Raw genomic sequence first — 51789 nt, forward strand, 5'->3', positions numbered from 1 at the left:
GGTTCGATATCCGCGGTCAGGAGTTCGACCACTTCTACGTCGCCGATCTCACCGGCGCCTCGTGTATCGAGCTGGCCGAGGAGAAACTGGCCATCACGATCTGGAAGCCGGGTCAGGGCGAGCGCGTCGTGCGCAAGTGAGTCACGCCGCCGGGAAGTGCCGATCGAGGAAGCGGGCGAACACCTGGCGGGAGATCTGGGTGCCCCAGTCGCCCCAGGTGAAGTCGTAGGCGTGGTCACCGTAGGGGATCGGCAGTAGTTCGTGCTGCACCCCGGCGTCGGTCAGCTTCGCCGCGAGCAACTCCGACTGGCCGTAGTCGACGATGTGGTCGCGGGTGCCGTGCAGCAGCAGCGTCGGCGGCACGCCGGGGCGCGCGTAGGTGATCGGCGAGGCGGCGGCGTAGCGGTCGGGGAATTCCTCCGGCGTGCCGCCGATGTAGTCCCGCAGCACTTTTCGCGCGTACTCCGGATCGCCGGACTCCTGGTAGCCGAGTGCCAGGTCGGCCGGGGGATAGAACGCGGCGATGGCGCGCACCGTGGTGTCGCCGACCGGACAGCTCGCCGGGACCCGCTCGTCGGCGTATCCGCCCATCAGCGCGAGATTCCCGCCCGCCGAGCCGCCCGCCAGCATCACCCGGTCCGGGTCGACGCCGAACTCCCGGGCATGCTCTTTGACCCAGCCGACCGCGCATTTCACATCGCCGGGGGCCTGATTCCAGCGCGGCGGGGGCGCCAGCCGGTACTCGATGGCGAAAACCGCATAGCCCCGGTCGTTGAGCCATTGGTGCCAGCGCGGTACCTCGCCCCGATCGCCCGCCGACCAGCCGCCGCCGTGCACCCACACCACCGCCGGGCGCGGACTCGACGAGGCGTGCGGGGGCAGTTTCGGATCCAGCAGCAGATCCGTGCCGTCGACGGTCGCGTAGGTGGTCGACATCTCCGCCAGCGGCTTCCCGGAATTCGATCCGCCGGTGAGATAGCCCAGGACCGACAGGTCGGCGTTCTGCCGGTTCGCTTCCCGCCAGGACGCGACCAGCGGGAAGCAGGCGCCGATCATCGCGACCACCGCGACGATGCTGACCAGTTTGCCGACGCCGCGCAAGGTCCGGGCATTGCGCCGCTGCGTCAGAATCGCGCCGATGCCCAGCCCGAGCAGCCCCGCCGGTATCAGATACAGGCCGAAGTTGCTGACCAGCAAGGACAGTGGAATGAGTGGTGGCGGAATCGATGCCCAGGCAATGACGAATGTGATCGTCGCGAGCAGGGCGGCCAGCGCTAGGCCCAGTAGGGCAACAATCCAGCGAATCACCATTCGCCCATTAACCCACGGGGCCTGCGGCATCCGGTTCCGGCGCGCCGCCGGGCTTCAGGTCGGCGACAGCGCGGCGCGCACCCGTTCCGCGACCGCCTCGACGCTCCCGACGCCGTCCACGCGTCGCAGCAATCCGCGGGCGTCGTAGAACGGCAGCAATTCCGCCGTCATCGTCTCGTAGGTCGCGATGCGCTGGCGCACCACGTCCTCGTGGTCGTCGCCGCGGTGTTCCAGCTCGGCGTCCGCCGGCGGCGGAGTGGATTTCAGGTGGTAGATCTTGCCGGTGCGCTTGTCCGTGCGGCGGTGCACGGCGCGCTCGACCAGCTGCTCGGCCGGCACCTCGAGCGCGATCACCGAATCGAGGGCGGCGCCCTGCTTTCCGAGCATGTCGTCCAGCCCGGTGGCCTGCGCCGCGGTGCGCGGAAAACCGTCCAGCAGGAAGCCGGCGCGGCAGTCGGCCGCGGTCAGCCGGGTGCCGATGAGCTCGAGCACCATCGCGTCGGGCAGCAGGCCGCCCTCGGCCATCTGGCGGGCCAGTTCTTCGGGGAGGTCGCCTTCCGCCTGGGCCGCGCGCAGCATCTCGCCGGTCGAGATCTGCGGGATGCCCAGGCGGGCGCAGAGGATCTCGGCCTGGGTGCCCTTACCCGCCCCCGGCGGCCCCACCAGAATCAGTCGCATGCTGTCCTCCTGTCGCGGGGGTCCGGCCGACGCCGAGTCGTTTCGAGGTTACACGGGTGAATGTGCCTGAATGTCACGGTAACTCGGGATTCCGACCGGAATCGCCGCCGCGTCGCGCACGGCGATCGCGGTGCCCACAGTGGCGGCCAGGGCGGCGCGGTAGAGCAGCGATCCGGTGCTGACGCGGCGCACGCCCAGGGCGGTGAGCTCGGCGATCGACGGTCCGGCGGCGAGGAAGAGGACATTGACCGGCAGCGCCGTCGCGCGCACCACCGTGCGGATCTGCTCGGGGTCGGTGAGGCCGGGGACGAAAATGCCGTCCGCGCCCGACTTCTCGTACTGCGCGATGCGGGCGAGGGTGGAGTCGTGCGCCAATCCGAGCCAATGGGTGTCGACGCGGGCGTTGACGAACAGCTCGGGTGCGCGCGCCTTGATGGCCGCGATCAGCTCCGCCTGGTGGGCGGGATCGGCCAGGGCGGTGTCCGAGCGGCCGTCCTCCAGGTTGACCCCGGCGATCCCGAGTTCGGCCAGATTCCAGGCCAATTCGGCGACCTCCGCGGGATCCGAACTGAAGCCGCCCTCGATGTCCACGGTGACCGGCACCGGCAGCCGCGCGAGACGAGTTGCCAGCGCGAAGGTTTCGTCGAGGGTGACGCCGGTGCCGTCGGGCAGCCCCGCGCCCGCGGCCACCCCGAGGCTGGTGGTGCCGATGGCGGGGAAGCCCTCGGCCGCGAGCATGGCCGCCGAGGCGAAGTCCCAGGCGTTGGGCAGGATGAGCGGCTGGTCGCGGTGATGCAGCTCGCGGAAGACGCCGGCCTTGGAAGTCATGGTGGATACCTTTACTGGTCGCTGGTTTGGGCCGGGGCCGCGAGCAGCCCGGCGGCGATGGCGAGGGCGTGGGCGCGGCCCGGACATTGATGCGGTCCCGCGCTGAAGGCCAATTGTGTGGTGGCAAGCTCGATTTCGGTCAGTACGCCGTCGACGATTCGCCGGGTGCTGCGAATCGGCGGGTGCTCCGACACGGTCCGCTCGAGGAGCGCGTCGACCTCTTGGCCGTCGAGTCCCGCTGCGGCGCCGCGCGCGTTGTCCGCGAGCGCGGCGGTGCCCGGGTAGGCCTGCACCAGGAGCGAGATGCGGGCGGCGGTGGCCTCATCGGCGACGCCGCCGCAGGCCGCGACGAGGTCGTCGACCGCGCGATCGGCGTCGAGGTTGTCCGGCGTGTGCGGCTGATAGTGCGTGGCAACGAGTTCGACCGCGTCGAGCGAGATGCCCGGTAGCCCGAGGGCCTCGGCGAGCACCTGCACGTGGGCCAGCCGTCCGCGTGCCGTCCGGGCCGCGACGCGCAGCGCGCTCGGGTCGATTCGCGCCAGTTCGGCCAGCACCAGGGCCCGCCGGCGCCGGTGCTCCGCGCCGTCGCTGAAACGCGGCACATGTGCTCGCAGCCAGGCCATTCCGGTGGTCGCGGTGCGGTCCACCGGTGGCACGGGGCAGTGGGTGAGGACCTCGCGCGCTCGGCCGGGGTCGGTGATCAGCGGCAGTGTCTCGGTCATGGGGGCGAAGGTAGACCGCCGACGTTTCGGTGGCGGCCGAAACGTCGGCGCACCATGCTGGGGGACATGCGAACCCGCGGCGCCGACCTGGCCGGACTGGCCGCCCTGCTGGCCGACCCCACCCGCGCCGAGATCTGCCTGGTGCTGCTGGACGGACGCGCGTGGACAGCGGGCGAAGTGGCGCGCCACGCCGGGGTCGCGGCCTCGACGGCGACCGAACATCTGAACCGGCTGCTGGCCGGCGGCCTGCTGGCCGAACGCAGGCAGGGCCGCCATCGGTATGTGCAACTGGCCGATGCCCGGGTCGCCGAGCTGCTCGAGGCGATGACCGGGCACCTGGAGCCGCCGCGGCAGCCGGTGTCGTCGCTGCGGGTGGCCACCGCGACGGCGGCGCTGGCGCGCGGGCGCACCTGCTACGACCATCTCGCCGGCCGGCTCGGCGTCGCGATCACCGACGCCATGATCGTGCGCGAGCTGCTCGATCCGGAGAGCGGATTCGCGCTCACCGATTCCGGCCTGGCCTGGCTCACCGGGCCGCTCGGGGTGGACGAGGCCGCGCTGCGCAAGGGCCGCCGCCCCCTGGTCAAGCCCTGCCTGGACTGGACCGAGCGCCGTACCCACCTCGGCGGCGCGGCCGGGGCCCAGCTGTGCCGCCGGCTCGGCGATCTGGAGTGGGTGCGCCGCAGCGGAACCGGGCGCGCGGTGCGGGTGACCGCGCGCGGCGCGGCCGGTCTCACCGACCTGCTCGGCATCGATCCCGCCGTGCTGGACTGAGCCGCCAATCGCCGGTAGCTAACAGAAGGCAAATATGGCGTGCCGCCTATGCCAGGATTGCGCCATGGACCTGCTCGGAGCGGCTCAGAATGGTGTGCACCCGACGGCGATCACCTCCTTGTTCTTGATCGCCCTGGTCGCTGTTATCGGTCCGATCGCCTCACGGTTACTGCGCGGCTACATCCCCGACGTGGTGATCCTGCTGGTCTTCGGCGCGATCATCGGCCCGCACGCGCTGTACTGGGCGGGCACCGAGGGCGGTGTCGATCTGCTCAGTGAACTCGGGCTCGGCATGCTGTTCCTGCTGGCGGGTTACGAGCTTGATCCGAAGCTGCTGCGCGGCAAGCCGGGGCGCACCGCGTGGCTGGTGTGGGCGTGCTGCCTGGTCTTCGCGTTCGTGCTGGTGAGTCTGGCGGTGCTGTTCGAACCCGGGACCGAGGCCGGCTTCGCCGCCAAGGTCGCGGTCGCCATCGCGATGACCTCGACCGCGCTCGGCACGCTGCTGCCGATCGTCAAGCAGGCCGGCTTCCTGAACCAGCCGCTGGGCCGGGCGGTGCTGGCGCACGGCGCGGTGGGTGAGCTGGCGCCGATCGTGGCGATGTCGGTGCTGCTGACCAGCCGCAGTCCGCTCGCGGCGATCGTGGTGCTGCTGCTCTTCGCCGCCGCCACGGCGTGGATCGGATTCGTGCCGCAGCGCATTCTGCACCGGGTGCCGGGGCTGAGCCGCACCTTCGACGGGATGAACGGCGGCACCTCGCAGTTGCCGGTGCGCGGGGTGTTCCTACTGCTCCTGGTGCTGATGGCGGTGGCGGAAACCTTCGATCTCGATGTCGTGCTCGGCGCGTTCGCGGCCGGCGTGGTGCTGCGCGGGATGATCGGCGAGGACCATCCCGAGGTCGCGACCGCGCTGGAGACCATCGGGTTCGGCATCCTGATCCCGGTGTTCTTCGTGGTCTCGGGAATGGGCATCGATATCTCGTCGGTGCTGAGCAATCCGGTGCTGTGGGTGCTGTTCGTGTTCTCGATCGCGATCGCCCGCGGCCTGCCGGTGTGGCTGAGCGAGCGGTTCGTCCCGCACGGCGCGAATCTGCCGACCCGAGGGGAGCGCGCGCAGCTGGCGTTGTACGCGGCGACCGGCCTGCCGATCATCGTCGCGGTTACCCAGGTGGCGACCGGTTCGGGTTTGATGGGAGCGGATCTGGCCTCGGTGCTGGTGGCCGCCGGCGCCACGACGGTGCTGCTGTTTCCGCTGATCGCCCGGGTAATCGGGCGGGACAACCGCCCGGCCCCCGAGCCCCGCGTATGAATGAGCTTGCATAGTCATGCATAATCATTTCATGGCTGATTCTGGTGGATCCGTAACTCGGATCGCGGTCGCTGGTGCGAGCGGCTACGCGGGCGGTGAAGTACTTCGACTACTGCTGGCTCATCCCCGATACCGAGACGGGCGCCTCGAGATCGGGGCGCTGACCGCGGGGTCGAATGCCGGCGCCACCCTGGGCGCGCACCAGCCGCATCTGCTGCCGCTGGCCGATCGAGTGCTCGGCCCGACGACCGTCGAGGAGCTGGCCGGGCACGACGTGGTCTTCCTCGGCCTGCCGCACGGCCAGTCCGCGGTCATCGCCGAGGCGCTGCCGGAGTCCACCGTGATCATCGACTGCGGCGCCGATTTCCGGCTGCGGGACGCGGCCGTCTGGGAGAAGTACTACGGCAGCCCGCACGCGGGCACCTGGCCCTACGGTCTGCCCGAATTGCCGGGCGGCCGTGCCGCTTTGCGCGGCGCGAAGCGGATCGCCGTCCCCGGCTGCTACCCGACGGTGTCGAGCGTGGCGCTGGCCCCGGCCATCGCGGCGGGCATCATCGAGCCCGCCGTGCATGTCGTCGCGGTCAGCGGCACCTCGGGCGCGGGCCGCAAACTCGATGTGGCGCTGCTGGGTTCGGAGGTCATGGGCTCGGTCCGGGCCTACGGCATCGCCGGCGCGCACCGGCACACCCCCGAGATCGCGCAGAACCTGACGGCCGCCGGCGGCGTCGACGTCGCGGTGTCGTTCACCCCGGTGCTGGCTCCGATGCCGCGCGGCATCCTGGCCACCTGCACCGCGCGCACCACCGTGGACGCCGCGCAGGCCCGCGCCGTCTACGAAAAGGCTTACGCCGACGAACCTTTCGTGCATCTGCTGCCCGAAGGTGTGCTGCCCCAGACCGGCTCGGTGCTCGGCTCCAACGCCATCACCCTGCAGGTGGCGGTGGACACCGACGCGGGTCAGCTGGTGGTGATCGGCGCGATCGACAACTTGACCAAGGGCACCGCGGGCGCCGCGGTGCAGTCCATGAACCTGGCCCTCGGATTCGACGAGACCGAGGGGCTTTCCACCGTAGGAGTGGCACCGTGACGACGACCGATACCGCCAACGGCAAGCTGGTCCGGAACCAGGGCGTGACCGCCCCCCTCGGCTTCCGCGCCGCGGGAATCGCCGCGGGCCTCAAGGCCAGCGGCAAGCCGGATCTGGCGCTCGTGCTCAACGAGGGGCCCGAGTTCGCCGCGGCCGGGGTGTTCACCCGCAACCAGGTCAAGGCCGCCCCGGTGCTGTGGTCGCAGCAGGTGCTGACGACCGGCCGGCTGCGCGCGGTCATCCTGAATTCCGGTGGGGCCAACGCCTGTACCGGCCCGGCCGGCTTCCAGGACACCCATCAGACCGCCGAGGAATTGGCGAAGGTGCTGAGCAACTGGGGCGCCGAGACCGGCGCGGGCGAGATCGCGGTCTGCTCAACGGGTTTGATCGGTGATCGGCTGCCGATGGACAAGCTGCTGCCCGCGATCACCGAGATCGTGCACGAGATGGGCGGCGGCCTGTCCGGCGGCACCGAGGCCGCGCACGCCATCATGACCACCGACACCGTGCCCAAGGAAGTCGCCTTCCATCACCGGGACAAGTGGAACGTCGGCGGCATGGCCAAGGGCGCGGGCATGCTGGCCCCCTCGCTGGCCACCATGCTGGTCGTGCTCACCACCGACGCCGTCGCCACCCCGGAGCAGCTGAATTCCGCGCTGCGCAAGGCGACCCGGCTCACCTTCGACCGCCTCGACGTGGACGGCTCCTGCTCCACCAACGACACCGTGCTGCTGCTGGCCAACGGCGCCGGCGCGGTCACGCCGACGCAGGAGGAACTCGACGCCGCGGTGCTCGCGGTCTGCGACGACCTGGCTCACCAGCTGATGGCCGACGCGGAGGGCGTCACCAAGCGGGTGCGGGTCTTCGTCGGCAGCGCGGCCTCCGAGGACGAGGCGCTGATCGCGGCGCGGGCCATCGCGCGCGACAGCCTGGTCAAGACGGCGCTGTTCGGCTCCGACCCGAACTGGGGCCGGGTGCTCGCCGCCGTCGGCATCGCGCCGATCACCCTGGACCCGAACCGGATCTCGGTGTCGTTCAACGGGAATCCGGTCTGCATCGACAGTGTCGGGGCGCCGGGCGCGCGGCAGGTCGACCTGTCCGGCGCGGACATCGACGTGGTCGTCGAACTCAACGTCGGCGACGGCGCCGCGATGGTGCGCACCACCGACCTCTCGCACGGCTACGTCGAAGAGAATTCGGCCTACAGCTCATGACCGATGTGCTGCACACCCTTTCGGCGCTGGACAAGGCGCACGTCCTGGCGGACGCGCTGCCCTGGTTGCAGAAGTTCCGGGACAAGATCGTCGTGGTGAAGTACGGCGGCAACGCCATGATCGACGACGATCTCAAGCGCGCCTTCGCCGCCGACATGGCCTTCCTGCGCACGGTCGGCGTGCACCCGGTGGTGGTGCACGGCGGCGGCCCGCAGATCAGCGCCATGCTGACGAAGCTCGGCTTGCAAGGCGAATTCCGCGGCGGCTTCCGCGTCACCACCCCCGAGGTGATGGACGTGGTGCGGATGGTGCTGTTCGGTCAGGTCGGCCGCGAACTGGTGGGCCTGATCAACGCGCACGGCCCGTACGCGGTCGGCATCTCCGGTGAGGACGCGCACCTGTTCACCGCGACCCGCCGCACCGTCGACGTCGAGGGCGTCGCCACCGATATCGGCCTGGTCGGCGACGTCACCTCGGTGAATCCGGAGGCGGTGCTGGATCTCATCGCGGCAGGCCGGATTCCGGTGGTCTCCACGATCGCGCCGGACGCGGACGGGGTGGTGCACAACATCAACGCCGACACCGCCGCCGCCGCGCTGGCCCAGGGCATCGGCGCGGAGAAACTGGTGGTGCTGACCGATGTCGAAGGCCTGTACACCGACTGGCCGGACCGCTCGTCGCTGACCTCGCGCATCGACGCCGAGGAGCTGGCGGAGTTGCTGCCGCGCCTGGACGCGGGCATGGTGCCGAAGATGGAAGCGTGCCTGCGCGCCGTCCAGGGTGGGGTGCCGACCGCGCACGTCATCGACGGGCGGGTGCCGCATTCGGTGCTGCTGGAACTGTTCACCGGTGAAGGAATCGGAACGATGGTGACGAAATCATGAGTCAGGTAGAGGACATGCAGTCGCGGTGGAACACCGTGATGATGAACAACTACGGCACCCCCAAGGTCGCGCTGGCGCGCGGCACCGGTGCGGTGGTCTACGACGCCGACGGCAAGCGCTACCTCGATTTCCTCGGCGGTATCGCGGTGAACTCGCTCGGCCACGGGCATCCGGCGATCATCGAGGCGGTCACCGCCCAGCTCGGCACGCTCGGGCACACCTCGAATCTGTACGTCAACGAGCCGGCGCTGGAGTTGGCCGAGAAGCTGCTGGCGCACTTCGGTGACGGGCACGGCCGGGCTTTCTTCTGCAACTCCGGCACCGAGGCCAACGAGGCCGCGTTCAAGATCGCGCGGCTGACCGGGCGCTCCAAGATCGTCGCCTGCGACGAGGCGTTCCACGGGCGCACCATGGGCGCGCTGGCCCTGACCGGTCAGCCCGCCAAGCGCACGCCGTTCGAGCCGATGCCGCCCGGCGTCGTGCACGTGCCCTACGGCGACGCGGACGCGCTCGAAGCCGTCGTCGACTCCGACACCGCCGCGGTGTTCCTGGAGCCGATCATGGGGGAGAGCGGGGTGATCGTGCCCCCAATGGACTACCTGGTGCGGGCTCGGGAGATCACCGCCCGCCACGGCGCGCTGCTGGTGCTCGACGAGGTGCAGACCGGCATCGGCCGGTGCGGAAAGTTCTACGCGCACCAGGCTTTCGGCATCGTTCCCGATGTCATCACCCTGGCCAAGGGGCTCGGCGGCGGCCTGCCGATCGGCGCGGTGCTGGCCACCGGGCCGGCCGCGGAGCTGCTCACCCCGGGCCTGCACGGCACCACCTTCGGCGGCAACGCGGTGTGCGCGGCGGCGGCGCTGGCGGTGCTGCGCACGATCGACGAGGAAGGCCTGCTGGACCACGTCGAATCGCTCGGCAAGCACATCGCCGACGGCATCGAAGCGCTGGACCATCCGCTGGTCGACCACGTGCGCGGCGCCGGCCTGCTGCTCGGAATCGCACTCACCCAAGGCATTTCGGCCGAGGTAGAGGCGCGCGCCCGGGCCGCCGGATACCTGATCAACGCGCCCAAGCCCGATACCATTCGGCTCGCGCCCCCGCTGGTGCTCACCGAGACCCAGGCCGACAACTTCGTCGCCGACCTGCCCGAGATCCTCGACGGCGCAGCCGCCGACGCGAAGGGAACCAAATGACCGAGCTCAGGCACTTCCTCCGGGACGACGATGTCACCCCGGCCGAGCAGGCCGAAATTCTAGCGCTGGCAGCCGAACTCAAGAAGTCGCCGTTCGCGCACCGGCCGCTGGACGGCCCGCGCGGCGTCGGGGTGATCTTCGAGAAGAACTCGACCCGTACCCGGTTCTCCTTCGAGGTCGGCATCGCCCAGCTCGGCGGGCACGCGGTCGTCGTCGACGGCCGCGACACCCAGCTGGGCCGCGAGGAAACCCTCGCCGACACCGGTCGCGTGCTCTCCCGCTACGTCGACGCCATCGTGTGGCGCACCTTCGAGCAGGCGCGCCTGGACGAGATGGCCCCGGCCGCAACGGTTCCCGTGGTGAACGCGCTGTCCAACGAGTTCCACCCGTGCCAGGTGCTCGCCGATCTGATGACGCTGCGCGAGCAGAAGGGTGACCTCGCCGGCCGCAACCTCACCTACTTCGGCGACGGCGCGAACAATATGGCGCATTCGCTGCTGCTCGGCGGCGTCACCGCGGGGCTGAACGTCACCATCGCCGCCCCGGCCGGTTTCGAGCCGCTGCCGTGGATCTTGGAGGCCGCGCGCGAGCGTGCCGCCGAGACCGGCGCCACCATCAAGCTGATCGGCGACCCGCAGGCCGCCGCCGAGGGCGCCGACGCGCTGGTCACCGACTGCTGGACCTCGATGGGCCAGGAGAACGACGGCCTGGACCGGGTCGGCCCGTTCCGTCCGTTCCAGCTCAATACCGAGCTGGTCGCCCGGGCCCAGTCCGATGTCGTTGTGCTGCACTGCCTTCCGGCGCACCGCGGGGAGGAGATCACCGACGAGGTGCTGGACGGGCCGCACAGCGTCGTCTGGGACGAGGCCGAGAACCGGCTGCACGCGCAGAAGGCGCTGCTGGTCTGGTTGCTGGCGAAACGGGGTGTCACCGGTGTCTGAGCGAACCAGGGGCGGGGTGGCGGCGTGAGCGCCACCGCGCCCGAAGCGGGCAAGGGGCCCGCGATCGCCCGCACCCGCGCCGGACGGCAGTCGCGCATCATCGAACTGCTGTCCGCGCACGCGGTGCGCAGCCAGACCGAACTGGCGGCGCTGCTGTCGGCCGAGGGCATCGAAACCACGCAGGCCACGCTGTCGCGTGACCTCGACGAACTCGGCGCGGTCAAACTGCGCGCGGCCGACGGCGGGGCCGGGGTCTATGTGGTCCCCGAGGACGGCAGCCCCGTGCGCGGCGTCACCGGCGGTACCGACCGGCTGTCCAAGCTGCTGGGCGACCTGCTGGTGTCCACCGATGCCTCCGGCAATATCGCGGTCCTGCGCACCCCACCGGGCGCGGCGCACTTCCTGGCCAGCGCCCTGGACCGCGCTTCGCTGCCGTTCATCGTCGGCACCATCGCCGGCGACGACACCATCGCCGTCATCGCCCGGGAGCCACTCACCGGCGCGGAACTGGCCGCCAAGATCGAGGAACTCGCATAGAACGCGTTAACGCGCGAGCCCCACACCCCGATTATGAATGGGATTGCAGCATCGTGCATAATCATTTGTAGAACGGCACGGGGGCGCCGACCATCATCAACTCGAGGAGCACAGAGAAAATGTCCGAGCGCGTCGTACTCGCCTACTCCGGTGGGCTTGACACCTCCGTCGCCATCAGCTGGATCGCGAAGGAGACGGGTTCCGAGGTCGTGGCCGTCGCCATCGATCTGGGCCAGGGCGGCGAGGACATGAATGTGGTGCGCCAGCGCGCACTGGACTGCGGCGCCGTGGAGGCCATCGTGGTCGACGCGCGCGACGAGTTCGCCGACGAGTACTGCCTGCCCACCATCCAGGCCAACGCCATGTACATGGGCCAGTACCCGCTGGTGTCCGCGATCAGCCGCCCGCTGATCGTCAAGCACCTGGTCGAGGCCGCCAAGTTCCACAACGCGACCACCGTGTCGCACGGCTGCACCGGCAAGGGCAACGACCAGGTCCGCTTCGAGGTCGGCATCGGCGCGCTCGCGCCCGACCTGGAGGTCATCGCCCCGGTCCGCGACTACGCCTGGACCCGGGAGAAGGCCATCGCCTTCGCCGAGGAGAACAAGCTCCCGATCAACGTCACCAAGAAGTCGCCGTTCTCCATCGACCAGAACGTGTGGGGCCGTGCCGTCGAGACCGGCTTCCTCGAGGATCTGTGGAACGCGCCGACCAAGGACGTCTACGACTACACCGCCGACCCGACGGTCAACTTCGAAGCGCCCGACGAGCTCATCATCACCTTCGACAAGGGTGTGCCGGTCGCCATCGACGGCAAGCCGGTCAGCGTGCTCGAGGCCATCGTCGAGCTGAACCACCGCGCCGGCCGCCAGGGCATCGGCCGCCTGGACATGGTCGAGGACCGGCTCGTCGGCATCAAGAGCCGTGAGATCTACGAGGCCCCCGGCGCCATCGCACTGATCACCGCGCACCAGGCGCTGGAGAACGTCACCATCGAGCGCGAACTGGGCCGCTACAAGCGCCAGGTCGAGCAGCGCTGGGGCGAGCTGGCCTACGACGGCCTGTGGTTCTCCCCGCTCAAGCGCGCGCTGGACGCCTTCATCGCCGAGACCCAGCAGCACGTCTCCGGTGAGATCCGGATGGTCCTGCACGGTGGCTCCGCGGTGGTCAACGGCCGTCGCTCCGAGCAGTCGCTCTACGACTTCAACCTGGCCACCTACGACGCGGGCGACACCTTCGACCAGTCCCTGGCCAAGGGCTTCGTCCAGATCCACGGCCTGTCCTCGAAGGTCGCCGCGCGCCGCGACCTGAACCAGAAGTAGTAGCCCGGCGGTCGTAGCCTCATGGGTGGGCTACGACCGTTTCGGAAAGGGCGAGTGCGATGCGCAGCGACGACGACAGTTGGGACATCACCAGCAGCGTGGGGTTGACCGCGCTCGGTGTCGCCGTGATGCGGGCCAATGAGACCCGCCGCGCGGACGCCCTCTTCAGCGATCCGTTCGCGGAGGTGCTGGTTCGTGCGGTGGGTCAGCCGCTGTGGACCCGGCTCGGCAGCGGCGAGCCAGGGCCCGAGGAGCAGGCCCTGGCCGACGCCTACGCGCCGATCGCCGCCGGCCTCGTGGCCCGCACCAGCTATTTCGACGACTACTTCGCCGCGGCCGTCGCGGCGGGTATTCGCCAGTTCGTCATCGTCGCCGCAGGTCTGGATGCCCGGGCCTACCGGCTGGAGTGGCCTGCGGGCAGCGTCCTGTTCGAACTCGATCTGCCCGCCGTGCTGGAGTTCAAGGCCGCCGCGCTGGCCGGGTACGAGCCGAGGGTGGTCCGGCGCGAGGTGGCGGCCGACCTGCGTCAGGATTGGCCGAAAGCATTGCTGGACACCGGCTTCGATCCCGAGTCGCCGACCGCGTGGCTCGCCGAAGGGCTGCTGCGCTACCTGCCCGGCGACGCGCAGGACCGGCTGTTCGACGACATCGTCGCGTTGAGCGCGCCGGGCAGCCGGTTCGCGCTCAACACCGTGCTGGAAGAGTCGGAGCGCGACCACGAACGCAATCGGGAACGCGCCGATCTCGGCGCGCCCCTCGGTCTCGGAGTCGACCTGGATCAGCTGTTCTACTCCGCCGACGAGCGTTCGAACCCGATCGAGCGGTTCCGCCGCGAAGACTGGGACACCCGGTACACCCACCCGTCCGACGTGCTGGCCGCCCACGGTCGTGAGCTGACCGAGGCCGCCGACCTGGACAAGCACATACTGATGACCGCCATCCGACCCGGAGGAGACAGCACACGATGACCGAGGCCCACGGCACCAACGAAGGCGCGCTCTGGGGTGGACGTTTCGCGTCCGGTCCGGCGGCGGCGATGGCGGCGCTGAGCAAGTCGACGCATTTCGACTGGGTGCTGGCGCCGTACGACATCCGAGCGTCCAAGGCGCACGCGCGAGTGCTGCACAAGGCCGGTCTGCTCTCCGAGGGTGATCTGTCCGGCATGCTGGCCGGGCTGGAACAGCTTGCCGCCGATGTGGATTCGGGCGCGTTCGGGCCCGCGGAGTCCGATGAGGATGTGCACGGTGCGCTGGAACGTGGCCTGATCGAGCGGGTCGGCACCGAACTCGGCGGGCGGCTGCGGGCCGGGCGTTCGCGCAATGATCAGGTCGCGACGCTGTTCCGGATGTGGCTGCGCGAGGCCGCGCGCCGGGTCGCCTTCGGTGTGCTCGAGGTGGTCGACGCGCTGGTCGCGCAGGCGGCCGCGCACCCCGATGCCGCGATGCCGGGCAAGACCCACCTGCAAGCCGCCCAGCCGGTGCTGCTGGCGCACCACCTGCTCGCGCACGCGCACCCGCTGCTGCGCGATATCGACCGGCTCCGCGATTTCGACAAGCGGGCGGCGGTGTCCCCGTACGGGTCCGGCGCGCTGGCCGGTTCCTCGCTCGGCCTGGATCCCGAACAGATCGCGGCCGAACTGGACTTCACCGGCTCGGCGGCCAATTCGATCGACGCCACCTCCAGCCGTGACTTCGCGGCCGAGGCCGCGTTCGTGCTGGCCATGATCGGCGTCGACCTGAGCCGCATGGCCGAAGAGGTGATCCTTTGGAGCACACCGGAATTCGGCTACATCACGCTGGCCGACGCCTGGTCCACCGGTTCCTCGATCATGCCGCAGAAGAAGAACCCGGACGTCTCCGAGCTCACCCGCGGCAAGGCGGGCCGGCTCATCGGCAACCTCACCGGCCTGCTCGCCACGCTCAAGGCCCAGCCGCTGGCCTACAACCGTGACCTCCAGGAGGACAAGGAGCCGCTCTTCGACTCGGTGGCCCAGCTGGAGCTGCTGCTCCCGGCCATCGCGGGCCTGGTCTCCACCCTCACCTTCCACACCGACCGGATGGCCGAGCTGGCCCCCGCCGGCTTCACCCTCGCCACCGACATCGCGGAATGGCTTGTCCGCCAGGGTGTTCCCTTCCGGGTCGCGCACGAGGCGGCGGGCGCCTGTGTCAAGGCCGCCGAAGCCCGCGGCGTCGGCCTGGCCGACCTCACCGACGAAGAGTTCGCCGCCATCGATCCGGCACTGACCCCGCAGGTCCGCGAGGTGCTCACGGTCCAGGGCTCGATCGCCTCCCGCAACGCCCGCGGCGGCACCGCGGGCGTCCAGGTCGCGGCCCAGCTCGACGAGGTCCGCACCACCGCAGCCGAACTGCGCACCTGGTTGCGCTGACCCCGGGCGGGCGGCGGATATCCTGCGGCAATGACCTTGCTGTTGCTGGCGGTGGCCATCGCGTCCGAGATCACCGCGACGGTGTCGCTGAAGTTGTCCGAGGGGTTCACCAAGCTGGTGCCGTCGATCGTGGTGGTGATCGGTTACGGGTCGGCGTTCTACTTTCTGTCGCAGGCGCTCAAGCGGGGGATGAACCTCGGTGTGGCCTATGGCATCTGGTCGGCTATCGGGGTCGCGGCGGTGGCCGCCATCGGAGCGCTGTTCCTGGGGGAACGGCTCACGCTCGTTCAGGTCGGCGGGATCGGCCTGGTCATTCTCGGCGTGCTGGCCCTGGAACTCGGTGGGGCGCACTGAGAGTGGTGCCGTACCACTTTCGGTGAATCACCCCGGCGGGGGAGCGGGTGCTCGTACGATCGGGCGATGGACTGGTCGTTTGGTCAGCCGAGTCCACGGGGGGTGGACCGACGATGACGTCGCAGGAACAGCCGCCGGATGCCGGGGGCGGCGCGGTCGTGCTGGAGGCCCGGGAGCTGATCAAGCGCTACGGCGGCGTGGAAGCTCTGCGCGGCGCCAACTTCCGGGTTCGGGCCGGTGAGGTCGTCGCGCTGATCGGGGACAACGGCGCCGGGAAATCGACTCTGGTGAAGAGTCTTTCGGGCGCCGAGCAACCCGACGGCGGCACCATCCTGCTCGACGGGAAACCGGTGGTGCTGAACACCCCGACCGCCGCGCGCAAACTCGGCATCGAAACCGTGTATCAGGATCTGGCGGTGGCGCCCGATCTGGATCCGGCCGCGAACCTGTTCCTGGGCCGTGAGCTGATGCGTGGCGGCCTCGCGGGCAAGCTCGGCATGCTGGACAAGACCGCGATGCGAAACCAAGCGGTAGAACACTTCCGGCGCCTCGGCGTCACCTTGCAGCGCACCGACGTGCCGATTGGATCGCTCTCGGGCGGCCAGCGGCAGAGCGTCGCGGTGGCCCGCGCCGTCATGTGGGCCAGCAAGGTCGTCTTCATGGACGAGCCGACCGCCGCGCTCGGCGTCGTGCAACGCGAACGAGTACTCGATGTCATCCGCCGGGTCCGCGATGAAGGCATCGCCGTCGTGCTGATCAGCCACAACATGCCGGAGGTGCTCGCGGTCGCGGACCGGATCGAGGTGCTGCGGCTGGGCCGCCGGGTGGCCCGGTTCACCGCCGCCGAAGCCACCCTCGAGCATCTGGTCGCCGCGATGACAGGCGCGCTGTCCCAAGAGGAGGCCGCGTGAGCGACTCGGATGCCGGCGCGCTGCCGGAACGCACGGTCCGGCAGCGACTACTCGGTGCCGGCACGGTGTGGATCGGGGTGGTGCTGATCGGACTGTGCCTGGTGTTCAGCATCCTGCGCCCGGACGCTTTCCCCACCCGCTTCACCTTCCAGACGCTACTGATCGAAACCTCTGTGCTGCTTGTCCTCTCGGTCGGAATGACCTTCGTCATCATCACCTCCGGCATCGACCTGTCCGTCGGCATGGTGCTGATCTTCGCCGGAGTCATCGGCGCGAAGACCATGGAGTGGCTCAGCCCGAACGAGGACGCCACCGGGGCCGGCTGGGGCCTGATCGGCCTCGGCTTCGTGGGAGCCGTTGCGGGCGGCGGGATCTGGGGCCTGCTCAACGGACTGCTGGTGGCCAAGGCCAAGATTCCGCCGCTGATCGTGACGCTGGGCTCCTTCGGCGCGGCACTCGGCGCGGCCCAGCTCATCACCGGCGGCGTCGACACCCGGACGGTGCCCGACAAACTGCGCAACACGCTGGGCTTCGGCACCTCGCTCGGCGGTATCCCGAATCTGGTGCTGGTCGCGACCGTGGTGACGGTGCTTGCCGCCTGGGTCCTGCACACCACCAGGTTCGGCCGCTACACCTACGCCATCGGTTCCAGCGCGGAGGCGGCCCGGCGCTCCGGCGTCGCGGTCACCCGGCACCTGGTGCTGGTGTATCTGATGGCCGGATTGCTCGCCGGGCTGGCGGGTTTCATGAATCTGGCGTACTTCGGCACCACCACGATCGGCGGGCACACCACCGACAATCTGGACGCGATCGCCGGTGTGGTCATCGGCGGCACCAGTCTCTTCGGTGGTGTCGGCTCGGTGGCCGGCACGGTGATCGGCGTCTTCATTCCGTCCGTGCTGAAGAAGGGGTTCGTGATCGTGGGCGTGCCGGTGTTCTGGCAGCCGATCGCGGTGAGTGTGGTTCTCGTGGCGGCGGTCTGGTTCGACCAGGCCCGGCGCCGGGCGCGGAACCGGAAATAGGAGTCCGCAGCAACAAGGAGGTTCGAGGATGAGGAATCGAGTCGGGGTCGTGTTCGGCGCGCTGGTCGCCGGGGTGCTGGTGGTGAGTTGCACCGGGAACGTGGGTGATTCGGGTGGCGGCGACAGCAAGAAGCTGGTGCTGATCCCGGGTGTCGCCGACGAGCCGTTCTACATTTCCATGCAGTGCGGGGCCGAGGCGAAAGCCGAGGAGCTGGGTTATGAACTCAGTACCCAGGCGCCCACGAAATTCGATGCGGCACAGCAGACTCCGGTCCTGAGCGGCGTGGTCTCCAACAAGCCGGGCGGCATCCTGATCGCTCCGACCCATGCCACCGCCATGGCCAGCCCGATGAAGCAGGCGCGCGATGCCGGGATCAAAATCATCGAGGTGGACACCGCCCTGGACGACACCTCGGTGGCCCTGTCCTCCATCGCCTCGGACAACACCAAGGGTGGCGAACTGGCCGCGCGGACCCTGGCGAAACTGATCGGCGACAAGGGCCCGGTCCTGGTGATCAACACCAAGGCCGGCACCTCCACCACCGATGCCCGCGCGCAAGGGTTCGAAGCCGCGGTCAAGGCGTTCCCCGGAATCACCTCGCTCGGTGTGCAATACAACAACAACGAAGCCGCCCAGGCCGCCTCGATCGTCACCGCGACCCTCGCCGCCCATCCCGACCTGGCCGGGATCTTCGCCACCAACCTGAGTTCCGCGGAGGGCGCCGCCACCGGTCTGCGCAACGCAAACAAACTCGGACAGGTCAAACTCGTCGGCTTCGACGCCAGCCCCAAGCAGGTCGAAGACCTGAAGGCAGGCACCGTGCAAGCGCTGATCGCCCAGGACCCGGCCGGTATCGGCGCCCAGGGCGTCGAACAAGCGGCCGCCGCCCTCGAAGGCAAGCCGGTCACCCGGACGCTGCGCACCGACATGGTCGCTATCACGCAGAGTGACATGGACGCTAACGCGAAGTACTTCTACAAGCGCAAGTGCTGAGGGGCCTAATCCTCCACTCGCACGGCGTAGTCGGCGTTGATGAGCGCGTTGAGGACGTCCCGACGGTGGTCCGGACCGCGAGTCTCCAAGGTGAGGGAGACTTCGACCTCGTGCACCGCCAGCCAGGTGCCGACGCGGGAGTGTGCGACGTCGACGACGCTGGCCCCGGTCTTGCCGACGACGGTCAGCAGGCTGCTCAGCGCGCCCGGTAGATCGGAGATGGTGATGCTCAGGGCGAGGTAGCGGCCCGCGGCGCTGAGCCCGTGCCCGATCAGCCGGGTCAGCAGCAGCGGGTCGATATTGCCGCCGGACAGGACCGCGCACACCGGGCCGCGCAGCTCCAATTCGGCCGGGGTGTAGCTCATCAGCGCCGCGACCGCCGCCGCGCCCGCCGGTTCCACGATCAACTTGGCGCGTTCCAGGCACAGCAGCAGTGCCTTGGACAAGGACTCCTCGTCGACGGTCACGATGCTCGGCCCGTGCGCGGCGACATGCGCGAACGGCACCTCGCCCGGCAAGCCCACCGCGATGCCGTCGGCCATCGTCGACATTCGCGCGACCCGGACCGGCTTGCCGGTCGACAGCGATTCCGGCCAGGCCGCGGCTTCGGCCGCCTGCACCCCGATGACCCGCACGTCCGGCGCCAGATAGGCCAGCGCGATCGCGATCCCCGCCAGCAGGCCGCCGCCGCCGGTCGGCACCAGCACCGTCCCGACCTCGGGTACCTGCTCGAGGATCTCCTGTGCCACCGTCGCCTGCCCCGCCACGATGTCCGGATGATCGAACGGGTGGATCAGCGTCGCCCCGGTGCGCAGCGCGAAATCCTGCGCCGCTTCCAGCGCCTCGTCGATGGTCTCGCCCACCTGCCGCACCTGCGCCCCATAGGCCTTGGTAGCCGCCAACTTCGGAATCGACGCCCCGACCGGCATGAATACCGTCGACTCCAGGCCCAGCGAGGTCGCCGCCCACGCCACCCCCTGCGCGTGATTCCCCGCACTGGCCGCCACCACACCCCGCGCCCGATCCGCCGCGGGCAGATTCGCGATCCGGTTGTAGGCACCCCGCGGCTTGAACGACCCGGTCCGCTGCAAGTTCTCACACTTGAGGAACACCTCGGCCCCCACCCGCTCCGACAACACCCGCGACGCCACCACCGGCGTCCGCCGCATCACCGGCGCCAGCACCGCCGCCGCCGCCTCGATCTGTCCCAGCCCGAGCAACTCCATGCGCCCATGCTGCCACCCCCACGCCGATTCGTCCCACGACTCGTCGATCTCACCCACCCGGCACGGTTCCGCCCAGTCGACTGGTGCTCTGGCATGCTCGCCACTGCGTTGCTGGTGCGCGCGGCGCTCAGTCAGCCTTCAGCAGCGGGGGAAGTTCGGCCAGGCTCGTGATGCGCAGTACCTCGGCGGGCAGGTGGGCCGCGCTGTCCGCGCGATCCAGCCAGATCGCGGTCAGGCCGGCGTCGCGGGCGCCGAGGGCGTCGATGTCGAGACGATCGCCTACGTAGGCGACTTCGCTCGGCGGCAGATCCAGTGCGGCGCAAGCGGCGTGGAAGGCCGCGGCGGCCGGTTTCGCGTGACCGAGTTCGTCGGCGCACAGCACCACGTCGAAATAGTCACGGATGCCCAGTGTCTGGAGCTTGCGCTCCTGGTTGACCACCGAGGAGTTGGACAGCACCGCCTGGCGCGCCAGGGGTGCGACGGCGGCCAGCGCGTCGACGGAGTCGGGAAACAGTGTCCAGCAAGACTGGTAGTGCGCGATGTAGCGGCCGAACCACTCGTCGGCCTCGGCGTCGGAGAGTTCCGTGCCGAGGAACACTCGCGCCCGGCAGCGCCGGTGCTCGAAGATGTCCACCTCCCCGGCGAGGAACCGGACGAACTCCGCCTCCATCACCTCCTGCCAGCGCCGCACCGCCGGCTCCGCCCCGCCGTGCGCGTCGAGCAACCCCTCCGCCGCGAGATGGCGCAGCACCCCGGCCCGGTCCGAGCCCGAGTAGTCGAAGAGGGTGTCGTCCACATCCCAGAGCACGGCCCGCAGGGTCATGCGTGCTTGGCGATGTTGTGGGCGATCGTGCCCAACCGGGCCAGGCGGGCATCGCCGAGCGGGGTGAGTCTGCCGCCGAGGCGGTTGGTGACGAAGCCGAGCGACATCCCGGTGGCCGGGTCGGCGAAGGCGCCGGAGCCGCCGAGCCCGAAGTGGCCGAAGGCTGAAACCGGGTCCGCCTTGGAGGGTTTCATCGGGACGCCGTGAAAGCCGAGCGCCCAGGGGATCCGGAAGGCCAGCACATAGTCGGGGGTGAAAACCTGGCGCTCCCGCATGGTTTCGATGGTTTCCGGGCGCAGCAACTGGTACCCGTCCAGCTCTCCGCCGTTGGCGAGCGCACCGTACAGCCGCGCGAGCGAGCGGGCCGAGAAGACGCCGTTGACACCGGGCATCACCGAATCGTGCAGGCGCGGATCGGAAACCAGCTCGGCGAAGCCGGTGGGGGTGGTGTCGGCGGCCGCGCCGAACTTGGTCCGGGCGATCAGGTTGCTGCTGCGCTCCCAGCTCATCCCGGCGATGGTCAGGCGCGGGAAGTTGGGCGCGATGCGATGCCGCTCGCTGTCCGGGACCCGGAACCAGAGGTCTTGGGCGCCGAGGGGTTCGGCGATCTCGGTGCGCAGCAGCTCGGTGAACTTCGAGCCGGAGACCCGGCGGATCAGCTCGGCGACCAGGTGTCCGTAGGTGATGCCGTGGTAGCCGCTGGTGACCCGGTGCCGCGGGTCCGGCGCCGCGGCGGCGAGCGCCGCGGTCACCGCCGCGTCGTCGAGGAAGCCCTCGGCGGGGCCGGGCAGCAGACCGCGCAGCCGATGCAGGCCCGCGCGGTGACTGAGCAGTTCGCGCACGGTGATGCGCTCCTTGCCGGCGGCCGCGAACTCGGGCCAGTACTCGGCGACGGGGGTGTCGTAGCGCACCAGATCCCGTTCGGCCAGGCGGTGCAGCAGCGTGGACGCGACGCCCTTGCCGGTGGAGTACGCCATGGCGACGGTGTCGTGCTGCCAGTCCCGCCCGGGGGCGGCGATACCGGCCCACACGTCGACCACGGGTTCGCCGTGCTGATAGACGGTGAGCGCGCCGCCGCCGTCCTCGGGTTTGCGGAACAGTCGGTCGAATTCGGCCACCAGCCGTACATATCGGCGGTCCACGAACTGTGTGGTCGGAACGTCGGTCATCGTCGATCAGCCCTTCCCGTCTCCCGTACAGCGTAAATCAGCGTCGGGGACGGGCGCGGGGGAGAGGGGCTCAGGCGGCGACGGCCAGGCTGAGCTCCGCGAGGGCGGCATCGGGATCCGCGACGTCGACGACCAGGCGGGTGTAACCCGGGCCGGCCAGATCGATGAGGATGGCGTGGCCCTGGAAGTTGGTGTCCCAGAACTCTTTCCGGCCCTTGCCGCGGAAGGTGCCGGCCGCGATCGCGCCGGGGAAGAAGGCGCCGGGTGTGCGGATCCACGGCGGGCGCAGATCGACCTCGGCGATGCGCACCCCTCTGATCGCGGCGACATCCAAGGTGACCTCCTCGCGCAGGGCGAGCAGGCGATGTCCACCGAGCACGTGGACCTTCACCGTGTCGTCCGAAACTTCGACCTCAACCATCGCACACCTCGCTTGCCGGAGACTTCGGTACACCGACCAGCATCCGCCGCGCTGCTGGCGGGACCCTGTGGCGTACCTGTGAATTGCCCAAGGTTCCGCGGACGCGGCCTGGGCTCGACAGTGAAGTTGTCGCGCGGGACTGTGCAGTTGTTACAGACATCCCACCATCTAGATATGCGCATCCTTATATGTGAGTGGCACACCCGGGGGGTGCCAAACATTTGCTGAATGCTCGGATTACAGAACGGCATTGACGGAAGGGTCAGACCCCGGCTTCGGTGGCGATCTTCAACACCGGCGCCAGCCAAGGCGTGTAGTTCCCGGGCTCCGCCGACATGGCATCGCGCAACTCCTGCGGCGACACCCAGACGAAGTCCGCGACCTCCGCGGGATCCGGCCGCGGCACACCCGCGGCCAGCTTGCCGATGACAACGTGATCCCACTCGTACTCCACCCGCCCGGTCACCGGATCCTGCGCCTGATAGACGAACTCGCCCACCTCACGCAGCGGCGTCGCCAGCCCGAGCTCCTCGGCCAGCCGCACGGCCGCGGCCGCCTCGATGGGTTCGCCCGGCGCCGGATGCCCGCAGCAGGTGTTGGCCCACAGCAGCGGAAACCGCGTCTTCACCCCGGCGCGCTGCTGCAACAGCACCCGCCCGGCGTCGTCGAACAGCAGGACCGAGAACGCGCGATGCAGCCGGCCGGGCGCGGTGTGCGCCTCGGCGACCGGGCACGCGCCGACCGCGCGCCCGGCCTCGTCCACGAGCTCGACGGGCAGGGCTTCGCGGTCGGTCAACGCTCCGGCCTGGTGATCGGTCACCGACCCACCTTATCGGCGGCGATCATCAGGTACTGGAAGCTCCCCTCTCGGTACGAGGTCAGGAACGGCTTCTCCACTCCGGTCGCGAGTTCGGAATGGGTGCGCAGATCCCAGTAGGGGATGGTCGCCGCGGTGAGGTCGACGACGTCGATCGGCACCAGGTTGTTGGCCGCCAGTGCGCGGAAGTACTCGCCGCGCGGATGGATCATGCAGCCGTAGTGCGCATCGATCGCGCTGACCGAGGACGAGCGTCCGCCGGTGACGTCGTTGGAGCAGCCGGTGATGCAGACGTAGCGCCCGCCCGGCTCCAGCAGCCGCGAGAATTCCGCGAACAACTCGAAGAGGTCGACGTACATGGTGGTCTCGTTGGTCCAGATGCCGCGGCGCGATCCGGTGTCCAGACCGGTCTCGAGCATATTGCGGAAGTGGAACCGCACCTTGTCCGCGACGCCGCGCTCGGCGGCCTGGGCGTTGGCGAAATCCACCTGGTACTGCGAGATGGTGACGCCGTCGACCTGGCAGCCGAACCGCTGGTTGGCCATGAAACTGGTGCCGCCGCGCCCGGATCCGCCGTCGAGCAGCCGGTCGCCGGGGCGGACGTCGCCGAGATGGTCCAGCAGGAAGGTGGCCTGCGCGGTCTCGAGCCGGTGCAGTTCGGTGACGAGGCGCTGCTGCCGGGTCTCCTCGGGCCCCTCCAGCACCGACAGATCGGGTTCGCCGATGCCGTAGTGATGGTGGTAGAGGCCGTCGACCTCGCCGAGTTTGGTGTTGACCCGATCGTCGTTCGGATTGTTGTTCCAGTATTCGGCGACGGACTTCTGGTAGCGGGTCCGCAGAACCGCTTCGGGATCGAGCATGGTCATTCTGGATCATCCTCTCTCGGTGACTCGGTAGCGCTTGCTGTCGGCATGCCAGGCGCGGTTGCCGCCCATCCAGGCCCACAGCCCGAACAGGAACCGGCGCAGTTCGGGTGAACCCGCGGCGGCCAGCGGTGCGGCTTCGGCTTCGAAGCGGTGCACCAGTTCGTCCTGGATGGCGGCGGTGTGCAGGACCGCTTCGTGCCGGGAACAGTTCTCCTCGGCGGCGAGCACGGTCGGGAGGTTGAATTCCCGGCCCTGCGATTGGTCTTCGCGCGCCATCGAATACAGGTCGTTCACCATCTGCGCGGCGAGCGCGGCGGTGGTGACCACCCGGCGCACCCGGGGATCGGTGTATTCGGCGGCGCACAGCTCGTAGCCGCCGAGTACGTCGATGGGCGCCATACAGGGCAGGAAGCTGTGCGGCTGCCGGTTGGTCAGGTACTCCCAGACCGGTGGCATCCGCCCGGCTGTCCGCCAGCCGGCTTCCGCGCCCAGGGCGATGAACCAGCCCGCGATCTCGGTCCGCAGCCGGGCGAGCTGAGCGTCGCCGGCATAGCGCGACAGGTGCTCGAAACTGGTGCGGAAGGCACGCAGGATCGGGTCGGCCTGCAAGGCCTGCTCGAGTCGCGGCGCGTAGCGGGCCGGCAGGTGGACCGGATCCATGGCGGCGGCGGCCAGTTCGAGTCGTGGCCCGAGTTCGGCCTCGGCGCTCGACAGTGTGCCGTCGGGGGCGTGATCGTCGGCGTCCTCCTCGCAGTAGTAGTCGTCGACCGACCATTCCGAGACCGCGCACTTGGCGGCCGCCAGCAGCCGGTCCGCGTCGTCGCAGTCGGGGTGGGCGAGCATGATCAGCCGGCCGAAGTCGGCATCGCGGAGTTCGCCGAGTCGCCCTTCGTACAAGCCGATCTCGGCGGCCCAGGCGATCAGCCCGTCGTTGACGGCCACGGCGAGTGCCGGGTCGTCGCGCAGCGGCGGCGGGCAGTAGAGCGGGGGGATCGCGGGACCGGCCGGCCGGAACTGTGCCGCTCCGGCCCCTAATCCGCTCGGGCCGGACGGTATGCGCCAGGGTGCCGCGGTTTCGGCGGCGGCCGGTGGCGCCGGCGTGGGCAGCGGTATCCGCAGTCCCGCCGCGCCCAGGCCGCTGGGACCGAGCAGGCGCGGGGGACCCGCCCGCTGGGTGCCGGTCGATTCGGGCGCGTCGCCGAGGACCAGCGTGGCGGGCGCGCTGGTGTCGAGGTTGGTCAGAAGCGCGGCGACGGCCGCGGCCACCTCGTGGGTGGCAGCGGGCGCACCGGCGCGGGAGAGCACCGACATCGGAGCACCCCCGGCTAGTCGGCTTGCCGGGCGACCAGGACGTTGTCCAGCATGCCCAGCGCGTCGGGGACCAGGACCGCCGCGGAGAAATAGCAGCTCACCAGGTAGGAGATGATCGACTGATCGTCGATGCCCTTGAATCGCACATTGAGGCTGGGCTCGTATTCGTCGGGAATGCCGGTCTGGTGCAGCCCGATCACACCCTGGTCCTTCTCCCCGGTGCGCATGGCCAGGATCGAGGTGGTCTGGGTCGGGCTGACCGGGATCTTGCCGCACGGGAAGATCGGGACACCGCGCCAGGCCGGCACCCGATGCCCGTTGACCTCGACCGGATCGGGATAGAGGCCGCGCTTGTTGCATTCGCGGCCGAACGCGGCGATCGCCTTCGGGTGCGCGAGGAACAGTTTCGTGCTGCGCCGCATGCTGAGCAGCTCGTCCATGTCGTCGGGCGTCGGGGCGCCGGACTCGGAGTAGATCCGCTGTTTCAGGTCGCAGTTGTGCAGCAGCCCGAAGTTCGGATTGTTGACCAGTTCGTGTTCGCGGCGCTCGTAGAGCGCTTCGACGGTGAGCCGCAGCTGTTGCTCGACCTGGTTCATCGGATCGTTGAACAGGTCCGCGACCCGCGAGTGCACGCGCAGCACGCTCTGCGCCAGGCTGAGTTCGTATTCGCGGGGCGCGACGTCGTAATCGACGTAGGTGCCCAGCAGTTCCGGCTCGCCCTCGTGGCCGGAGGATATCTCGATGTTCGCCTCGCCCTGCCGGTTCTGCGCGGGGGTGGGGTCGGTGGCCACCCGTTCCAGATGCTCGCGCAGTTCCGGCACCCGATCCAGGGCCTGGTCCAGCGCGGCCCGGGGGAGCGTCAGAATCGTGGTGGGCGTGACGGTCTTGATTGTGACGGGCCAGATGGCCGAGGGATCGATGAGGGTGTCGTCGCCGAAGAAGTCACCGTCGGCGAGTTGCCCGAGCATGGTCTGCTCGCCGTATTGCCCGGTGCCGTATTTGTTCACCTTGCCGTGCACGATCAGCACGACCTGGTCCATCGGATTCCCGAATTCGGCGATCACCGTGCCGGCCTCGAGATCCTGCTGTTCGAAACGGCGGCCGAGTTCGGCCAGCGCGTCCTCGTCGGAGAATTCGTGCAGCTGGTGCAGTTCTTTGAGTTCCAAGGGAATCACCTTGGCCGCACCGCCATTGATGGCGAAGGTGACGATCCCGTCGCCGACGGTATAGGTCAGGCGCCGGTTCACGCGGTAGGTGCCGCCGTTGACCTGGACCCAGGGCAGTGCGCGGGTGAGCCACCGGGAACTGATCGCCTGCATCTGCGGGACGGATTTGGTGGTGGTCGCGAGTTGCCGGGCGGCGGTGGTGCTGAGACTTCTGGCCTGGTCCTCGGTGCGCGCGGGCATTTCTTCGATGGTCATGCGTTGACCTCATCTCGACATACCGGAAGGAGCGAATTGAGTTACGCGACAATGCGTTTCAGGGACGCGTCGATGATAAGGGGAAGAATCGGCGAATTGCCCGGCAATGATCGAAATTCGTTTTGGATGGTTACGACACGGACTCGATTCGCGAAATAGTCCGGACACAAAAAACCGCACGCCCGGAATGTCGCGCTGGGACGGACATTTCGGACGTGCGGTGCGGAAGCATCCTGATCGGCGGCTCAGGATGCGCCGGATAGGTGCCAGCCACTTGCCCGGCCCGACCGGCAGCGATGGCTGCGTGCGGCCGACGATCGCGGGACGGCGCGGCGGCGCGCGGTCGATAGTCGGTACGTCGGGCCGTCGGAACGGCTTAGGTGAAACATCTTCCTCCACTGAACGATTCGTAACGGTTTCGCGGCTCAGCGCGACACGACAGGTGGAGCGAGTGCTGAGCGGTGGTGCTGAGCTGCACGGGTTCACGTCGAACGGCAGGCCGAGTGCGGCCTGCGGGATCGGCGATGGGGCGGCCGATCTGCGCGGCAAGGCTTGTGAACGGCATGAAATATAGGGCGGGAACCCGCAGGTACGCAGCGGAATTCGCAGATTGCCGAGATCGAATTCGGATGGTAACGACACGTCGTCGATCCGGACACCGACCGATAACGCCGACGAGCAATTCGTGGCGCTACCGGGAAGTTTGCTAAACGGTAGCTAGAGTTCCGGCTCATGTTCACATGGATCTACGGGCTGCCGATCTGGCTGGTGTTCGTGCTGATGACCGGCGTGCCGGTCGTGCTGACCTGTGCGGGCATCGTGCTGGCCCGCCCGACCGTGCTGCGGATCTTCGGCCCCGAACCGGGCAACAACGACACCGTCATCATGGTGCTCACCGTCGGCGGGGTCTTCTACGGTTTGCTGCTCGGCCTGATCGCCGCGGCGACCTACGAGTCCAACGACCACGCGCAGAGCCTGATCGCGGACGAGGCCGCCGCGGTCGGCACGCTCTACCGCGAGGTGGGTGCCTACCCGGATCCGGAACGGCTGGTGCTGCAACGCGACCTGGTCGACTACACCGAGGACGTGCTGACCGTCGTCTTCCCGAAGCTGCGCGCCGGGGAGGAGCCGATGGGCGGCACCGCGCTGGTCACTCGCTTCCAGGGTCATCTGCTGGCGTTCCAGCCGGACACCCCGGCCGAGGAGATCGTGCACGCCGCCACCATCGAGCAGTTCGCCGCGTTCGACTCCGACCGCCGCCACCGGATCAACGCCAGCCAGGGCGGCATCCCGAACGTGCTGTGGTGGGTCATCCTGGTCGGCGCGGCCATCAATATCGCGCTGCTGTGCCTGTTCAGCCTCAAACGCGGCGCGCACCTGCTGCTCGGCGGCCTGTTCGCCTTCTTCCTCGGCACGATGCTGTTCCTGATCGCGGCGATGGACTATCCGTTCCGCGGCGACCTGAGTGTGAGCCCGCAACCGTTCGAGAGCATGTACGACAATGTGATGCGGCCCTGAGCCCGGAACTTGCACTGCCGCCCACGGGCCTGTCATCGATATGGGAAGCTCGTGGCAACACTTAGACGGCGTGCGTCTTCGGGGACCGGGAGGATGTTCTTCCCGGTGCGCCACGCCGCGACGCGTGGCGGGCGTGCAGGGTAGGGCCAGGAGCGATCGTGATGTTCAGTTCGAAAGATGTGGTGGGATCGGTGCAGCGGTTGATGGCAACCGCGCAGAACGGTCTCGAGGTGATTCGTTTCGGCGGGCTCACCCATGATGTCGAGTCGTCTCCGTTCGAGGTGGTCGAACGCCGCCGCATGTATCGACTGCGCCGCTATTTCCCCGAGGACACCACCCCGGGCCGTCCGGTCGCGCTGCTCGTCCCGCCGCTGATGGTGAACGCCGATATCTGGGACGTGAACGCCGAGGACGGCGCGGTCGGAATCCTGCATCGCGGGGGAGTCGACTGCTGGGTGGTCGACTTCGGCTCACCCGCCTCCGAGGAGGGCGGCTGGCAACGCGACCTGGCCGACCACGTGCTCGCGGTGAGCCGCGCCATCGACACGGTGTCCGAGGCGACCGGCGCCGGCGTGCACCTGATGGGCTACTCGCAGGGCGGCATGTTCGCCTATCAGACCGCCGCCTACCGCTTCGGCAAGGGCGTGGCCAGCATCGTCACCTTCGGCAGTCCCGTCGACGTGGTCGCGGGCATGCCGTTCGGGCTGCCCTACGGGCTGGTCCGCGAGGTCGCCGATTTCGTCGCCGACCACGTCGTCACCTGGCTGCCCATCACCGATTCCATGGTCCGCTTCGGCTTCCAGATGCTCGATCCGGTGAAGACGGCCAAGGCCCGCGTCGACTTCCTGCGCCAATTGCACGACCGCGAAGCGCTGCTGCCCAAGGAACGCCAGCGCCGCTTCCTCAACAGCGACGGCTGGGTCGGCTACGCGGGCCCGGCGGCCGCCGACCTGCTCCGCCAGTTCGTGGTGCACAACCGGATGATGCTGGGCGGCTTCGTGATTCGCGATCAGCCGGTCTCGCTGGCCGCGCTGAAGTGCCCGATCCTGGCGTTCGTCGGCGAGGTCGACGACATCGGCCAGCCCGCCGCGGTGCGTGGCATCGTGCGCGCCGCGCCGAACGCCGAGGTCTACGAGGCCAGCCTGGTGGCCGGGCACTTCGGCCTGGTCGCGGGCAGCACGGCGACCAATCACACCTGGCCGCTGGTGCGGCAGTGGATCGACTGGATGGATCGCGACCGGCCGCTGCCGGAGGAGATCTTCCCGATGACCGAGCATGTGCCGACCACGGGCCCGCGCACCGCGGCCACCCGGGTGGTGCACACCGCCGCCAGCCTGGCCGAAGCCGGCGCGGGCGTGGGCAAGGCCCTGGAGGGGATCGCCGGCAACACCGTGCGCGGTTCCATCGAACTGGCCGGCGAGGCGGCGCGCGCGCTGCCCCGGCTGACCCGCCTGGGCATGATCCAGCCCAACACCCGGGTCTCGCTGAGCCGCTTGCTCGCCGAGCAGGCCCGCCGCGCCCCGCTGCGCGAATGCTTCCTCTTCGACGACCGGATGCACACCAACGCCGCCGTCAACGCGCGCATCGACAACGTGGTGCGCGGCCTGATCTCGGTCGGCATCCGGCCCGCGGCCCGGGTCGGCGTGCTGATGGAGACCCGCCCCAGCGCACTGGCCACCGTCGCGGCCCTGTCCCGGCTCGGCGCGGTGGCGGTGCTGCTCGCCCCGGGCAGCGAGGTCCAGCGCGCCGTCGAACTCACCGGCATCACCGCCCTGGTCACCGATCCGGACAACCTGCGCCAGGCGGCGGCCACCGGCGTGCGCGCGCTGGTGCTCGGCGGCGGCGCCGACCGCGAACTGGACCTGCCGCTCAGCGATCAGGTGATCGACCTCGAGCAGATCGATCCGGCACAGGTCCGCCTGCCCGCCTGGTACCGCCCCGATCCGGGCCTGGCGCGTGAACTGGCGTTCGTGCTGGTCACCGGCACCGGTGAGCGCCTGGAGACCAAGTACATCAGCAACCACCGCTGGGCGCTGTCGGCGTTCGGCACCGCCAGCGCCGCCGACCTGGACCGGCGCGACACCGTGTATTGCCTGGCGCCGCTGCACCATTCGTCCGGTCTGCTGGTCAGCCTGGGCGGTGCGATCGCGGGCGGCAGCCGGATCGCGCTGGCCCGCTCGCTCGACCCGGCGAAGTTCGCCGAGGAGGTGCACCGCTACGGCGTCACCGTGGTGACCTACACCTGGACCATGCTGCGCGACATCCTCGACGCCGAGGTGTTCCCGGCCGGGCACGCGCACCCGATCCGGTTGTTCATCGGCTCCGGCATGCCCGCGGGCCTGTGGCGGCGCACCACCGAGCAGTTCGCCCCGGCGCGCGTGCTCGAGTTCTACGCCTCGATCGAGGGTGATGTGGTGCTGGCCAACGTGACCGGCGCGAAGGCCGGGTGCAAGGGCCGGCCGGTGCCGGGCACCGCGAAGGTCGAACTCGTCGCCTTCGACCCGGCGACCGGGCTGATCCGCAACGACGAATCCGGTTTCGCGCGGCGCTGCGCCGACAACGAGGTGGGCCTGCTGATCGGCAAAGCCTCCGAGGCCGTGGACATCTCGGCGGGCGGCCTGCGCGGGGTGTTCAGCCGCGGCGATTCCTGGATGCCGACCGAGAACCTGTTCCGCCGCGACAGCGACGGCGACTACTGGCTGGTGGACCGCAAGGACACGGTGATCCTGACCGGGCGCGGCCCGGTCTACACCCAGCCGATCGTCGACGTGCTCAACGACATCACCGCGGTCGACATGGAGGTCGCCTACGGCCTGCACGTCGGAGACCGCTGCCTGGCGGTGGCCGCGGTGAGCGTGCGCGCGGGTCTGCGACTGGACGCCAAGGACGTCACCGAGGCGCTGCGCGCGCTGGAGGCCGATCAGCGGCCCGACATCGTGCACGTGGTCGCCGAGATTCCGCGCAGCTCGTCCTACCGGCCCTCGACCCGCGCCGTGCAGGCGGCCGGGCGGCCACAGCCGGGCCCGGACACCTGGTGGTACAACCCGGAATCCGACTCCTACGAAGTCCTGACCGACTGAACGATCCGTTCGGCGTGAGCGCCGTGTAGGGTCTGGAACTCGTGGTGGACAGTGGAACTCGCGAGCTGGCCGTTCCGAGCGACCGGCAAGCAGTCGCAAGCGAGCGAGCCGTATACAAGTGGGGCGGCATTACCGCGCTCGGCGTCGTCGCGGGCTACCTCGCGGTGCTGCTGGCCAACGTCCGGCATTTCTACACCGACGACACCGAATCCCAGTACGCGCCACTGTGGGTGATGCTGGGCCGGCGGTTGCGGGACGGGCAGCTGCCCACGATGGTTCCCGAGCACTGGATGGGTGGCAACTACACCATCGAGGAAGCGGGACTGCTGAATCCGCCGCAGCTGCTGATCGATCTGTTCGCGCCGTCGGCACCGAATCTCGCGGCCTACGCCACGATGGTCAAACTGTTCTTCGCGATCATCCTGGCGCTGGGCGTGTACCGGGTCTGCCTGGTCTACGGGGCACGCGCGCCGTGGGCCGCGGTCGCCGGCATCTGCATGCCCTTCACCGGCTGGATGCTGTTCTTCGACTCCTCGACCTGGTGGACCGCGCTGACCGGCACCGCGTGGCTGGTGCACGCCTGGGCCTCCGGCGTGCGCTACGCGCGCGGCCGCTCCGGCCCGATCCCGACCTTCGTCTTCCTCTATCTGTGCCTGTCGGTGCAGTACATCTTCCCGGCGGTCGAAGCCGGGATCATGATCGGCGCCGTGGTCCTCGGCGAGTGGATCTATCAGAAGCAGTGGCTGCCCTCGCTGCGGCTGGCCACCGCCGCGGTCTGCGCGGCGCTCGCCGGGCTGGCCACCTATCTGCCGAGCGCGCTCTCGGCCAAGGCGACCTGGCGCGGCACCGCGCAGGTCAACAACGATCAACTGCTCACCGTGCCGTGGTCGGAGACGCTGAACGCCAGCCTGCCGAGTACGTTGCCCGCCTTCAATTCCTGGTGGGGTTACGTGCAGCCGATGCCGGTGGTCTACATCGCCTGGTTCCTGATCCCGGCGCTGGCCTTCGTCGACTGGGGCAAGGCGCGCGCGCACGTCCGCGAGCTCACCGCGCCGCTGTTGTTCACGGCGCTGATGCTGTTCTGGACCGCCGGGCCCGGCACCATCGGCCCGCTGCGCTGGCCCGCCCGGGTGCTGCCGATGGTGGCGCTGGGCCTGCTGGTCCTGGTCTGTGTGCTGCTGGGCCGTTTCGCGACCGTGCGGGACTGGCGCAACCGCGGCGTCGTGGCCGCGCTGCTGGTCGGGTTGCTGTGGGTACGTTCGTATTCGGCCGCGCCCAACCAGGTGGGCTGGCACCTGGCCGCGGTCCTGGTGGTGCTCGGGCTGGGCGCGGGCGCGGTGTGGCTCGGGCTGAACCGCGGCCTGACCGCGGCGGCCGTGCTGGTCATGGTGTCCGTCGCGCCGATCGCGTGCTGGCAGGTGCAGCACGCGCAGCCGACGCCGCTGGGCTGGAACCTGCCCGAGAAGCGCGCGGACATGAAAGCCGCGTTCCCCGAATTCCCCGGCACCACACTGCAATTGGCGGATCGCGCGCTGATCCCGCCGGGGGAGCGCACGCTCGACGGCGCCTACGGGTCGCTGGTATTCGGCAACTACGCCAAGAATCTGGAAAAGAACTACGTCAGCGGCTATACCCCGAACGGGCACTTCTGGTTCGGCGAGACGCTGTGCATGATCTGGGACACCAGCGTCTGCCCCGACGCCTACCGCCGCGCGTTCGCACCCGAGCCGAGCACCGGCAAGACCATCGTCGACCTGATGAACATCGATCGGGTGGTGCTGCAGAAAGCGCTGTACCCGAACGCGGTCGACCAGCCCGCGCCGGCCGGCTGGAAGTGGGTCGACTATCCCGGCCACGAGCGCTACATCGCCGTGCTCGAGCGCGTGGACGGGCTGATCTCCACCAAGAACGGCCGCGTCTCGGCGGTGTCCGGGGTGACCGCCACCTCGGCGTCGGAGTCCGACACCGAGAGCCGGGTCCGCGTCGATTCCGCGAGCGGCGGCCAGGTGGTGTTCGCGCGTCTGGCCTGGCCGGGCTACACGGCCACCCTGAACGGCACCGAGATTCCGGTCGAGCAGGTCGGCAAGGTCTTTGCCGCCGTGCGCATTCCGGCGGGCACGACAGACGGCGAGCTGGTGCTGTCCTGGAGTCCGCCGGGCTGGGGCATCGGCGCCGGCGCCGCGATTTTCGCGCTGCTCGATATCGCCCTGCTGCACTGGATCTACCTGCGCGGCAAGCGCCGTAAGGCGAACGAGCCCGAGGAACCGCACGCACCCGAGAAGCCCGCGCCCGAGCCGGTGGGCGCGGTCTGATATGAGTAGAGCCGTGAACACGATCGCGACAGAGCCCGATCCGGGGCCCCTGCTGCGGCTGGTGCGCCGCCAGGAGATCGCGTTCGCGGTGGTCGGCGGGGTCAACACCGCGATGGGCATGGCGCTGACGGTGATGTGGCTGAAGATCTTCGGTGATCGCGTGCCCGCCGCGCTCGCACCCGCCGCGGCCTACGCGGTCAGCATCGTCATCGCCTTCGTGCTGCATCGCACCCTGGTATTCCGCGTGCACGGCCACGTGCTGCGCGATTTCCTGGCCTTCTGCGGCGTGAACTCCGGTGGGCTGCTGATGAACATGGTGCTGTTGCAGGTGGCCGTCTCGGTCCTGCACCTGCCCGACATTCCGTCGGCGGTCGTGGTGATGGGTCTGGTCGCGTGCGTGAGTTTCTTCGGTCACCGGCACATCTCGTTCCGTCGCAAGCCGGTTCCCCAGCCCGACGCCGCCTGAGCACGGCCCGCCGCCCTCGGATACAGAACGGTTACGCCCTCGCAAGAGGCGTTGACCGTCTCACCGCACGTCGGTAAGGATCGAAACCATCTCGACATGTTTCGTTCAACCCCGGCGTGAGCCCAGGAGGTCGGCGTGATGATGAGCAGCATTCGTGGACGAAGAACATCGGCCGGATACGCCCTGCTAGTGGGCATCGCCGCGGCCGGACTGTTATCGGCGCCGACGGCACACGCCGACCCACTCTGGCCCGGCGGCCCCGACGTCCCAGGCGTACCGGCCCTCGTCCCGCCCTTGCCCGCCCCACCGGTGAACGCACCGTGCACCTCGGCCGGCGCGCGGGTCTGCATGAGCAAGTCGATGAACGAGGCCTGGTTGATGGAGGACGGGCGGGTGACCTACGGTCCCACCCCGATCTCGCACGGCCGGCCCGGCTACGAGACCCCGCCCGGTGTGTTCAAGGTCGCGTTCAAGAAGCCGTTCCACTGGAGCACCATGCACAACGCCCCGATGGAGTGGGCGGTGTTCTTCAATGGTGACATCGCCACCCACATCGGGCCGATCGAGGAACAGTCGCACGGCTGTATCCGGATGGTGCCCGAGGGCGCCGAGGCGCTCTACAACCACGTCAACCCCGGCGACATCATCGAAGTCGTCGAATAATCCCGTCCCCGCCGTGATCCGGTCCGTCTCGTGCGTCGAGCGGGCCGGATCTCGGTGCGGATCAACCGGATTCACCTGGCATAGTTGTCACCGATGCCGCAGCCGATGATCGACGACTGTCCAGGGGAAACCTCGTGAGTACCAGCCTCATCTACCGCAACCGCACCCTGTACGAGGTGCTGATGCGCGGACTGTACGGCCGGTACTACACCGCCCGCTATCGCGCTGTGGCCGCGGCGATTCCGGCCGGCGCGAGCGTGCTGGATCTGTGCTGTGGCCCGGCGACGCTCTACACCCGGTATCTGCGGCAGCAATCGATCGACTACACGGGGCTCGATCTCAACGACGGTTTCATCACCGAGCTCACCAAGGCCGGTGGCCGAGGTCTGGTGTGGGACATGAACTCCGACGCCGCGCTGCCCGCGGCCGACTACGTGCTCATGCAGGCCAGCCTCTACCACTTCCTGCCGGACCCGTCCGCCGTCGTGGATCGCATGCTGACCGCGGCGCGGGACCAGGTGATCATCGCCGAACCGATCCGGAACCTGGCGACCAGTGACAACCGCGTGCTCGCGGCCATCGGCCAGCGGTTCACCAACGCGGGCACCGGCGCGCAGGCGCACCGCTTCACCGAGGACTCGCTGGATGAGTTCTTCGCCCGCTACGCCGAGCGCGTCGTGCGCAGTGAAGTGATCGCGGGCGGCCGGGAGAAGCTCTACGTGCTCTCGGCCTAGACCGTGAACGCGGTGACGGCCTCGACCACGCGCGCGATCTGCGCGTCGGCCAAATCCGGCCACAGCGGCAAACGCACCACGGTGGCGGAGAATTCGGCGCTGCGCACACACGGCGCGGGGGTGCGGCCGAGCTTCAACCCGGCCGGGCTGGAATCCAGCGGCACGTAGTGGAACGGCGCCACGATGCCGCGCTCGCGCAGGTGCGTGATCAGGTCGTCGCGGCGCGCTTCGGAGGGCGTGCGTAGGTAGTACAGATGCGCGGTGTGCTCGCGATCGGCGGGCACCCGCATCAGCCGCACGTCGTTGCGCGCGGCCCACTCCGGCAGCGCGGCGGCGTAGGCGTTCCACACCCGGTGCCGTCCGGCCTGGATGACGTCGAACTCCGCGAGCTGCGCGTCGAGCACCGCGGCGTTCAATTCACTGGGCAGGTAACTGGAGCCGATGTCCTGCCAGGAGTACTTGTCCACCGCGCCGCGCAGGAACCGGGCCCGGTCGGTGCCCTTCTCCCGGATGATCTCCGCGCGCGCCATCAGGATCTCGTCGGTGAGCAGCAGCGCGCCGCCCTCACCGCAGTGCACGTTCTTGGTGTCGTGGAAGCTCAGCGTGCCCAGCGTGCCGATGGTGCCCAGCTTGCGGCCCTGCCAGCTGCCGCCGAGGCCGTGCGCGTTGTCCTCCACGATCGCCAGGCCGTATTCGCCCGCGATCGCGAGCAATCCGGTCATGTCCGCCGCGACGCCGCCGTAGTGGATGACGACCACGGCCTTGGTGCGCGGCGTCACCGCGGCGGCCACCGAGGCCGGATCCAGATTGCCGGTCGCCAGGTCGATATCGGCGAACACGCACGTCGCCCCGCGCAGTGCCATCGAGGTGGCGGTGGAGGTGAAGGCGAAACTGGGCACGATCACTTCGTCGTCGGGGCCCAGTTCCAGCAGCAGCCCGGCCATTTCGAGCGCGGAGGTGCAGGAGGTGGTGAGCAGCGCGTGCGGCGCCGCGGTGATCGCCTTCAGCTTCGCGGTGGCGGCGGCGGTGAAGCGGCCGTCGCCGTGACTGTGATCGGAGGCGAGGACCGTCTCGAGATTGGGCAGCTCCCCCCGCGCGCGGTAGGGCCGGCTGAAGATCACGCGGTCAGTGTTCGACACGATCGGTCCCCCTACTGGCGACGGTGCTGGACAGGTCCCGCGCCGGCTCGGCGGCAGGGCGCGGTGTCGGCGAATCTACCGTCAGATACAGGGGTTTGCCTACCAGCACGTGCAAGGCGACACCGAGATACTCGGCGATCAGGCCGAGGGAGAACAGGATCGCGCCCGAGACCAGCAGCAGCACCACCATGAGCGAGGTCCAGCCCTCGGGCGCCCAGTTGTCTCTGGTCAGCGCCTCGTAGGCGAACACGGCGGCCAGCGCGACACCGATCAGCGCCAGCGTGACGCCGAGCAGGCTGACCACGCGCAGCCCGCGGGTGCCGCTGCACAGCACCATCTTCCAGAACAGCGAGAACAGCCGGCGATAGTTGTAGCCGGATTCCTCGCGGCCCTCGGCGCGCAACGCCACCGGCACCTGCGCGACCCGGCCGACCACCCAGGTCAGCGCCACGTCGAGATAGACGCCGTTGGAGGCCACCCCGGCGAGCTGACGGCCGATATCGCCGCGGATCAGCCGGTAGCTCTCGAAGCGGGTGGAATCGGGGAAGGCGAAGACGGTGGCCAGCACGATCTTCGCGCCGCGCGAGGTGATGTTGCGCAAGAAGCCGTGCGGGCGGGTGTTGCTCGGCTTGGAGTAGACCAGGTCGGCGCGCTCGGTCAGGGCCGCGTCCAGGAAGGCGCCGATGGCGCCGGGATCGTGCTGGCCGTCCTCGTCCATGGTGACGATCCAGTCGGCGCGCGCGGCGGACATGCCGGCGATGGTCGCGGCGTCCTGCCCGTAGTTGCGGCTGAGCCAGATGACCCGGACCTCGGGGTAGGCCTGTTCCAGTTCGGCCAGCACCACATCGGAGCGGTCCGGGCCGTTGTCGTGCACGAGGACGATCTCCTCGATGACGTACGGGACGCCGCCGGGGCTGGTGCCGGGCTCGGTCATCCGATGCAGTTCGGCGACCAGATCGCCGATGGTGTGCTCGCCCCGATAGATCGGCACCACCACCGACACCGTGTGCGGCCCACCCGCGCCCGGACGGCCGCCATTGCCGTTGGACCCGGCGGTGCTGGAGCGTACGGGGGGAATCGGCATCTGCTGAATCGACTTTCGCTATCGGTGCGTGCCGGTACTCCTGGCCTGACGTGTAGAGACCGAGCGGCCGAACTCTAACACGGTGCGAGTTCGGTGCTTTCGGCGCTCATCACGGGGCACGGTAGGGTACGGGACTCGTGACGGACAGTGCAGTGGCAGCGGCTTCGGAGGACCAGATCTCCACCCCCGAGCCGGACGCTCCCGAGGCCAGGCGCTGGGATTTTCTCCGGGGCGATGTCTTCCGCTGGGGTGCGCTCACCACGCTGGGCGTGGTTCTCGGCTATCTCGCGGTGCTGCTGGCCAACGCCCGCCATTTCTATACCGACGACACCGAATCCCAGTACACCGGATTGTGGATCGGCCTGGGCCAATCGCTGCGCCGCGGTGAGTTCCCGGTGCTGGTGCCCGAACGCTGGATGTCGGGCAACAACACGATGGACGACGCGGGCCTGTTCAACCCGCCGCAGCTGCTGATCGACCTGATCGCGCCGTCGGTGGACAACATGGCGATCTACGCCACCGTGGTGAAGCTGATCTTCGCCGTCATCGCCGCGCTCGGCGTGTACCGGATCGCCCTGGCCTACGGCGCCAAGCCGTGGTGGTCGGCGGTGGCCGGGGTGGCGTTCACGCTGTCGGGCTTCTTCCTGTTCTTCGATCAGGCCAGCTGGATGACCGCGCTGACCGGCACCGCCTGGATGGTGCACGCCTGGGCCTCGGCGGTGCGCTATGTGCGCGGGCAGTCCGGGCCGATTCCGGTCTTCGTGTTCCTGTATCTGACGATCACCACCCAATACATCTTCCCGGCCGTCGAAGCCGTGCTGATGCTGGCCGCGGTCGCCGTCGGCGAGCTGCTGTACCAGCGCAAATGGGTGAATCTGCCGAAGCTGGTCGCGGTCTCGGGCTGCGCGGGCCTGGCCGGTCTGCTGACCTTCCTGCCCAGCATCCTCTCGGCCAAGGTGACCTGGCGCGGCACCTCCGAGGTGATCAACGACCAGTTCCTGACCATCCCGTGGTCGGAGTCGCTGAACGCCAGCCTGCCCAGCACGCTGCCCGCGTTCACCTCGTGGTGGGGGTATGTGCAGCCGCTGCCGGTCACCTATATCGCCTGGTTCCTGGTGCCCGCGCTGGCCTTCATCGACTGGGGGCGGGCCCGGGAAGCCTGGCGCGAGCTGTCGGCGGTGGCGCTGTTCGCGCTGATGATGCTGATGTGGAGCGCCGGGCCCGGCACCATCGGGCCGCTGCGCTGGCCGGTGCGGGTGCTGCCGATGCTGGCGATCGCGCTGCTGGTGCTGGTGTGCGTGCTGGTCTCGCGCTACGGCACGCTGGCGAGCCTGAAGACCCGCGCGATCGCGGCGGCCGTGCTGATCGCGGCACTGTGGCTGCGTTCGTTCTCGGCGGATCCGCACAACGTGGTACGGCATCTGGTCGCCGTGCTCGTCGTGGGCGGACTGGTGGCGGCCGCGGTGTGGCTGGGCCGCAACCGGGGGGTGGCCGCGGTCTGCGCGCTGACGATCGCCGCCATGTTCCCGATCGCGTTCTGGCAGGTGGAAGCCGCGCAGCCGACGCCGATGAGCTACAACTATCCGACCAATCGCTCCGAGGCCAAGGCCGCGTTCCCGGACTTCACGGGCAACACCATCCAGCTCGCCGAGCGCGGCCTGGTGCAGCCCGGCGACAAGAGCCTCGACGGCGCCTACGCCTCCCTGGTCTTCGGCAACTACGCCAAGTCCCTGGACCTGAGCTACGTCAACGGCTACACCCCGACCGGGCACTTCTACTTCGGTGAGCTGCTGTGCATGCGCTGGGATTCCAGTGTCTGCCCCGACGCCTACCGCCGGCTGTTCGCCGAGGAGCAGTCCACCGGTCGCCCGCTGGTCGATCTGATGAAGCTGGACCGGGTGGTGCTGCAGCGGGCGCTGTTCACCGACGCGCAGAACCAGCCCGCGCCCGACGGGTGGAAGTGGGTCGACTACCCCGGCCACGAGAAGTACATCCTGGTGCTGGAGCGGGTGAACGGGCCGATCTCCACGCAGAACGGCCGAGTCGCCGATATGCAGGGCGGGCAGGCGAAGTCGCTGTCGGAGACCGGCACCACCAGCCGGGTCCAGGTCGACGCCCCCGACGGCGGGCGCATCGTGTTCGCCCGTCTGGGCTGGCCGGGCTACCGGGCGACGCTGAACGGCCGGTCCGTCCCGATCTCGGTCACCGCCAAGAGCTTTGTCGCCGTCGAGCTGCCGGCGGGCACCCGCGCCGAGGAGCTGGTGCTGACCTGGCGCCCGCCGGGCTGGAAGATCGGCGCCCTGTGCGCGCTGGCCGGGCTGGGCGGGCTGGGTGTCCTGCAATTGCTGTACATACGCGAGCGGCGGCGTTCCGAGCAGGAGCCTGCCCGGGTCGCCGGGGACGTCGGGTAAGTTTTCGGACATGCCGGAGGAAACCGCGTTGGACGCCACTTTGCTGAGCCTGCTGGCCTGCCCGCAGGACAAGGGCCCGCTGCTGCTGGTCCGTGCGAGCGGCGGCGAGTCCCTGCTGTACAACCCGCGCCTGCGCCGCGCCTATCCGATCGAGAACGGCATCCCGGTGCTGCTCGTCGACGAGGCGCGCGACGCCACCGACGCCGAGCACGAGGCCTTCACCGGCCAGCACACCACGGCCTGATCACCCGCGGTCGATCTCGCCGGTGAGGTAGTGCTGCAGCGTCGGGCCGACGGCCGCGACCAGTTCCGGAATCGGCATCGACGCCAGCGGCTCCAGCCCGATGATCTTGCGTGCCACCAGCACTCCGAGCATCTGCGAGGCGGCCAGCGCCATCCGGGTGCGGGCGTCGTCCTCGGGTGTCTCGAGGCGCACCCGCACCCGTTCCAGCACCACCTCGAGCAGGAACGTGCGCGCCAGTTCGGGATCGCTGCCGCCGAGGAGCGTGCGCACCGCCGCGATCAGACCGGGACCGGCGGGGGAGTCCCACACCGTCACGACCGTCTGCAGAATCGTCGCCCCGAGCTGATCGATCGGCGCCGTCACGATGTGGGCCAGGACGGCCTCCGGATCCAGCGGCAACTCGACCACGGCGGCGAACAGCTTCTGCTTGGTACCGAAGTAGTGGTGCACCAGCGCCGGATCGACCCCGGCGTCGGCGGCGACCCCGCGGATCGAGGTCTTGTCGAAACCGGCCTCGGCGAAGCGGGCCCGCGCCGCCGTCAGGATCGCCTCGCGCGCACCGGACTGCCCGGGCCTGCGCCCGGACCGCCCGTTGCGCGCCTGCGCCCCAGCGTCTTTCGACGTCATGCGGTGCGCCGTCGCAGGGTGGCCGCGCCCAGGCACAGGGCCACGACCGCGAAACCGGCCACCACCGCGAGGTCGCGCCACATCTGCCCGGTCGCCTCCGGGTACCGCGAAACCTCTTGCAGCGCGTCGACGGCGTAACTCAGCGGCATGACATTGCTGACCGGCTCCAGCCAGCCCGGCAATTGATCGCGCGGAACCAGCAGCCCGCACAGGAAGATCTGCGGCGCCACCACCACCGGCATGAACTGCACCGCCTGGAACTCGGTGCGCGCGAACGCGCTGGCCAGCAGCCCGAGCGCCACGCCGCACACCGCGTCGACGATCGCGATCAGCACCACCCAGCCCGGGTTGCCCGCGGCGTCCAGCCCGAGCAGCCCGAACGAGACCAGGCAGGCCACCCCGGCCTGCGCGGCGGCGGCCAGGGAGAACGCGGTGCCGTAGCCGGCCAGCAGGTCGAGCTTGGACAGCGGTGTGCTGAGCAGTCTTTCGAGCGTGCCCGAGGTGCGTTCGCGCTGCATGGCGATGGCGGTGATGAGGAACATCACGATGAACGGCAGGATGCCGAGCATGCTGATGCCGACCTTGTCGAACAGCGTCGGGCCGTGCGGGGGATGCGGTGCGTCCTGGTAGATGAAGAACAGCAGCGTCATCAGCAGCGCGGGCACCACGACGATCATGGCCACGGTGCGGTGATCGTGGCCGAGCTGGCGCAGGATGCGTTCGGTCGTCGAGAGATACGGCCGCAGCGGGGTGCTCATGACGCGGTTCCCATCGTGATCAGGGCGAGGAAGGCGCGTTCCAGGTTCTGTTCGCCGGTGCGTTCGCGCAGTTCGTCCGGGGTCGATTCGGAGAGTACGTGCCCCTCGCGCATCAGCAGCAGCCGATCGCAGTGCTCGGCCTCGTCCATGACGTGGCTCGAGACCAGCAAAGTCGTTCCGGCCGCCGCCAATTCGCGGAACTGTTTCCAGAGGTCCACGCGCAGCACCGGATCCAGGCCGACGGTGGGTTCGTCCAGGATCAGCAGTTCCGGTTGCGCCACCAGGGCGCAGGCCAGCGATACCCGGGTCTTCTGGCCGCCGGAGAGCTCGTCGCCGCGCTGCTGGGCGTGCGCGCCGAGGCCGACGGCGGTGATCGCGGTCTCGACGGCGTCGCGGTCGCGGCCGTAGAGCGCGGCGTAGTAGGCGACGTTCTCCCGGACGCTGAGGTCGGAGTAGATGCTGGGGGACTGGGTGACATACCCGACGCGGCGGCGCAGCGCGGGCGCTCCGGCCGGCAGGCCCAGCGCCTGCACGTCACCGGATTCGACGATCTGGGTGCCCACGATGGACCGCATCAGCGTGGTCTTGCCGCAGCCGGAGGGGCCGAGCAGGCCGGTGATCGACCCGCGCGGCACCGTGAGCGAAATCTGATGCAGGACTTGGCGTTTACCGCGCCGGACGGTGAGGCCCCGCACTTGCACGGCGGGAGCTGAGGGTTGCGACATGGTCGCCTCGATTCCTCGGTGCGCTCAATTCATCGAGCGTTGAATTCACTGTGTGATGAATTTAGCGCGCCGCGGGGCCGGGCACAAGAGTTCAGTGCCCGTGCGCGTGCGGTGTCCCCGCGCTCTGACCGGGCTCGACGACGACGAACTGACCCATCATTCCCTGGTCCTCGTGCCAGAGCAGGTGGCAGTGATACATGTAGGGGGTATTCGGATCGGCGGGCCCGTCGAAGCGCAGCGCCAGGCGCACGGTGCTGTCCGGCGCCACGAACACCGTGTCCTTGGCGCCGGTGAGCTGGGCGCCCGGGGGCGCGCCGTTCACCGACAGCACCCGGAACTGCGCGTCGTGCACGTGGAAGTTGTGCGGCATACCGTCGGCGTTGCGCACCACCCAGATCTCGGTGCTGCCCCGGGCGACGGTGAGGTCGATCCGGTCCATCGCCATCGGAACGTTGTTGATCCCGGCCAGATTCAGGTCGAAGTGCCGCTCGCGCACCGAGGTCGAACCGTCCGGCACCTCGAGGGTGGCCAGGGTGGCGGGCAGTTCGGGGGCCGGGCGCAAGGTCGCGGCCGCGCGCAGTTCGAGGATGTCGAGGCGGTCGTCACCGCCGGAGAACCGCTGGTTCCAGAAGTCGAGTCCGGCCTCGATCGGGTTGCTGCGCAATATTGTTCGCTCGCCCGGCCGGACGCGCACCACGATCTCGGCGCGCTCGCCGGGGGAGAGTTGCAGGCGATCGAGCGTGGTCGGCCGGGGGACCAGGCCGCCGTCGGTCCCGATCAGCGCGAAGGTGCGGTCGTCGCCGAAGCCGAAGTTGTAGATCCGCGCGGTGGAGGCGTTGAGCAGCCGCAGCCGCACCAGTTCGGTGCCGACCTCGCGGTAGGGCGCGAGGGTGCCGTTGACCAGAATCTGCTCGCCGAGGAAGCCGGCGTTGCGGAAGATCCGGTGCGAATTGTCGAACCCGGAGCCGCTGAACTTCACGTCCTGCACGATCACCGGCAGATCATCCACGCCGTAATCTTTTGGCAGGGTTAGCGATTCGGAGTTCTCGTCGTCGAGAACGAACATTCCCGCCAGACCGCGGCGCACATGCTGTTCGGTCTTGCCGTGCGGATGCGGGTGGTACCAGAGCGTCGCGGCCGGTTGATCCACGGTCCAGCGCGGGGCCCAGCTCTCGCCCGCGTTCACCATCTGGTGTGGCCCGCCGTCCATCGCGGCCGGCACGTGCATGCCGTGCCAGTGCACGGTCGAGGCCTCGGGCAACTGATTGCGCACCCGCACCTCGACCCGCTCGCCACGGCGCGCCCGCAGCGTCGGCCCCAGGTAGTCGCCGTTGAACCCCCAGGTCTCGGTGATCTTCCCGGGCCGGAATTCCTTTGTACCGGAACGCATATCGAGTTCGAAGACCCGGCTCCCGTCCGGACCGATGGTGCTCGGGGCCAGCGGCGGGATCGCCAGCTCGTTGCGGAAATCCGTGGTGCCGACCGTGGAGACGGCCGCGCTGGTGTACACCCAGGCGGTGCACCCGCCTGCCGCCCCGGGCACCACTACGGCCAGCGCGAGAACACCGAAGAGCAACCGCCGCAACCACCGCGACCGGGAAACCGAAGACATGCACTGACGGTAGGAATTCCGAGCCGCCGGGGCATCGGGGAGCGCCCCCCATTCGCCCCTGGTCTACCCCTGAGTCAGCTCGTCCGCCGACTCCTGGCCCGCGGCGGCCGTGCGCCGCAAAAAGTCCGCGATCAGCACGAGCTGCTCCGCGCTGTACTGGTCACAGACGTCGTCCATGCGGGAGTTCATCCCCGAGAGCACGCGAAACAACTCGGGGTTGCGGTCGTGCAGGGCGCGCACCGTGACCGCGCGCCGGTCGGTGGCCGCCGGATCGCGTTCCCGGGTGATCCAGCCGGCGCGCTGCAAGCGGTCCAGCACGCCGGTCATCGTCGCCGGGTGCAGCCCGGCCAGCTTGGCCAGCGCGCCCGGCCCGATCGGCCCGTGCCGGCTGATCAGGTCCAGGCAGTTCCAGTCGGCGTCCTTGAGTTCCAGCTTGCTGCCGAACTGTCGATTCAGCAGGGCCAGTTGGGTATTCAGGACCCGCAGCGACTCCTTGACGGCGACGGCCGCCCGCCGCCTGTCTCCTACGTCACTCATATAGTATGACTTTCGAATTAGATGTTATGGTTTTCATATGATACGACGCCGCGAAGGCGTGGCGTCGGAGGCTTACCGCTTTACCTGGAGGAAGTCATGCGCATCATCGTTTTCGGCGCCAATGGACCCACCGGCCGCCTGCTCGCCGGGCAGGCCCTCGACGCCGGCCACGACGTCGTCGCCGTCACCCGCAAGCCCGAGCTCTTCCCGCTCCGGCACGAGCGGCTCACCGTCTTCGAAGGTGATGTGCTGCAAGCGGATTCGGTGCACACCGCCGTCGCCGGCGCGGACGCGGTGCTGTCCGCGCTCGGCGTGCCGTTCGGCAAGGCGGAGATCACCACCTACTCCACCGGGGTCGCCAATATCGTGGCCGCGATGGACCGGCACCGGGTGCGCCGTATCGCGGTGGTCTCCTCCAGCGCGGTCGACCCCCGGCCGTATTCCGAGGCCGGCTTCCTGTTCAACCGGGTGCTCCAGCCCTACATCTCGCGGGTGCTGGGCAAGACGCTCTACGACGACATGCGCCGGATGGAAGCGCTGCTGACCGCCACCGGCCTGGACTGGACCGTCGTGCGGCCGAGTGGGCTCTACGACCTGCCCGCTCGCACGGACTACACGATGGCCGAGGGCCACCTCGACCAGCGTTTCACCGCGCGAATCGACTTGGCGGCGAGCCTGTTGCGGCTGGCCGAGGGCGGCGAGTTCGTGCGCCGGATCGTCGGGGTCGGCACCACCGCCGACAACCCGAGCATCCTGCAATTGCTCCGCAAGGAAGCGCTGGGCAAGAGCTGAATCCGGTGATGTGACGCAGGTCACTCGACAGGGTGTCACGTCCGGTGCCGCTCAGCTGTCCCATGGTCGTCACCATCTCAGCGACACCATCGGAGCGAACCTCATGAGCACCAACACCACCCACCGGATCGTCGTCCTCGGCGCGGGCTACACCGGCATGCTGGCCGCCGTCCGGCTGGCCCGGCGCACCCGCAAGCGCGACGTGCGGATCACCCTGGTCAACCCCGCGGAGCGGTTCACCGAGCGGCTGCGCCTGCACCAGGTCGCGGCGGGCCAGGAACTGGCCGACCACAACATCCCCGCCATCCTCGACGGCTCGGGCGTCGAATTCGTCCAGGGCTGGGCCACCGCGATCGATACCGAACAGCGGCGCGTCCAGGTCGACGGCGCCAGGACCCTGCCCTACGACGAACTGATCTACGCGCTGGGCAGCAGCACCGACACCGGCCTGGTGCCCGGCGCCGCCGACCACGCGTGGACCCTGAACGATCCCCGCCTCGCCCACCGCTTCGCGCAGCGCCTGGCCGAGGTGGGGGCCGCGGGCGGCACCGTCGCGGTGTGCGGCGGCGGCCTCACCGGCCTGGAAGCCGCGGCCGAAATCGCCGAGCAGCACCCGGGTTTGACCGTCACCCTGATCAGCACCGGCGAACCCGGCGCGATGATGGGTGACAAGGCCCGCGTCTACCTGACCAAGGCGCTGGACCGGCTGGGCATCGTGCGCGTGCTGGGCCGCGCCATCGTCAAGGTGCTGCCGGACGCGGTGGAAATCGCGGGCGGCGAACTGATCCCGGCCGACCTGACGCTGTGGACCACTGGTGTTCGGGTCTCGCCCCTGGCTGCCGAGGCCGGTATCGACACCGACGCGCGCGGCCTGATCGTGGTCGACTCGACCCTGCGCTCGGTCTCGCACCCCGAGATCTACGCCGTCGGCGACGCCGCCGCGGTCCGCCAGGCCTGGGGCCAGATCCACGGCACCTGCCAGTCGGGGCTGCCCACCGCCGCCTACGCCGCCGACGCCATCGCCCGGCGCCTGCGCGGAAAGACGGTGCGCCCCTTCCGGTTCGGCTATTTCCATCAGCCGGTCAGCCTGGGCCGCACCGATGCCGTCATCCAGTTCACCAAGGCCGACGACACCCCGGGCCGGTTCCATCTGACCGGGCGCGCCGCGGTCCTGTACAAGGAAAGCGTCAGCAGCACGCCGCCGTTCACGTTCAAGATGAGCAAGCGCATGACGGTGTCGGTCCAGCTGTCCAAGGGTGGCAAGGCGACCCGTGCCGCCTAAGGTGGGCCGACAGCGAGACAGCGCGGAAGGTAGCCGGAATGATCGACGAAACGCCTGGCGACCCGTTCCTGGAGCATCGCCGGCTGTTGTTCGCCACCGCCTACCGGATGCTGGGCACCGTCACCGACGCCGAGGACGTGCTGCAGGACACCTGGCTCAAATGGCACGCCACCGACCGGTCGACGGTGCAGCATCCCAAGTCCTATCTGGTGCGCACCGTCACCAACCTGTCGCTGAACCGGCTCACCTCCGCCCGGGCCACCCGCGAGACCTATATCGGCCCCTGGCTGCCCGAGCCGGTGCTGACCGCACCGAACAGCGCTGAGGAGACCGAATTGGCCGACACGGTCTCCACCGCGATGCTGGTGGTCCTGGAGACGCTGAGTCCCGTGGAGCGGGCGGTCTTCGTGCTGCGTGAGGTCTTCGGCTACACGCACGCCGAAATCGCCGACACCCTGGACAAACCCGAGGCCACCGTGCGCCAGATCGCGCACCGGGCCCGCACCCACGTGCAGTCCCGCCGTCCCCGTTTCGACACCGACCGGGCCGCCCGCGCGCACATCACCGAGCAGTTCATGGCCGCGTGCTCGGGCGGGGACCTCAACGCGCTGCTGGATCTGCTCGCGCCCGACGTGACCGCGTGGTCGGACGGCGGCGGCATCGTCACCGCCGCGCGCCGCCCCCTGCACGGCCCCGATCATGTGGCGCGCTGGATCCTCGGCGTGCTGGCCAAACCGGTGTCGGCCGGATTCGTCCTCGAATCGGCCGATATCAACGGCGAACTCGGCGCGCTCGCGCTGATCGGCGGCAATCCCGGCGCCGCCTTCACCTATGACATCGTCGAGGGCCGTATCCAGAATCTGCGCTTCCAGGTGAACCCGAACAAACTGAAGGGTCTCTATGTCGAGCCGGGCAGCCTCGGCTGAACTACGCTTTTCGCCGTGACCAGCCAGACCACGGAAGCCACCCCGGACGGCGGACAGCTGCGGGTATCGACCCTCGAGCTGTTCTTCGACCTCGTGTTCGTCTTCACGATCACGCAGCTGACCCATGTCTTCGTGCACCATCCCGGCTGGGACGCGGTGGCGCAGATCGCGCTCATGTTCGGCGTCATCTGGTGGATGTACAGCGGCTACGCCTGGCTCACCAACGAGGTCGCCCCCACCAGCAGCGGCCGGCGCGGGCTGCTGACCCTCGGGATGTTCGGCTTCTTCGTACTCGCGCTGGCGATCCCGGACGCGTTCCACGGCTCCGGCGTCGCCTTCGGCCTCGGCTTCGTCCTGGTGACCTGTGTGCACACCGCGCTGTTCGCCTCCAGCGGCGGAAGCTCGGCCATCACCGCGATCAAGCACATCGCGCCGTTCAACGTGCTGTCCGCGGGCCTGGTGCTGGTCGGCGGCTTCCTGCACGGCTGGCCGCAATACCTGTGCTGGGCACTGGCTCTCGCCTGCCAGATCGGGAGCCCCTACCTGATCGACACCAGCGGTTTCGAGGTCCGGCCCCGGCACTTCGCCGAACGGCACGGCCTGGTCATCATCGTCGCGATCGGTGAATCGATCGTCTCCATCGGCGTCGGCCTGACCGGGCGCGACCTCACGGTGGGCCTGGTCGCCAACGTCGCCGTCGGCCTGGCCCTGGCCTACGTGCTGTGGTGGGCCTACTTCGGCATCGACGACGAGCGCGGCGAGCACGCGCTGAGCGCGGTCCCGCCGCGGGAACGCTCCCGCCCGGCCCTGTTCGCCTACGGCTACTCGCTGTATCCGATGCTGATCGGGGTCACGCTGGCCGCGGCGGGCATCCAGATGAGCATCGCGCACGGCAACGAACGCGCGAGCCTGGCCGCCGCGACGGCATTGTCGGCGGGCGTCGCGCTCTACTTCGTCGGCCAGTGGGCCTTCCGGCTCACCTTGCGGCTGCCCCGGCCGTGGACCCGGCTCGTGGCCGCCGCCGTGGTGTGCCTGACCATCCCGATCGGTGTGGCCTGGGTGGCGTGGGCGCAGCTGGCCCTGCTGGTCGCGATCGCCTACGCCGCGGTCATCATCGACGATGTGATCACCCTGCGCACCGGTCATCACAGCTCCTACGTCTGACGGAACAATAGGTAGCCGTGCCCGCCGACGAACTAGCTGTCGAACCGCCCGCCGCCGCCCGCCGCCTGCTCGGGGCCACGCTGTGGTCCGGTCCGGTGGGTCTGCGCATCGTGGAAGTCGAGGCCTACGGAGGTGATCCGGCCGGGCCCTGGCCGGACCCGGCCTCGCATTCCGGGCGCGGGCGGACCAAGCGCAACGCGGCGATGTTCGGGCCGGCCGGGGTGCTCTACGTCTACCTCAGCTACGGCATGCACAAATGTGTGAACGTCACCAGCGGCCCGGACGGGACGGCGAGCGCGGTGCTGCTGCGCTCCGGCGAGGTGATCGCGGGGCTGGACCAGGCCCGCGAACGCCGGCCGACCGCGCGCACCGGAGCCGACTTGGCCAGGGGGCCGGGCAATCTCGGCAGCGCGCTCGGAATCACCCTGGGCGACTACGGGACGGAGCTGTTCGCGCCGGACTCGGTCATCCGGCTGGAGCTGAACCCCGCGCTGGACCCGGCCGACATCGCCAGCGGCCCCCGGGTCGGCGTCAGCACCGCCGCGGATCTGGCGTGGCGCTTCTGGATATCGTCCTCACCAGCGGTTTCGGTGTACCGCCGCAGCCCGCGCGCGGCCAAATCCGGGTAGCCGAAAAATTTCTCGAACCGGACGATGATTTTTTCCGAGCGGCCCCGTCTTATCTGTTGACCGCGCTACCAACCCAGCGCGCACAACCAGAAGGAAGATCATCATGACCACCAACGCCGCCGCCGGTTTCGCTCCCGCTGCCACCGACACCTACCGTCCCGGCAAGATCCGCAATCGCGTCGTGTGGACCCTGCAGATCGTGCTCGGCCTGTTCTTCATCATCGCCTCCGGCGGCCCGAAACTCGTTATGCCGCAGTCGCTGATGGACAACGCCCCGGCGAACCTGACCATCCCGCTCGGGCTGCTGATCTTCATCGGCGTCGTCGAGGTGGCCGGCGGCATCGGCCTGCTGGTGCCGCGCCTGAGCGCCCTGGCCGCCGGCGGCCTGACCATCGTCACGGTGCTCGCCGCCGCGACCCAGGCCTTCATCGCCGACGCGCCCGAGATGGCGATCTTCCCGCTGGTGCTGGCCGCGATCTTCGCCTGGATCGCCTACGAGCGCCGCGGCACCCTGGCCGACCTGCGCGCGACGCTGAAGCGATGACGAAGTCCTGAAGCACGACCGGCGATCGGTGCCCCGCACCGATCGCCGCGTCGTGCTTTCCGGGATCGATCACTGTCGGGTTGGCGGTGATCGATCCGGCGGCCATCTGGTCCGCGGCGCCCCGGCTCGGGCGCCGCACCAGGTGGCCGTCGCCGTAATTCGCTGGCCCGCGGTCCGCGCCTGCCGGACAATTCAGGCCGGGACCTGCGCATGGGTGCGGGACGGACGTACGGAAAGATACGAGGGCGTGAGCGAAACAACTGGCGACATCATCGAGGAACTGACCTGGCGCGGGCTGATCGCGCAGTCCACCGACCTGGACGCCCTGCGCGCGGCCCTCGCGGCCGGTCGGCTCACCCTCTATGCCGGTTTCGATCCGACCGCCGCCAGCCTGCACGCCGGACACCTGGTGCCGTTGCTCGCGCTCAAGCGTTTCCAGCGCGCCGGCCACCGCCCGGTCGTGCTCGCCGGTGGCGCCACCGGCCTGATCGGTGATCCGCGCGATGTCGGCGAGCGTTCCATGAACTCGACCGACACCGTCGCCGAGTGGGCCGGGCGGATCCGCTCGCAGCTGGAGCGTTTCGTCGACCTCGACGAGTCCGCCACCGGCGCGATCATCGCCAACAACATGGACTGGACCGGTCCGCTGTCGACGGTCGACTTCCTGCGCGATGTCGGCAAGCATTTCTCGGTCAACGTGATGCTGGCGCGCGACACCGTCAAACGCCGCCTCGACGGCGACGGCATGTCCTACACCGAGTTCAGCTACATGCTGTTGCAGGCCAACGACTACCTGCAGCTGCGCCGCAACTACGACTGCACGCTGCAGGTCGGCGGCTCCGACCAGTGGGGCAACATCATCGCCGGCGTCGAGCTGAACCGCCGCGTCGACGGGGCGGCGGTGCACGCGCTGACCGTTCCGCTGGTCACCTCGGCCGACGGCAAGAAGTTCGGCAAGTCCACCGGCGGCGGCAGTCTGTGGCTGGATCCGGAAATGACCAGCCCCTACGCCTGGTACCAGTACTTCGTGAACACCGCCGACGCCGATGTGGTGCGCTACCTGCGCTGGTTCACCTTCCTGTCCCGGGCGGAGCTGGCCGAGCTGGAAACGGCGACGGCCGAACGCCCGCACGCGCGAGAAGCGCAGCGCCGCTTGGCCGCCGAGATGACGACGCTGGTGCACGGCGCGCAGAACACCGAGTCCGTGCAGCTGGCCAGCCAGGCGCTGTTCGGCCGGGGTGAGTTGCGCGAGCTGGACGAGCCGACGCTGGGCGCCGCGTTGCGCGAGGCGGCGGTCGACGGCGCGGTCGCCGAGGTGCGACCGCAGGAGACGATCGTCGATCTGCTGGTGGCCAGCGGCCTGGCCGAGAGTCGAGGTGCGGCGCGGCGCGCGGTGAACGAGGGCGGCGCCTACGTGAACAACGAGAAGATCTCCGACCTGGAATGGACCCCCGCCGACGCCGACTACCTGCACGGACGGTGGCTGGTGCTGCGCCGGGGGAAGAAGAATCTGGCCGGCGCGCGGCGCGCGGAGCACTGACCTCGACGTGGCTTGGGTCACAGAAATGTGGCCCAAGCCCGCTTTCGACCGGCTTGCATAGCCCCTGACCTGCGGAATTACATGCGTGTAGTGCCGATTTGACCTTGCGTTCCCCGCCGCGTAACTTATGTCGAGTCAGAGCGACACGGACACCGACCCGGAGCCGAGAGGCCAGGGAAACGAGGTAGGACGAGGAGCGCCTGACACGCCAGATTGCATGACCCAGCAGAGATTTGACACTGTCGGGAGCATGCCTTAGGCTGGAACAGTTGCCATCACCGAGGTCCCGGTTAAATACCGGTTCTTAAGGGTGTGCGTGTGTTCTTTGAGAACTCAATAGTGTGTCGATGAATGTCAGTGCCAATAATTTATTGGTGCCAGCCATCTCATACCCCCCGGTTGGGATGGTTGGACATTGAAATATCAGCAAACTTTTGCTGGTGTTTGGCTTTGCTAGGTTTTCGGACTCTAGTTTATTCTT

At 69.2% G+C, this 51789-nt stretch carries 50 protein-coding genes (1 of these 50 running past the window's edge); 31 read left to right on the plus strand and 19 right to left on the minus strand.

Features of this window, described 5'->3' with window-relative positions; all coding sequences use genetic code 11:
* Positions 1 to 140, plus strand: partial view of a pyridoxamine 5'-phosphate oxidase family protein gene (locus AB0H76_RS38165; RefSeq protein WP_357332432.1) — the 3' portion only. The gene continues 349 nt to the left of window position 1, outside the view; the window shows 140 of its 489 coding nt (coding positions 350–489); the start codon falls outside the window, past its left edge; its stop codon occupies positions 138 to 140.
* A 1-nt stretch (position 141) separates the two neighbouring features.
* Here the strand turns inward: AB0H76_RS38165 and AB0H76_RS38170 are convergent, their stop codons facing one another.
* The 4 genes from AB0H76_RS38170 to AB0H76_RS38185 are packed head-to-tail and all read right to left on the minus strand — an operon-like array spanning position 142 to position 3539.
* On the minus strand, positions 142 to 1311 hold the full coding sequence (locus tag AB0H76_RS38170; protein ID WP_357332433.1) for an alpha/beta hydrolase: 1170 nt from the start codon (positions 1309 to 1311) through the stop codon (positions 142 to 144).
* A 54-nt stretch (positions 1312 to 1365) separates the two neighbouring features.
* The gene (locus AB0H76_RS38175) at positions 1366 to 1989 is read right to left on the minus strand and encodes an adenylate kinase (protein ID WP_357332435.1); all 624 of its coding nucleotides are present in this window, start codon (positions 1987 to 1989) and stop codon (positions 1366 to 1368) included.
* 48 nt (positions 1990 to 2037) lie between these two features.
* Entirely contained in the window at positions 2038 to 2817 is a 780-nt protein-coding gene (locus AB0H76_RS38180) for an isocitrate lyase/phosphoenolpyruvate mutase family protein (RefSeq protein ID WP_357332437.1), read from the minus strand.
* An 11-nt stretch (positions 2818 to 2828) separates the two neighbouring features.
* The gene (locus AB0H76_RS38185; RefSeq protein ID WP_357332439.1) at positions 2829 to 3539 is read right to left on the minus strand and encodes a hypothetical protein; all 711 of its coding nucleotides are present in this window, start codon (positions 3537 to 3539) and stop codon (positions 2829 to 2831) included.
* A gap of 66 nt (positions 3540 to 3605) precedes the next feature.
* On the opposite strand from AB0H76_RS38185, the gene AB0H76_RS38190 reads away from it, so the two are divergent.
* From AB0H76_RS38190 to AB0H76_RS38260, 15 genes are all read left to right on the plus strand, one after another.
* A complete protein-coding gene (locus AB0H76_RS38190) occupies positions 3606 to 4313 on the plus strand; it encodes a winged helix-turn-helix domain-containing protein (protein WP_357332441.1) in 708 nt (235 codons plus the stop codon).
* Between the two features lie 64 nt (positions 4314 to 4377).
* Complete coding sequence (locus AB0H76_RS38195) at positions 4378 to 5619, plus strand: cation:proton antiporter (RefSeq protein WP_357332443.1); 1242 nt, start codon at positions 4378 to 4380, stop codon at positions 5617 to 5619.
* 31 nt (positions 5620 to 5650) lie between these two features.
* The gene (argC, locus tag AB0H76_RS38200; RefSeq protein ID WP_357332445.1) at positions 5651 to 6706 is read left to right on the plus strand and encodes an N-acetyl-gamma-glutamyl-phosphate reductase; all 1056 of its coding nucleotides are present in this window, start codon (positions 5651 to 5653) and stop codon (positions 6704 to 6706) included.
* Positions 6703 to 7920 carry a bifunctional glutamate N-acetyltransferase/amino-acid acetyltransferase ArgJ gene (gene argJ, locus AB0H76_RS38205; RefSeq protein ID WP_357332447.1) on the plus strand — a complete coding sequence of 406 codons (1218 nt, stop codon included), beginning with the start codon at positions 6703 to 6705 and terminating at the stop codon, positions 7918 to 7920. Before argC ends, argJ begins: the two co-directional genes overlap by 4 nt.
* A complete protein-coding gene (gene argB / locus AB0H76_RS38210; protein ID WP_357332449.1) occupies positions 7917 to 8804 on the plus strand; it encodes an acetylglutamate kinase in 888 nt (295 codons plus the stop codon). The genes argJ and argB overlap by 4 nt, the downstream gene beginning before the upstream one ends.
* On the plus strand, positions 8801 to 10000 hold the full coding sequence (locus tag AB0H76_RS38215; protein WP_357332451.1) for an acetylornithine transaminase: 1200 nt from the start codon (positions 8801 to 8803) through the stop codon (positions 9998 to 10000). Before argB ends, AB0H76_RS38215 begins: the two co-directional genes overlap by 4 nt.
* The gene (argF, locus tag AB0H76_RS38220) at positions 9997 to 10941 is read left to right on the plus strand and encodes an ornithine carbamoyltransferase (protein WP_357332453.1); all 945 of its coding nucleotides are present in this window, start codon (positions 9997 to 9999) and stop codon (positions 10939 to 10941) included. Before AB0H76_RS38215 ends, argF begins: the two co-directional genes overlap by 4 nt.
* A gap of 24 nt (positions 10942 to 10965) precedes the next feature.
* Positions 10966 to 11478 carry an arginine repressor gene (locus AB0H76_RS38225; RefSeq protein ID WP_357332455.1) on the plus strand — a complete coding sequence of 171 codons (513 nt, stop codon included), beginning with the start codon at positions 10966 to 10968 and terminating at the stop codon, positions 11476 to 11478.
* Between the two features lie 119 nt (positions 11479 to 11597).
* A complete protein-coding gene (locus tag AB0H76_RS38230) occupies positions 11598 to 12800 on the plus strand; it encodes an argininosuccinate synthase (protein ID WP_357332457.1) in 1203 nt (400 codons plus the stop codon).
* Between the two features lie 59 nt (positions 12801 to 12859).
* Positions 12860 to 13768: a class I SAM-dependent methyltransferase gene (locus AB0H76_RS38235; RefSeq protein WP_357332459.1), complete on the plus strand. Its 909-nt coding sequence runs from the start codon at positions 12860 to 12862 to the stop codon at positions 13766 to 13768.
* Positions 13765 to 15186, plus strand: a complete 1422-nt coding sequence (argH, locus tag AB0H76_RS38240) for an argininosuccinate lyase (protein WP_357332461.1) — start codon at positions 13765 to 13767, stop codon at positions 15184 to 15186. Before AB0H76_RS38235 ends, argH begins: the two co-directional genes overlap by 4 nt.
* Positions 15187 to 15216: 30 nt before the next feature.
* Positions 15217 to 15540 (plus strand): multidrug efflux SMR transporter, encoded by a 324-nt coding sequence (locus tag AB0H76_RS38245; RefSeq protein ID WP_357332463.1) that lies wholly within the window; start codon positions 15217 to 15219, stop codon positions 15538 to 15540.
* Between the two features lie 113 nt (positions 15541 to 15653).
* A complete protein-coding gene (locus AB0H76_RS38250; RefSeq protein ID WP_357332465.1) occupies positions 15654 to 16451 on the plus strand; it encodes an ATP-binding cassette domain-containing protein in 798 nt (265 codons plus the stop codon).
* Complete coding sequence (locus tag AB0H76_RS38255; protein ID WP_357332467.1) at positions 16448 to 17473, plus strand: ABC transporter permease; 1026 nt, start codon at positions 16448 to 16450, stop codon at positions 17471 to 17473. The genes AB0H76_RS38250 and AB0H76_RS38255 overlap by 4 nt, the downstream gene beginning before the upstream one ends.
* 28 nt (positions 17474 to 17501) lie before the next feature.
* Entirely contained in the window at positions 17502 to 18467 is a 966-nt protein-coding gene (locus AB0H76_RS38260; RefSeq protein ID WP_357332469.1) for an ABC transporter substrate-binding protein, read from the plus strand.
* A 5-nt stretch (positions 18468 to 18472) separates the two neighbouring features.
* Here the strand turns inward: AB0H76_RS38260 and ilvA are convergent, their stop codons facing one another.
* The 8 genes from ilvA to AB0H76_RS38300 all read right to left on the minus strand — a co-directional run bounded on the left by ilvA (position 18473) and on the right by AB0H76_RS38300 (position 26521).
* Complete coding sequence (gene ilvA, locus AB0H76_RS38265) at positions 18473 to 19693, minus strand: threonine ammonia-lyase (RefSeq protein WP_357332471.1); 1221 nt, start codon at positions 19691 to 19693, stop codon at positions 18473 to 18475.
* Between the two features lie 127 nt (positions 19694 to 19820).
* A complete protein-coding gene (locus AB0H76_RS38270) occupies positions 19821 to 20516 on the minus strand; it encodes an HAD family hydrolase (protein WP_357332473.1) in 696 nt (231 codons plus the stop codon).
* Positions 20513 to 21685 carry a serine hydrolase domain-containing protein gene (locus AB0H76_RS38275; RefSeq protein WP_357332475.1) on the minus strand — a complete coding sequence of 391 codons (1173 nt, stop codon included), beginning with the start codon at positions 21683 to 21685 and terminating at the stop codon, positions 20513 to 20515. Before AB0H76_RS38275 ends, AB0H76_RS38270 begins: the two co-directional genes overlap by 4 nt.
* A 70-nt stretch (positions 21686 to 21755) precedes the next feature.
* Positions 21756 to 22106 carry a hypothetical protein gene (locus tag AB0H76_RS38280; protein ID WP_357332477.1) on the minus strand — a complete coding sequence of 117 codons (351 nt, stop codon included), beginning with the start codon at positions 22104 to 22106 and terminating at the stop codon, positions 21756 to 21758.
* 262 nt (positions 22107 to 22368) lie between these two features.
* The gene (gene idi / locus AB0H76_RS38285; protein ID WP_357332479.1) at positions 22369 to 22926 is read right to left on the minus strand and encodes an isopentenyl-diphosphate Delta-isomerase; all 558 of its coding nucleotides are present in this window, start codon (positions 22924 to 22926) and stop codon (positions 22369 to 22371) included.
* Entirely contained in the window at positions 22923 to 23789 is an 867-nt protein-coding gene (locus AB0H76_RS38290) for a geranyl diphosphate 2-C-methyltransferase (protein WP_357332481.1), read from the minus strand. Before AB0H76_RS38290 ends, idi begins: the two co-directional genes overlap by 4 nt.
* Positions 23790 to 23795: 6 nt before the next feature.
* Positions 23796 to 25100, minus strand: coding sequence for a family 2 encapsulin nanocompartment cargo protein terpene cyclase (locus AB0H76_RS38295; RefSeq protein WP_357332483.1), 1305 nt, complete (start codon positions 25098 to 25100; stop codon positions 23796 to 23798).
* 14 nt (positions 25101 to 25114) lie between these two features.
* Complete coding sequence (locus tag AB0H76_RS38300; RefSeq protein ID WP_357332485.1) at positions 25115 to 26521, minus strand: family 2B encapsulin nanocompartment shell protein; 1407 nt, start codon at positions 26519 to 26521, stop codon at positions 25115 to 25117.
* Between the two features lie 732 nt (positions 26522 to 27253).
* Between AB0H76_RS38300 and AB0H76_RS38305 the strand changes: the two genes are divergently transcribed.
* The 6 genes from AB0H76_RS38305 (at position 27254) to AB0H76_RS38330 (ending at position 35294) form a co-directional block, all read left to right on the plus strand.
* Positions 27254 to 28039, plus strand: a complete 786-nt coding sequence (locus tag AB0H76_RS38305) for a hypothetical protein (RefSeq protein WP_357332487.1) — start codon at positions 27254 to 27256, stop codon at positions 28037 to 28039.
* 161 nt (positions 28040 to 28200) lie between these two features.
* Entirely contained in the window at positions 28201 to 31119 is a 2919-nt protein-coding gene (locus tag AB0H76_RS38310; protein ID WP_357332489.1) for an AMP-binding protein, read from the plus strand.
* A gap of 128 nt (positions 31120 to 31247) precedes the next feature.
* Positions 31248 to 33431, plus strand: a complete 2184-nt coding sequence (locus AB0H76_RS38315; RefSeq protein ID WP_357332547.1) for a hypothetical protein — start codon at positions 31248 to 31250, stop codon at positions 33429 to 33431.
* A gap of 13 nt (positions 33432 to 33444) precedes the next feature.
* A complete protein-coding gene (locus AB0H76_RS38320) occupies positions 33445 to 33897 on the plus strand; it encodes a GtrA family protein (RefSeq protein ID WP_357332491.1) in 453 nt (150 codons plus the stop codon).
* A gap of 141 nt (positions 33898 to 34038) precedes the next feature.
* Positions 34039 to 34560, plus strand: a complete 522-nt coding sequence (locus AB0H76_RS38325) for a L,D-transpeptidase (RefSeq protein WP_357332493.1) — start codon at positions 34039 to 34041, stop codon at positions 34558 to 34560.
* Between the two features lie 134 nt (positions 34561 to 34694).
* Complete coding sequence (locus AB0H76_RS38330; RefSeq protein ID WP_357332495.1) at positions 34695 to 35294, plus strand: methyltransferase domain-containing protein; 600 nt, start codon at positions 34695 to 34697, stop codon at positions 35292 to 35294.
* Here the strand turns inward: AB0H76_RS38330 and rffA are convergent.
* Positions 35291 to 36433, minus strand: a complete 1143-nt coding sequence (gene rffA, locus AB0H76_RS38335; protein ID WP_357332496.1) for a dTDP-4-amino-4,6-dideoxygalactose transaminase — start codon at positions 36431 to 36433, stop codon at positions 35291 to 35293. The genes AB0H76_RS38330 and rffA overlap by 4 nt on opposite strands.
* Positions 36420 to 37517: a glycosyltransferase gene (locus AB0H76_RS38340; RefSeq protein ID WP_357332498.1), complete on the minus strand. Its 1098-nt coding sequence runs from the start codon at positions 37515 to 37517 to the stop codon at positions 36420 to 36422. Before AB0H76_RS38340 ends, rffA begins: the two co-directional genes overlap by 14 nt.
* A gap of 269 nt (positions 37518 to 37786) precedes the next feature.
* On the opposite strand from AB0H76_RS38340, the gene AB0H76_RS38345 reads away from it, so the two are divergent.
* Both AB0H76_RS38345 and AB0H76_RS38350 read left to right on the plus strand, forming a co-directional pair.
* On the plus strand, positions 37787 to 39928 hold the full coding sequence (locus AB0H76_RS38345) for a hypothetical protein (protein ID WP_357332549.1): 2142 nt from the start codon (positions 37787 to 37789) through the stop codon (positions 39926 to 39928).
* A 10-nt stretch (positions 39929 to 39938) separates the two neighbouring features.
* Complete coding sequence (locus tag AB0H76_RS38350) at positions 39939 to 40172, plus strand: Trm112 family protein (protein WP_357332500.1); 234 nt, start codon at positions 39939 to 39941, stop codon at positions 40170 to 40172.
* Here AB0H76_RS38350 and AB0H76_RS38355 read toward each other — a convergent pair whose 3' ends face one another.
* The 5 genes from AB0H76_RS38355 to AB0H76_RS38375 all read right to left on the minus strand — a co-directional run bounded on the left by AB0H76_RS38355 (position 40173) and on the right by AB0H76_RS38375 (position 44431).
* A complete protein-coding gene (locus AB0H76_RS38355) occupies positions 40173 to 40799 on the minus strand; it encodes a TetR family transcriptional regulator (protein ID WP_357332502.1) in 627 nt (208 codons plus the stop codon).
* Positions 40796 to 41557: an ABC transporter permease gene (locus AB0H76_RS38360; RefSeq protein ID WP_357332504.1), complete on the minus strand. Its 762-nt coding sequence runs from the start codon at positions 41555 to 41557 to the stop codon at positions 40796 to 40798. The genes AB0H76_RS38355 and AB0H76_RS38360 overlap by 4 nt, the downstream gene beginning before the upstream one ends.
* Positions 41554 to 42282: an ABC transporter ATP-binding protein gene (locus tag AB0H76_RS38365; protein WP_357332506.1), complete on the minus strand. Its 729-nt coding sequence runs from the start codon at positions 42280 to 42282 to the stop codon at positions 41554 to 41556. The genes AB0H76_RS38360 and AB0H76_RS38365 overlap by 4 nt, the downstream gene beginning before the upstream one ends.
* 91 nt (positions 42283 to 42373) lie before the next feature.
* Positions 42374 to 43894 carry a multicopper oxidase domain-containing protein gene (locus AB0H76_RS38370; RefSeq protein WP_357332508.1) on the minus strand — a complete coding sequence of 507 codons (1521 nt, stop codon included), beginning with the start codon at positions 43892 to 43894 and terminating at the stop codon, positions 42374 to 42376.
* 63 nt (positions 43895 to 43957) lie between these two features.
* On the minus strand, positions 43958 to 44431 hold the full coding sequence (locus tag AB0H76_RS38375; protein WP_357332510.1) for a MarR family transcriptional regulator: 474 nt from the start codon (positions 44429 to 44431) through the stop codon (positions 43958 to 43960).
* 96 nt (positions 44432 to 44527) lie between these two features.
* Here AB0H76_RS38375 and AB0H76_RS38380 point away from each other — a divergent pair, with 96 nt between their 5' ends.
* The 7 genes from AB0H76_RS38380 to tyrS all read left to right on the plus strand — a co-directional run bounded on the left by AB0H76_RS38380 (position 44528) and on the right by tyrS (position 51308).
* Positions 44528 to 45223, plus strand: coding sequence for an NAD(P)H-binding protein (locus AB0H76_RS38380; RefSeq protein ID WP_357332511.1), 696 nt, complete (start codon positions 44528 to 44530; stop codon positions 45221 to 45223).
* A gap of 103 nt (positions 45224 to 45326) precedes the next feature.
* A complete protein-coding gene (locus AB0H76_RS38385) occupies positions 45327 to 46505 on the plus strand; it encodes an FAD-dependent oxidoreductase (RefSeq protein ID WP_357332513.1) in 1179 nt (392 codons plus the stop codon).
* 38 nt (positions 46506 to 46543) lie between these two features.
* Positions 46544 to 47431, plus strand: a complete 888-nt coding sequence (locus AB0H76_RS38390) for an RNA polymerase sigma-70 factor (RefSeq protein ID WP_357332515.1) — start codon at positions 46544 to 46546, stop codon at positions 47429 to 47431.
* Positions 47432 to 47446: 15 nt separating this feature from the next.
* Positions 47447 to 48595, plus strand: coding sequence for a low temperature requirement protein A (locus tag AB0H76_RS38395; protein ID WP_357332517.1), 1149 nt, complete (start codon positions 47447 to 47449; stop codon positions 48593 to 48595).
* 17 nt (positions 48596 to 48612) lie between these two features.
* Positions 48613 to 49224, plus strand: coding sequence for a DNA-3-methyladenine glycosylase (locus AB0H76_RS38400; protein WP_357332519.1), 612 nt, complete (start codon positions 48613 to 48615; stop codon positions 49222 to 49224).
* A 103-nt stretch (positions 49225 to 49327) separates the two neighbouring features.
* Positions 49328 to 49768 carry a DoxX family protein gene (locus AB0H76_RS38405; protein ID WP_357332521.1) on the plus strand — a complete coding sequence of 147 codons (441 nt, stop codon included), beginning with the start codon at positions 49328 to 49330 and terminating at the stop codon, positions 49766 to 49768.
* Positions 49769 to 50015: 247 nt separating this feature from the next.
* The gene (gene tyrS / locus AB0H76_RS38410; RefSeq protein WP_357332523.1) at positions 50016 to 51308 is read left to right on the plus strand and encodes a tyrosine--tRNA ligase; all 1293 of its coding nucleotides are present in this window, start codon (positions 50016 to 50018) and stop codon (positions 51306 to 51308) included.
* The last annotated feature ends 481 nt before the right edge of the window (positions 51309 to 51789 follow it).

The sequence above is a fragment of the Nocardia sp. NPDC050712 genome (genome assembly GCF_040654295.1).
In the GTDB taxonomy this organism is placed as follows: domain Bacteria; phylum Actinomycetota; class Actinomycetes; order Mycobacteriales; family Mycobacteriaceae; genus Nocardia.

What these genes read in the sequence shown, in the direction of transcription:
- AB0H76_RS38170 (WP_357332433.1), bottom strand. Translation starts at nt 1,311, where the DNA reads ATGGTGATTCGCTGGATTGTTGCCCTACTGGGCCTAGCGCTGGCCGCC.
- AB0H76_RS38175 (WP_357332435.1), bottom strand. Translation starts at nt 1,989, where the DNA reads ATGCGACTGATTCTGGTGGGGCCGCCGGGGGCGGGTAAGGGCACCCAG.
- AB0H76_RS38180 (WP_357332437.1), bottom strand. Translation starts at nt 2,817, where the DNA reads ATGACTTCCAAGGCCGGCGTCTTCCGCGAGCTGCATCACCGCGACCAG.
- AB0H76_RS38185 (WP_357332439.1), bottom strand. Translation starts at nt 3,539, where the DNA reads ATGACCGAGACACTGCCGCTGATCACCGACCCCGGCCGAGCGCGCGAG.
- AB0H76_RS38190 (WP_357332441.1), top strand. Translation starts at nt 3,606, where the DNA reads ATGCGAACCCGCGGCGCCGACCTGGCCGGACTGGCCGCCCTGCTGGCC.
- AB0H76_RS38195 (WP_357332443.1), top strand. Translation starts at nt 4,378, where the DNA reads ATGGACCTGCTCGGAGCGGCTCAGAATGGTGTGCACCCGACGGCGATC.
- argC (WP_357332445.1), top strand. Translation starts at nt 5,651, where the DNA reads ATGGCTGATTCTGGTGGATCCGTAACTCGGATCGCGGTCGCTGGTGCG.
- argB (WP_357332449.1), top strand. Translation starts at nt 7,917, where the DNA reads ATGACCGATGTGCTGCACACCCTTTCGGCGCTGGACAAGGCGCACGTC.
- AB0H76_RS38215 (WP_357332451.1), top strand. Translation starts at nt 8,801, where the DNA reads ATGAGTCAGGTAGAGGACATGCAGTCGCGGTGGAACACCGTGATGATG.
- argF (WP_357332453.1), top strand. Translation starts at nt 9,997, where the DNA reads ATGACCGAGCTCAGGCACTTCCTCCGGGACGACGATGTCACCCCGGCC.
- AB0H76_RS38230 (WP_357332457.1), top strand. Translation starts at nt 11,598, where the DNA reads ATGTCCGAGCGCGTCGTACTCGCCTACTCCGGTGGGCTTGACACCTCC.
- AB0H76_RS38235 (WP_357332459.1), top strand. Translation starts at nt 12,860, where the DNA reads ATGCGCAGCGACGACGACAGTTGGGACATCACCAGCAGCGTGGGGTTG.
- argH (WP_357332461.1), top strand. Translation starts at nt 13,765, where the DNA reads ATGACCGAGGCCCACGGCACCAACGAAGGCGCGCTCTGGGGTGGACGT.
- AB0H76_RS38245 (WP_357332463.1), top strand. Translation starts at nt 15,217, where the DNA reads ATGACCTTGCTGTTGCTGGCGGTGGCCATCGCGTCCGAGATCACCGCG.
- AB0H76_RS38250 (WP_357332465.1), top strand. Translation starts at nt 15,654, where the DNA reads ATGACGTCGCAGGAACAGCCGCCGGATGCCGGGGGCGGCGCGGTCGTG.
- AB0H76_RS38260 (WP_357332469.1), top strand. Translation starts at nt 17,502, where the DNA reads ATGAGGAATCGAGTCGGGGTCGTGTTCGGCGCGCTGGTCGCCGGGGTG.
- ilvA (WP_357332471.1), bottom strand. Translation starts at nt 19,693, where the DNA reads ATGGAGTTGCTCGGGCTGGGACAGATCGAGGCGGCGGCGGCGGTGCTG.
- AB0H76_RS38270 (WP_357332473.1), bottom strand. Translation starts at nt 20,516, where the DNA reads ATGACCCTGCGGGCCGTGCTCTGGGATGTGGACGACACCCTCTTCGAC.
- AB0H76_RS38275 (WP_357332475.1), bottom strand. Translation starts at nt 21,685, where the DNA reads ATGACCGACGTTCCGACCACACAGTTCGTGGACCGCCGATATGTACGG.
- AB0H76_RS38280 (WP_357332477.1), bottom strand. Translation starts at nt 22,106, where the DNA reads ATGGTTGAGGTCGAAGTTTCGGACGACACGGTGAAGGTCCACGTGCTC.
- AB0H76_RS38290 (WP_357332481.1), bottom strand. Translation starts at nt 23,789, where the DNA reads ATGACCATGCTCGATCCCGAAGCGGTTCTGCGGACCCGCTACCAGAAG.
- AB0H76_RS38295 (WP_357332483.1), bottom strand. Translation starts at nt 25,100, where the DNA reads ATGTCGGTGCTCTCCCGCGCCGGTGCGCCCGCTGCCACCCACGAGGTG.
- AB0H76_RS38300 (WP_357332485.1), bottom strand. Translation starts at nt 26,521, where the DNA reads ATGACCATCGAAGAAATGCCCGCGCGCACCGAGGACCAGGCCAGAAGT.
- AB0H76_RS38305 (WP_357332487.1), top strand. Translation starts at nt 27,254, where the DNA reads ATGTTCACATGGATCTACGGGCTGCCGATCTGGCTGGTGTTCGTGCTG.
- AB0H76_RS38310 (WP_357332489.1), top strand. Translation starts at nt 28,201, where the DNA reads ATGTTCAGTTCGAAAGATGTGGTGGGATCGGTGCAGCGGTTGATGGCA.
- AB0H76_RS38325 (WP_357332493.1), top strand. Translation starts at nt 34,039, where the DNA reads ATGAGCAGCATTCGTGGACGAAGAACATCGGCCGGATACGCCCTGCTA.
- AB0H76_RS38340 (WP_357332498.1), bottom strand. Translation starts at nt 37,517, where the DNA reads ATGCCGATTCCCCCCGTACGCTCCAGCACCGCCGGGTCCAACGGCAAT.
- AB0H76_RS38350 (WP_357332500.1), top strand. Translation starts at nt 39,939, where the DNA reads ATGCCGGAGGAAACCGCGTTGGACGCCACTTTGCTGAGCCTGCTGGCC.
- AB0H76_RS38355 (WP_357332502.1), bottom strand. Translation starts at nt 40,799, where the DNA reads ATGACGTCGAAAGACGCTGGGGCGCAGGCGCGCAACGGGCGGTCCGGG.
- AB0H76_RS38360 (WP_357332504.1), bottom strand. Translation starts at nt 41,557, where the DNA reads ATGAGCACCCCGCTGCGGCCGTATCTCTCGACGACCGAACGCATCCTG.
- AB0H76_RS38365 (WP_357332506.1), bottom strand. Translation starts at nt 42,282, where the DNA reads ATGTCGCAACCCTCAGCTCCCGCCGTGCAAGTGCGGGGCCTCACCGTC.
- AB0H76_RS38370 (WP_357332508.1), bottom strand. Translation starts at nt 43,894, where the DNA reads ATGTCTTCGGTTTCCCGGTCGCGGTGGTTGCGGCGGTTGCTCTTCGGT.
- AB0H76_RS38375 (WP_357332510.1), bottom strand. Translation starts at nt 44,431, where the DNA reads ATGAGTGACGTAGGAGACAGGCGGCGGGCGGCCGTCGCCGTCAAGGAG.
- AB0H76_RS38380 (WP_357332511.1), top strand. Translation starts at nt 44,528, where the DNA reads ATGCGCATCATCGTTTTCGGCGCCAATGGACCCACCGGCCGCCTGCTC.
- AB0H76_RS38385 (WP_357332513.1), top strand. Translation starts at nt 45,327, where the DNA reads ATGAGCACCAACACCACCCACCGGATCGTCGTCCTCGGCGCGGGCTAC.
- AB0H76_RS38390 (WP_357332515.1), top strand. Translation starts at nt 46,544, where the DNA reads ATGATCGACGAAACGCCTGGCGACCCGTTCCTGGAGCATCGCCGGCTG.
- AB0H76_RS38405 (WP_357332521.1), top strand. Translation starts at nt 49,328, where the DNA reads ATGACCACCAACGCCGCCGCCGGTTTCGCTCCCGCTGCCACCGACACC.